Annotated in this window: 44 protein-coding genes and 1 other RNA gene; 25 read left to right on the plus strand and 20 right to left on the minus strand. The window is 68.8% G+C overall.

The genetic code is table 11. From position 1 onward, the window contains the following. Window positions 1-405: 405 nt before the first annotated feature. Entirely contained in the window at window positions 406-1,299 is an 894-nt protein-coding gene (locus DS843_RS27255; RefSeq protein ID WP_149471974.1) for an NAD(P)-dependent oxidoreductase, read from the plus strand. Between the two features lie 39 nt (window positions 1,300-1,338). On the opposite strand, the gene DS843_RS27260 is transcribed toward DS843_RS27255, so the two are convergent. The 5 genes from DS843_RS27260 to DS843_RS27280 all read right to left on the minus strand — a co-directional run bounded on the left by DS843_RS27260 (window position 1,339) and on the right by DS843_RS27280 (window position 8,461). Continuing rightward, complete coding sequence (locus tag DS843_RS27260; protein ID WP_149471975.1) at window positions 1,339-2,742, minus strand: FAD-binding oxidoreductase; 1,404 nt, start codon at window positions 2,740-2,742, stop codon at window positions 1,339-1,341. A gap of 179 nt (window positions 2,743-2,921) precedes the next feature. Continuing rightward, complete coding sequence (locus DS843_RS27265) at window positions 2,922-3,152, minus strand: hypothetical protein (protein WP_149471976.1); 231 nt, start codon at window positions 3,150-3,152, stop codon at window positions 2,922-2,924. Between the two features lie 12 nt (window positions 3,153-3,164). Beyond that, the gene (locus DS843_RS27270; RefSeq protein WP_149471977.1) at window positions 3,165-4,118 is read right to left on the minus strand and encodes a hypothetical protein; all 954 of its coding nucleotides are present in this window, start codon (window positions 4,116-4,118) and stop codon (window positions 3,165-3,167) included. After that, window positions 4,115-4,483, minus strand: coding sequence for a hypothetical protein (locus tag DS843_RS27275; protein ID WP_149471978.1), 369 nt, complete (start codon window positions 4,481-4,483; stop codon window positions 4,115-4,117). The genes DS843_RS27270 and DS843_RS27275 overlap by 4 nt, the downstream gene beginning before the upstream one ends. A gap of 369 nt (window positions 4,484-4,852) precedes the next feature. Further along, entirely contained in the window at window positions 4,853-8,461 is a 3,609-nt protein-coding gene (locus DS843_RS27280) for a hydantoinase B/oxoprolinase family protein (protein ID WP_149471979.1), read from the minus strand. Between the two features lie 267 nt (window positions 8,462-8,728). On the opposite strand from DS843_RS27280, the gene DS843_RS27285 reads away from it, so the two are divergent. The 23 genes from DS843_RS27285 (at window position 8,729) to lpxC (ending at window position 35,070) form a co-directional block, all read left to right on the plus strand. Then, entirely contained in the window at window positions 8,729-9,466 is a 738-nt protein-coding gene (locus tag DS843_RS27285; protein ID WP_149471980.1) for a TerB family tellurite resistance protein, read from the plus strand. A 132-nt stretch (window positions 9,467-9,598) separates the two neighbouring features. Continuing rightward, complete coding sequence (locus DS843_RS27290) at window positions 9,599-11,425, plus strand: ATP-binding cassette domain-containing protein (protein ID WP_149471981.1); 1,827 nt, start codon at window positions 9,599-9,601, stop codon at window positions 11,423-11,425. Then, the gene (locus DS843_RS27295; RefSeq protein ID WP_149471982.1) at window positions 11,422-12,300 is read left to right on the plus strand and encodes a DMT family transporter; all 879 of its coding nucleotides are present in this window, start codon (window positions 11,422-11,424) and stop codon (window positions 12,298-12,300) included. Before DS843_RS27290 ends, DS843_RS27295 begins: the two co-directional genes overlap by 4 nt. A 10-nt stretch (window positions 12,301-12,310) precedes the next feature. Further along, a complete protein-coding gene (locus DS843_RS27300; RefSeq protein ID WP_149471983.1) occupies window positions 12,311-13,009 on the plus strand; it encodes an N-acetylmuramoyl-L-alanine amidase in 699 nt (232 codons plus the stop codon). A gap of 194 nt (window positions 13,010-13,203) precedes the next feature. Further along, window positions 13,204-13,621, plus strand: an RNA gene (gene rnpB, locus DS843_RS27305) — RNase P RNA component class A. A 553-nt stretch (window positions 13,622-14,174) separates the two neighbouring features. Further along, window positions 14,175-14,672, plus strand: a complete 498-nt coding sequence (locus DS843_RS27310; RefSeq protein WP_149471984.1) for a division/cell wall cluster transcriptional repressor MraZ — start codon at window positions 14,175-14,177, stop codon at window positions 14,670-14,672. Further along, a complete protein-coding gene (gene rsmH, locus DS843_RS27315; RefSeq protein ID WP_149471985.1) occupies window positions 14,669-15,652 on the plus strand; it encodes a 16S rRNA (cytosine(1402)-N(4))-methyltransferase RsmH in 984 nt (327 codons plus the stop codon). The genes DS843_RS27310 and rsmH overlap by 4 nt, the downstream gene beginning before the upstream one ends. After that, on the plus strand, window positions 15,649-16,368 hold the full coding sequence (gene ftsL, locus DS843_RS31420) for a cell division protein FtsL (RefSeq protein WP_167525489.1): 720 nt from the start codon (window positions 15,649-15,651) through the stop codon (window positions 16,366-16,368). Before rsmH ends, ftsL begins: the two co-directional genes overlap by 4 nt. After that, window positions 16,365-18,170, plus strand: a complete 1,806-nt coding sequence (locus DS843_RS27325; protein ID WP_149471986.1) for a peptidoglycan D,D-transpeptidase FtsI family protein — start codon at window positions 16,365-16,367, stop codon at window positions 18,168-18,170. The genes ftsL and DS843_RS27325 overlap by 4 nt, the downstream gene beginning before the upstream one ends. Beyond that, a complete protein-coding gene (locus tag DS843_RS27330; RefSeq protein WP_475849417.1) occupies window positions 18,133-19,605 on the plus strand; it encodes a UDP-N-acetylmuramoyl-L-alanyl-D-glutamate--2,6-diaminopimelate ligase in 1,473 nt (490 codons plus the stop codon). Before DS843_RS27325 ends, DS843_RS27330 begins: the two co-directional genes overlap by 38 nt. Continuing rightward, window positions 19,602-21,104, plus strand: coding sequence for a UDP-N-acetylmuramoylalanyl-D-glutamyl-2,6-diaminopimelate--D-alanyl-D-alanine ligase (locus tag DS843_RS27335; RefSeq protein ID WP_149471987.1), 1,503 nt, complete (start codon window positions 19,602-19,604; stop codon window positions 21,102-21,104). The genes DS843_RS27330 and DS843_RS27335 overlap by 4 nt, the downstream gene beginning before the upstream one ends. 10 nt (window positions 21,105-21,114) lie before the next feature. Beyond that, entirely contained in the window at window positions 21,115-22,200 is a 1,086-nt protein-coding gene (mraY, locus tag DS843_RS27340) for a phospho-N-acetylmuramoyl-pentapeptide-transferase (protein ID WP_149471988.1), read from the plus strand. A gap of 13 nt (window positions 22,201-22,213) precedes the next feature. Continuing rightward, window positions 22,214-23,617, plus strand: a complete 1,404-nt coding sequence (gene murD / locus DS843_RS27345; protein ID WP_149471989.1) for a UDP-N-acetylmuramoyl-L-alanine--D-glutamate ligase — start codon at window positions 22,214-22,216, stop codon at window positions 23,615-23,617. After that, on the plus strand, window positions 23,617-24,738 hold the full coding sequence (gene ftsW / locus DS843_RS27350; RefSeq protein ID WP_208852340.1) for a putative lipid II flippase FtsW: 1,122 nt from the start codon (window positions 23,617-23,619) through the stop codon (window positions 24,736-24,738). Before murD ends, ftsW begins: the two co-directional genes overlap by 1 nt. Window positions 24,739-24,745: 7 nt before the next feature. Next, window positions 24,746-25,885, plus strand: coding sequence for an undecaprenyldiphospho-muramoylpentapeptide beta-N-acetylglucosaminyltransferase (gene murG / locus DS843_RS27355; protein WP_149471990.1), 1,140 nt, complete (start codon window positions 24,746-24,748; stop codon window positions 25,883-25,885). After that, window positions 25,882-26,148, plus strand: a complete 267-nt coding sequence (locus DS843_RS27360; protein WP_149471991.1) for a hypothetical protein — start codon at window positions 25,882-25,884, stop codon at window positions 26,146-26,148. Before murG ends, DS843_RS27360 begins: the two co-directional genes overlap by 4 nt. A gap of 7 nt (window positions 26,149-26,155) precedes the next feature. Beyond that, entirely contained in the window at window positions 26,156-27,571 is a 1,416-nt protein-coding gene (murC, locus tag DS843_RS27365) for a UDP-N-acetylmuramate--L-alanine ligase (protein WP_149471992.1), read from the plus strand. Between the two features lie 11 nt (window positions 27,572-27,582). Next, window positions 27,583-28,494 carry a UDP-N-acetylmuramate dehydrogenase gene (gene murB, locus DS843_RS27370; protein ID WP_149471993.1) on the plus strand — a complete coding sequence of 304 codons (912 nt, stop codon included), beginning with the start codon at window positions 27,583-27,585 and terminating at the stop codon, window positions 28,492-28,494. A 148-nt stretch (window positions 28,495-28,642) separates the two neighbouring features. Then, window positions 28,643-29,587: a D-alanine--D-alanine ligase gene (locus DS843_RS27375; protein WP_149471994.1), complete on the plus strand. Its 945-nt coding sequence runs from the start codon at window positions 28,643-28,645 to the stop codon at window positions 29,585-29,587. Next, the gene (locus DS843_RS27380) at window positions 29,572-30,534 is read left to right on the plus strand and encodes a cell division protein FtsQ/DivIB (RefSeq protein ID WP_149471995.1); all 963 of its coding nucleotides are present in this window, start codon (window positions 29,572-29,574) and stop codon (window positions 30,532-30,534) included. The genes DS843_RS27375 and DS843_RS27380 overlap by 16 nt, the downstream gene beginning before the upstream one ends. 81 nt (window positions 30,535-30,615) lie before the next feature. Then, window positions 30,616-31,878 carry a cell division protein FtsA gene (gene ftsA, locus DS843_RS27385; protein WP_167525490.1) on the plus strand — a complete coding sequence of 421 codons (1,263 nt, stop codon included), beginning with the start codon at window positions 30,616-30,618 and terminating at the stop codon, window positions 31,876-31,878. 124 nt (window positions 31,879-32,002) lie between these two features. Next, window positions 32,003-33,787, plus strand: a complete 1,785-nt coding sequence (gene ftsZ / locus DS843_RS27390; RefSeq protein ID WP_149471997.1) for a cell division protein FtsZ — start codon at window positions 32,003-32,005, stop codon at window positions 33,785-33,787. Window positions 33,788-34,125: 338 nt separating this feature from the next. Further along, a complete protein-coding gene (gene lpxC / locus DS843_RS27395) occupies window positions 34,126-35,070 on the plus strand; it encodes a UDP-3-O-acyl-N-acetylglucosamine deacetylase (protein WP_149471998.1) in 945 nt (314 codons plus the stop codon). 465 nt (window positions 35,071-35,535) lie between these two features. On the opposite strand, the gene DS843_RS27400 is transcribed toward lpxC, so the two are convergent. Then, window positions 35,536-35,934, minus strand: a complete 399-nt coding sequence (locus DS843_RS27400) for a bacteriohemerythrin (RefSeq protein WP_149471999.1) — start codon at window positions 35,932-35,934, stop codon at window positions 35,536-35,538. 110 nt (window positions 35,935-36,044) lie between these two features. Beyond that, window positions 36,045-38,432 (minus strand): NAD-dependent DNA ligase LigA, encoded by a 2,388-nt coding sequence (gene ligA, locus DS843_RS27405; RefSeq protein WP_149472000.1) that lies wholly within the window; start codon window positions 38,430-38,432, stop codon window positions 36,045-36,047. Between the two features lie 222 nt (window positions 38,433-38,654). Between ligA and DS843_RS27410 the strand changes: the two genes are divergently transcribed. Continuing rightward, window positions 38,655-39,182 carry a hypothetical protein gene (locus DS843_RS27410; protein WP_149472001.1) on the plus strand — a complete coding sequence of 176 codons (528 nt, stop codon included), beginning with the start codon at window positions 38,655-38,657 and terminating at the stop codon, window positions 39,180-39,182. A 34-nt stretch (window positions 39,183-39,216) separates the two neighbouring features. Here the strand turns inward: DS843_RS27410 and DS843_RS31945 are convergent, their stop codons facing one another. The 13 genes from DS843_RS31945 to DS843_RS31955 form a co-directional block, all read right to left on the minus strand. Beyond that, window positions 39,217-41,055, minus strand: coding sequence for a carbohydrate-binding domain-containing protein (locus DS843_RS31945; RefSeq protein WP_286192356.1), 1,839 nt, complete (start codon window positions 41,053-41,055; stop codon window positions 39,217-39,219). Window positions 41,056-41,317: 262 nt separating this feature from the next. Further along, window positions 41,318-42,988 carry a DNA repair protein RecN gene (gene recN, locus DS843_RS27420; RefSeq protein ID WP_149472002.1) on the minus strand — a complete coding sequence of 557 codons (1,671 nt, stop codon included), beginning with the start codon at window positions 42,986-42,988 and terminating at the stop codon, window positions 41,318-41,320. Window positions 42,989-42,996: 8 nt separating this feature from the next. Further along, the gene (locus tag DS843_RS27425; protein ID WP_149472003.1) at window positions 42,997-43,815 is read right to left on the minus strand and encodes an outer membrane protein assembly factor BamD; all 819 of its coding nucleotides are present in this window, start codon (window positions 43,813-43,815) and stop codon (window positions 42,997-42,999) included. Between the two features lie 117 nt (window positions 43,816-43,932). Next, window positions 43,933-44,670, minus strand: a complete 738-nt coding sequence (locus DS843_RS27430) for a protein phosphatase CheZ (protein ID WP_149472004.1) — start codon at window positions 44,668-44,670, stop codon at window positions 43,933-43,935. 198 nt (window positions 44,671-44,868) lie between these two features. Beyond that, window positions 44,869-45,933 (minus strand): protein phosphatase CheZ, encoded by a 1,065-nt coding sequence (locus tag DS843_RS27435; protein ID WP_475849419.1) that lies wholly within the window; start codon window positions 45,931-45,933, stop codon window positions 44,869-44,871. A 12-nt stretch (window positions 45,934-45,945) separates the two neighbouring features. Then, the gene (locus tag DS843_RS27440; RefSeq protein WP_014241240.1) at window positions 45,946-46,311 is read right to left on the minus strand and encodes a chemotaxis response regulator CheY; all 366 of its coding nucleotides are present in this window, start codon (window positions 46,309-46,311) and stop codon (window positions 45,946-45,948) included. Window positions 46,312-46,680: 369 nt separating this feature from the next. Then, on the minus strand, window positions 46,681-48,711 hold the full coding sequence (locus DS843_RS27445; protein ID WP_149472006.1) for a M24 family metallopeptidase: 2,031 nt from the start codon (window positions 48,709-48,711) through the stop codon (window positions 46,681-46,683). Between the two features lie 117 nt (window positions 48,712-48,828). Then, entirely contained in the window at window positions 48,829-49,290 is a 462-nt protein-coding gene (locus tag DS843_RS27450; RefSeq protein ID WP_149472007.1) for a tellurite resistance TerB family protein, read from the minus strand. A gap of 69 nt (window positions 49,291-49,359) precedes the next feature. After that, window positions 49,360-50,274 carry a 50S ribosomal protein L11 methyltransferase gene (locus DS843_RS27455; RefSeq protein ID WP_149472008.1) on the minus strand — a complete coding sequence of 305 codons (915 nt, stop codon included), beginning with the start codon at window positions 50,272-50,274 and terminating at the stop codon, window positions 49,360-49,362. 96 nt (window positions 50,275-50,370) lie between these two features. Continuing rightward, window positions 50,371-50,760, minus strand: a complete 390-nt coding sequence (locus tag DS843_RS27460) for a GxxExxY protein (protein WP_149472009.1) — start codon at window positions 50,758-50,760, stop codon at window positions 50,371-50,373. Window positions 50,761-50,833: 73 nt separating this feature from the next. Beyond that, window positions 50,834-52,030: a hypothetical protein gene (locus tag DS843_RS27465; protein WP_149472010.1), complete on the minus strand. Its 1,197-nt coding sequence runs from the start codon at window positions 52,028-52,030 to the stop codon at window positions 50,834-50,836. 136 nt (window positions 52,031-52,166) lie between these two features. Further along, a complete protein-coding gene (locus DS843_RS31950; RefSeq protein ID WP_286192357.1) occupies window positions 52,167-55,601 on the minus strand; it encodes a UvrD-helicase domain-containing protein in 3,435 nt (1,144 codons plus the stop codon). 444 nt (window positions 55,602-56,045) lie between these two features. After that, window positions 56,046-56,402 carry a hypothetical protein gene (locus DS843_RS31955; RefSeq protein ID WP_286192358.1) on the minus strand — a complete coding sequence of 119 codons (357 nt, stop codon included), beginning with the start codon at window positions 56,400-56,402 and terminating at the stop codon, window positions 56,046-56,048. Between the last annotated feature and the right edge of the window lie 128 nt (window positions 56,403-56,530).

Here is a 56,530-nt window from a genome sequence, read left to right on the forward strand (position 1 = left end):
CAGACTCTACCGAAGAACCTCGATGACCGTCCGCTGTGGATAACCGGCCCGCCTACGCCAGCTGTGAGGGGACGCTTCGGCGGGCCGGTTACCCACAGCTCCTACACCACGCGATGGGACACGACCTCTCCCCCCTGGGGAGAGGGTGGCCCGAAGGGCCGGTGAGGGGGGAACGTTGCTCCATGCAGGGCTTTTCCGGCCTTCGGCCGCCCCCTCATCCCGACCTTCTCCCCAGGGGGGAGAAGGAGTGGGCGTCGCTCCGACTGAACCTGTTAACCTGACCTCGGTGCCCTGGCCCGGCGGCACGGCGTTTGATCGGAGGGCGGGGCCGGCCTAGCTTGGCGGTCCGAGGGCAGCCGCCGAAGAACAATCCGCAGCCGACAACGATCAAAGAAAGATTGGACCATGGCCGACACCGCGACCGTCTCCCGCTCCGTCGCCTTTCTGGGACTTGGCACGATGGGCTTTCCCATGGCCGGCCATCTGGCCGTCCGGGGCGGCCATCGGGTGACCGTCTACAACCGCACCGCCGCCAAGGCCGACGCCTGGGTGTCCCGCTTCGGCGGCACCGGCGCCCCCTCTTCCGCCCCCACCCCGGCCGACGCCGCCCGTGACGCGGAGGTGGTCTTCCTCTGCGTCGGCGGCGACGACGACGTGCGGGCCGTGGCCGGCGAGGCCATGTCCACCATGAAGCCGGGCACCGTCATCGCCGACCATTCCACCGTCTCCGCCACCGTCTCGCGCGAGATGGCCGAGCTAGCCCGCGCGCGCGGCCTGTTCTTCCTCGACGCACCGGTGTCCGGCGGGCAGGCCGGGGCGGAGAACGGGGTGCTGACGGTGATGGTGGGCGGCGACGCCGACGCCTTCGCCCGCGCCGAGCCGCTGATGGCCTGCTATGGCCGCTCCGTCACCCACATGGGGCCGTCGGGCGCCGGCCAGTTGACGAAGATGGTCAACCAGATCTGCATCGCCGGCCTGCTCCAGGGTCTGGCCGAGGGCATGGCCTTTGCGCAGAAAGCCGGGCTGGACGGGCACAAGGTGGTGGACGTGATCTCGAAGGGCGCCGCCCAGTCCTGGCAGATGGACAACCGCGCCAGGACGATGCTGGACGGCAGGTTCGACTTCGGTTTCGCCGTGGACTGGATGCGCAAGGACCTGGGCATCGTCCTGGGCGAGGCGCGCAACAACGGCGCCACCCTGCCCGTCACCGCCCTGGTGGACCAGTTCTACGCCGAGGTCCAGACGATGGGCGGCAACCGCCTGGACACCTCGAGCCTGATGACGCGGCTGACGCGCTGAGCGGAGGGGGAGCGCCACGGCGCTCCCCTGTCCCTCACCTCACACCCGGACGACCTTGCCGGGGTTCATCCGGTTGTCCGGGTCGAAGGCGCGCTTCAGTTCGCCCATCACGGCGAAGGCGTCGCCGGCCTCCTTCTCCAGGAACTCCAGCTTGCCGTAGCCGATGCCGTGCTCGCCCGTGCAGGTGCCGCCCATGGCCAGCGCCCGGTCCACCATGCGGTCGTTCAGGCGCTTGGCCTCGGCCAGCTCCTCCGGCTTGTCGGGGTCGATGACGTAGACGAGGTGGAAGTTGCCGTCGCCGACATGGCCGACCAGCGGCGCCAGCATCGAGGATTCGGCGATGTCCTTCTTCGTCTCCAGGATGCAGTCGGCCAGCCGCGAGATCGGCACGCACACGTCAGTCGGCCAGCCCTTGGAACCGGGGCGCAGCGCCAGCGCCGCGTAATAGCCGTCGTGACGCGCCTGCCAGAGCTTCGAGCGGTCCTCCGGACGGGTCGCCCAGGTGAATTCGGTCCCGCCGTTCTCCCCGGCGATGGCCGAGACCATCTCCGCCTGCTCCTTCACCCCGGCGGCGGTGCCGTGGAACTCGAAGAACAGGGTCGGGGCGACCTTGTAATCCAGCTTGGAATACTTGTTCACCGCGTCCATCTGCACCTCGTCCAGCAGCTCGATACGGGCGACGGGGATGCCGGACTGGATGGTCTGGATCACCGTGTCCACGGCGCCGCGGATGTCGGCGAACGGGCAGACGGCGGCGGAGATCGCCTCCGGGATGCCGTAGAGGCGCAACGTCACCTCGGTGATGATGCCGAGCGTGCCCTCCGCCCCGACGAACAGGCGGGTCAGGTCATAGCCGGCGGCGGACTTGCGGGCGCGCCCGCCGGTCCTGATGATCCGGCCGTCGGCCAGCACCACCGTCAGCCCCAGCACATTCTCGCGCATGGTGCCGTAGCGCACGGCGTTGGTGCCGCTGGCGCGGGTGGAGGCCATGCCGCCCAGCGAGGCGTCGGCGCCGGGATCGATGGGGAAGAACAGGCCGGTGTCGCGCAGATGCTCGTTCAACTGCTTGCGGGTCACGCCGGCCTGGACGGTGACGTCCAGATCCTCCGGGCTGACGCGCAGGATCGCCTTCATGTTCGACACGTCGATGCAGATGCCCCCGGCCAGCGCCGCGACGCCGCCCTCCAGCGAGGTGCCGGTGCCGAAGGGGATGATCGGCAGCTTGTGCTTCGCGCAGAGCGTGACGATGGCGCTGACCTCCTCGGTGGAGGTGGCGAAGGCGACGCCGTCGGGCGGGAAGTTGGGGTGGTAGGATTCGTCCTTGCCGTGATGCTCGCGCACCGCCGCGGCGGTGGTGAAGCGATCCCCGAGCAGGGCCTTGAACTCGGCCTTCATCTCGTCGGTGAAGGCGACGCGAGGCTGGGCGGCGGGTACGGCGGTCATGGACGGAATCTCTCCTGCGGACGCTTTGGTCTGTTGGTAGGACCACACAGGCTACGTCCCGGCAGGTGGGCTGGCAAGCGCGCAGGCATGTTCCGGCGGGGGTCCCGTTCGGGAGCCGGCGCTGTGTGCCTCCCTTGTTTCGCCCCCCCCCTTGTTTCGCCCCCCTTGTTTCGCCCCTCTCACTTCAATGTGTCGGATGTCCCGATGGCGATGACGAACCAGTTGCCCGTCCGGCGCGTCATCTTTCCGTCGGGTGGATCGCCGGCACCGGCCGCCGCAGGCTTTTCGTACAGGAACACGTTGCCCGCCGCGACCATCGCCGTGTAGCCCAGGGATGCCAGCGTCGTGCGGCGGGATTTCGCCGTGGTTTCATCCGCATACTGCTCGATCTTGCAATACCCCTCAGCCATCGCTGCCTCCCTTTACTTGACGCACAGATTGTTGTCGGTGACGTATTTTCCCAACTTCATTGCGACCACATCGTTGTTGTACAGACGCGCTCTCAATACGCTCGCCTCGCCGGCATCGACGAGATTGTCCTTCTCGTCCTTTGAGATGACCTGCGCGGCGAGAGCGGAGTTGAGGAGCATGGTCAAGCGCCCCTGATCGACCGACCCGCCGACAGACACGCATTCGACCAGCCCGGCTGTCGTCACGCGGATGGTGTCCGCGTCCAGGCTTGCCAGCGCAATGGCCTGTTTCGCCTGGGAATGGAAAAGATTGCGGATCTGTTCGTTGCGCGCGAGATTTCGGGCCGCCATCCCCGTTGCCACGAACTGGGTCAGCTTGAAGGAGGATGTGGGAAGCGTCTCGGTGGACTGGTTCATGTCGATCGAAGCGAGAACGGACGCATAATGATCCGTCGACTCCCCGGGCGCCGCCTCCTTGGGCGCCGCCTCCTTGAAGGGAATCACCGACATCTCCTTGCGCTTGTATCCGAACACGATCCCATCGGGCAGACCGGAAGCGGTTGCAAAACCGAGCTTCAGGCCGATGTTGCTCGACGTTCCGAAAATCAGCAGGCGACGCACGCCCTTCAGTTCGTCGGACGACTCCGGTTCGCCCGGCAGTTCCGGCATGGTGACGAGTTCCGCCGCGCGCCCCGTGGCATAGAGCTGCTTGATCTTGGGCGAAAACACCGCAAGGTCGGATTGCAAATGGCCGACCGCGGGAGGCGCTGCGCCGCTGTCCACATAGTCGGGACCGATGAACCCCTCTGTGCGGTCATAGCCGATGTTGACCACGCGGGTGGTCGCGTCCGCGTTGATCCCGATGTTGGTGGAGGTCACGAAGACCGCCCGGTCCGTCGTGTCGCACCCCGTCAGCAGCAGCGCGAGCCCAGCCAGCGGCAGGACAGCTCTCGTCATCCGCGTCATTGGCGCGTCCCTCCCCCCGTCGATGAAAGGTTCGTAGCAAGCAGCGACCGCAAGGCAAGCGGGTTGCCGCAGACAAGCGCGTCGTCGCGGATCGCGGCGGATACGTCACGGGCGTAACCGAGCGACAGGGAGAATCCCTGTTCATTCTGCGCGACCGCGATCCCCAGTGTCGTCAGATCGATCACCGTTCCGGCAAAGGGCACACCGGGTGCCGGCCCGGCGTCACCCGGCGCGACGGTCATATCGACCAGCCCGACGATCCGGCGGTTCCCGGCCTCGTCAACCGTGCTGTACGTGCACGCGCCCGTCGTCAGGGCGAGCACCCCCGCCAACACGCGAAGAACAAGCCATTTCGCGGTGGGCATGACCCGCTCCACTGAAAATCGCTTTATCCCCAAACAATACGCGACATGAACGATAAGTCAATCTTCGCAAGATCAGAATACGAGAAAATCAATTATCAGAATGCCCGCACGCAAATCATACATATGAACACGCGACCGAATTGCGAAGCATCGACAAGGACACATGGTGCCCGATCGGCTTCCCTTGTGCCGCAGCACCCTCGTCACGAAAAGGCGGACGCCGATGGGTTCGGAAAACGGCGGAGTTGCAACCTCATGCAGACGGCGCCTGAAGGCGCCGCCGACATGACCCTCCCGATCAGTGCTGGTGCATCGATCGGTCGGGCTTCATGGTTGGGCAATGATGGAGGTGGTGATTCTACAACCGCATCACGCCTCCCCGTAACCCCCGCCGCCCGGCGTCTCGACGACCAGCACGTCGCCCTCGCCCATCGCGGTCTTGTCCTGGGGGCCGAGTTCCTCCACCGAGCCGTCGGTGCGCTGGACCCAGGTGCGCCCGATCTGGCCGGGGGCGCCGCCCTTCAGGCCGAAGGGGGGAACCCGGCGGTGGTTGGACAGGATGGCGGCGGTCATCGGTTCCAGGAACTTCAGGCGCCGCACCACCCCGTCGCCGCCGCGCCAGCGCCCCGCCCCGCCCGATTCGCGGCGGATGCGGAAGCTGTCCAGCAGCACCGGGAAGCGCCATTCCAGCACCTCCGGATCGGTCAGGCGCGAGTTGGTCATGTGGGTGTGCACCGCGTCCGTCCCGTCGAAGCCGGGACCGGCGCCGGAGCCGCCGCAGACCGTCTCGTAATACTGGTAGCGCTCGTTGCCGAAGGTCGTGTTGTTCATCGTTCCCTGGGCCGAGGCCAGCACGCCCAGCGCGCCATACAGCGCGTCGGTGACGCACTGGCTGGTCTCCACATTGCCGGCCACCACCGCGGCGGGGTGGCTGGGCGACAGCATCGTGCCCGGCGGGATGACGATCTCGATGGGCTTCAGGCAGCCCTCGTTCATCGGGATCTCGTCGTCCACCAGCGTGCGGAAGACGTAGAGCACCGCGGCCCGGCAGACCGCCGTCGGGGCGTTGAAGTTGCTGGCGAGCTGCGGGCTGGTGCCGGTGAAGTCCACCCGCGCCGACCGCTCGTCCTTGTCGATGGTGATGCGGACCTTGATGACCGCGCCGTTGTCCAACTCCTGAACGAACTCGCCATCGGTCAGCACGTCGATGACGCGGCGGACCTGCTCCTCGGCGTTGTCCTGGACCAGCTTCATGTAGGCGTTCACCGTCTCCAGCCCGAACTGGGCGACGATCCGGCGAAGCTCCCGCGCGCCCTGCTCGTTGGCGGCGATCTGGGCCTTCAGGTCGCCCAGGTTCTGCGCCACGTTGCGCGCCGGGTGCGGCCCGGCGGTGAAGAGGGCGACGACCTCCTCCTCCAGGAAGCGGCCCCGCTCGACCAGTTGGATGTTGTCGAGAAGGACGCCTTCCTGGTCGATGGTCGTGCTGTCCGGCGGCATCGAGCCGGGGGTGATCCCGCCGACGTCGGCGTGATGCCCGCGCGAGGCCACGTAGAACAGCACGCGCTCGCCCGCCTCGTCGAAGACCGGGGTGATGACGGTGATGTCCGGCAGATGCGTGCCCCCATGGTAGGGGTCGTTCAGCATGTAGACGTCGCCGGGATTCATGTCGCCTTGGCGCCGCTCCACGATGGCGCGCACGCTCTCGCCCATGGAGCCGAGATGCACCGGCATGTGCGGGGCGTTGGCGATCAGCCCGCCGTCCGCGTCGAACAGGGCGCAGGAGAAGTCCAGACGCTCCTTGATGTTCACGGAATAGGCGGTCTTCTCCAGCGTGAAGCCCATCTGCTCGGCGATGGACATGAACAGGTTGTTGAAGACCTCCAGCATCACCGGGTCGGCCCTGGTGCCGATGGCGAGGCGCTGCGGCAGCTCCTCGAAGCGGGTGAGCACGAGGTGGTTCTTGCGGGTCACCTCGGCGATCCAGCCCGGTTCGACCACCGTCGTGGCGATCTTCTCCCTGATGACGGCGGGGCCGGTCACCCGGTTGCCGGGCTGGAGCCGGTCGCGGTCGTAGACCGGAGCCTCCCGGTCCGCCCCGCCGGTGTGCAGGGTGACGGTGGCGAGGCGGCGCGGCAGGGCGCCGGTGACGCTGGGCAGATCCTCGTCGTCCGCGCTCTCGGTGCGGCCCACCGCCTCCACCGACACGGCCTCGACCACCAGGGCCTTGCCCTCCATCATGAAGCCGTAGCGCTGGCGGTGCGCCGCCTCGAAGGCCGCGGCCATGGCGTCGAGCGGCCCGAAATCGACGGCCAGCGGGCTGTCGGAGCCCTCCACCTTGATGTGCGCCTTGCGCAGGACGGCCAGCCGGCCTTCCGGCACGCCCTGGCGGGTCAGCTCCATGCGCCCCTCGGCCTCCAGCGCGCCGAGCGTGGCGGTCAGCTCGTCCACCAGGGCCTCGTCGAGCCGGGCCTCCACCGCGCGCTCGCGGATCGCCACCGTGTCGGCCAGACCGATGCCGTAGGCGGACAGCACGCCGGCGTGCGGGTGCAGGAACACCTTCTTCATGCCCAGCGCGTCGGCGACCAGACAGACATGCTGCCCCGCCGCCCCGCCGAAGCCGTTCAGCGTGTATTGGGTGACGTCGTAGCCGCGCTGGACCGAGATCTTCTTGATGGCGTTCGCCATGTTGTCCACGGCGATCTTCAGGAAGCCCTCGGCCACCTGATGCGGAGTCATCCCGGTGCCCAGCGCCGCGTTCACCTCCTCGGCCAGTTTGGCGAACTTCTCGCGCACGACGGCGGCGTCGAGCGGCTGGTCGGCCTCCGGCCCGAAGACATGGGGGAAGAAGTCGGGGTGCAGCTTGCCGACCATCACGTTGCAGTCGGTGACGGTCAGCGGCCCGCCGCGGCGGTAGCAGGCCGGGCCGGGATTCGCCCCGGCGCTCTCCGGCCCGACGCGGAAGCGCGCCCCGTCGAAGAAGCAGACGGAGCCGCCGCCCGCCGCCACGGTGTGGATGTGCATCATCGGGGCGCGCATCCGCACCCCGGCCACCACCGTGTCGAAGGCGCGCTCATACTCCCCGGCGTAGTGCGACACGTCGGTGGAGGTGCCGCCCATGTCGAAACCGATGACCCGGTCGAATCCGGCCATGCGCGCGGTGCGCACCGCCCCGACGATGCCGCCCGCCGGCCCGGAGAGGATGGCGTCCTTGCCCTGGAACCAGCGCGCGTCGGTCAGCCCGCCGTTCGACTGCATGAACATCAGCCGCACGCCCGACAGGTCGCCCGCCACCTGCTCCACATAGCGGCGCAGGATCGGCGACAGGTAGGCGTCCACCACGGTGGTGTCGCCGCGCCCGACGATCTTCATCAGCGGACTGACCTGATGGCTGACCGACACCTGGGTGAAGCCGATGGAGCGGGCCAGCGCCGCCACCTGCTTCTCATGGTCGGGGTGGCGGTAGCCGTGCATCAGCACCACCGCGGCGGCGCGGAAGCCGTCCTGATAGGCCTGCTCCAGTTGAACCCGCACGGCGCGCAGGTCCACGGGCTTCAGCACCGTGCCGTCGGCCTTCACCCGCTCCGGCACCTCGGCCACCCGCTCGTACAGCAGTTCGGGCAGCACGATGTGGCGGGCGAAGATCTTCGGGCGGGCCTGATAGCCGATGCGGAGCTGGTCGCCCAGCCCCTCGGTGATGAGCAGCAGCGTGCGCTCGCCCTTGCGCTCCAGAAGCGCGTTGGTGGCGACGGTGGTTCCCATCTTCACCGCCTCGACCGCCTCCGCCGGGATCGGCTGGCCGGGGGCGAGGCCCAGCAGGTCGCGGATGCCCTGGATGGCGGCGTCGCGGTAGCGTTCCGGATTCTCCGACAGCAGCTTGTGCGTGACCACCGACCCGTCCGGGCGCTTCGCCACGATGTCGGTGAAGGTGCCTCCGCGGTCGATCCAGAACTGCCATCGGCCCGGCTGTTGGGGCGCCATGTCCCACTCCCTGTCTTTCTTGATGTCGGGGGAGTGTGACGATACGCCGCCGCAGGTCAAGACGGGGTGGGCGAAAGGGTGGGATGCGCCGGCCCTGTGATCGCCCCTTCCCCGCGGTGCAACCGGGTAAAGCGCCACCACCCCCAACGGATGAAAAGCGGGTCCCGCGCGAAGACGCCGGGATGACGACGCAAAAGGATGGGCCGGTTGGCGCGGCGCCGGTCACCGGCTATGCTGCGCCCCGGCGGCGAAGAGGCGGATACGGGAATGAGCATCTGGGGCAGCGTCATGGGCGGGGCGGCCGGTTTCACCGTCGGCGGCCCGATCGGCGGGCTGATCGGTCTGGCCGCCGGCTATGCGATGGAGCGCGGTATCCGTGGACTGTGCGGCCCGGCGGACGCCACCAAATCCATCGCCTTCACCATCGGCGTGATCGCCCTGTCGGCGAAGATGGCCCGCGCCGACGGCGTGGTGAAGCGGGTGGAGGTGGACACCTTCAAGCGCCTGTTCCGCGTCCCGGCGGAGGAGTTGGACACGGTGGGCCGCGTCTTCGACCTCGCCCGCAAGGACACCCACGGGTTCGAGGAATACGCCCAGCAGATCGCCGGTCTGTTCGACGACCGCCGCGCCGTCCTGGAGGAGTTGCTCGACAGCCTGCTGGCCATCGCCGAGGCCGACGACGAGTTGCACGAGACGGAAGTCGAGTATCTGCGCACGGTCGCCCACATCTTCGGCTTCTCCGACGAGGAGTTCGAGCGCATCGTCGCCGGGCACCACATCGCGGGCACGCCGAACGAGACCGATCCCTATCGCGTGCTGGGCGTCTCGCGCCGCGCCAGCGACGAGGCGATCAAGGCCGCGCACCGTCGTCTGGTCCGCGAGCATCACCCGGACCTTCTGATCGCCCAGGGCATGCCGCAGGAGTTCGTGGATCTGGCGACCCAGAAGATCGCCGCCATCAACGCCGCCTATGACCGGATCGAGAAGGAGCGCGGGCGGGGGTGAGGGAGTGGGGGGACCCGACGCAACCACCCCCATTTCCGTGAAAACGCATCCCCGCCCCGGCGCAATCGGGTGTCGCGGCTCCGGAGACCGCACGCTATATAAGCACACCTCCGCACACCGTACCGTTGGGTCATGGCTCCTCCCGCTCCCATCACCGCGCTCCAGGGCGTGTCCGTCACCTTCGGTGGCCGTCCGCTGTTCGAAACGATCGACCTGTCTATCGGACGGGGCGACAAGGCCTGTCTGGTCGGGCGGAACGGGTCCGGCAAATCCACGCTGATGAAGGTGCTGGCCGGCATGATCCAGCCGGACGGCGGAACCGTCTTCACCCAGCCGGGCGCTCGAATCGCCTATCTGCCGCAGGAACCGGACTTCACCGGCTGCGCCACGGTGCACGACTACGTCGCCGCCGGCCTGCCCGCCGATGAACAGGACGAGGCGCACCGGGTGGACGCCGTGCTGGACCGGCTTCAGGTTCCGGGCCATCTCGACCCCAACACCCTGTCGGGCGGCGAGGCGCGGCGCGCGGCGCTGGCCCGCACGCTGGTCGGCGAGCCCGACGTCATGCTGCTGGACGAGCCGACCAACCACCTCGACCTCCCCACCATCGAGTGGCTGGAGGAGGAGTTGCTGGCCTACCGCGGCGGGCTGCTGCTGATCTCGCACGACCGCAGCTTCCTGAACCGGCTGGCCAGGCGCACGCTGTGGCTGGACCGCGGCACGGTGCGCGCCACCGACCGCGGCTTCGCCGAGTTCGAGACCTGGCAGGCCGAGGTGTTCGAATCGGAGGAAATCGCCGCCCAGAAGCTGGACCGCAAGATCGAAGGCGAGATGAAGTGGCTGCGCGAGGGCATCTCCGCCCGGCGCACCCGCAACATGGGCCGCGTGCGCGCCCTGCTCCAACTCCGCACCGACCGCGCCGAGCGCATCAAGGGCGGCCAGCAGGCCAAGCTCGCCGTCGCCGAGGCCGAGCGCGGCGGACGGCTCGTCATCGAGGCCGACCGCATCTCGAAGGGCTTCGATTCGGCGGAAGGCCGCAAGACCATCGTCAAGGACTTCTCCACCCGCATCCTGCGCGGCGACCGGGTGGGGCTGATCGGGCCGAACGGCGCCGGCAAGACCACCCTGCTGAAGATGCTGACCGGACAGATGGAGCCGGACAGCGGAACGATCCGGCTGGGCACCAACCTGGAGACCGCCTATTTCGACCAGCGGCGCGAAGGGCTGGACCCGGAGGACACGATCCGCAAGGTGCTGTGCCCCTTCGGCGGCGACAGTGTGATGGTCAACGGCCAGTCGCGCCACGTCGCCGGTTACATCCGCGACTTCCTGTTCGACACGCGCCAGCTCGACAGCCCCGTGAAGGCCCTGTCGGGCGGCGAGCGCAACCGGCTTCTGCTTGCCCGCCTGTTCGCGCGGCCCAGCAACATGATGATCCTCGACGAGCCGACCAACGACCTCGACATGGACACGCTGGACCTGCTGGAGGACGTGCTGGGCGACTATCAGGGGACACTGCTGCTGGTCAGCCACGACCGCGATTTCCTCGACCGGCTGGTCACCAGCACCATCGCGGTGGAGGGGGACGGCGTGATCGCCGAATATCCCGGCGGCTATTCCGATTATCTGGTGCAGCGCCCGCCGCCCAAGGAGAAGGCCGCCGCCCCGGCCAAGGCGAAGCCCGCCGCGGCACCCGCCGCCGCCAAGCCGAAGGGCAAGCTGAGCTACAAGGACCAGCGGGAGCTGGACGACCTGCCCGCCCGCATGGACAAGCTGACCGCCGAGGTGGCGAAGCTCGAATCGGCGCTGGCCGATCCCGACCTGTTCGCCCGCGACGCCGCGGCGTTCCAGAAGACGTCCGACCGGTTGCAGGCGAAACAAGCCGAGCTTGCCGCCGCCGAGGAGCGCTGGCTGGAGTTGGAGGCCCTGCGCGAGGAGTTGGAAGGCGGCCGCGGATGAGTCTGCGCGACTCGCTGCTGGCGCTCCTGGTCATGGCGACCTGGGGCCTGAACTTCGTCGTCGCGAAATGGGGTCTGGCGGAGTTCCCGCCCCTCTTCATCATGGCGCTGCGCTTCGTCGCGGTGGCCGCTCTGATCGTGCCCTTCAAGCGCATTCCCTGGCACGCGGCACGGCCCATCGCGCTGCTGTCGGTGACCTTGGGCTCCGTGCATTTTCCGCTGATGTTCATGGGGCTGGACGGCATCGACGCGGCCACCGCCTCGCTGGCGGCGCAGGCTCAGGTGCCCTTCTCCTCCCTGCTGGCCGCGATCGTCTTCAAGGACAAGCTGGGGTGGAGCCGCGCCATCGGCATGGCCGCCGCCTTCGCGGGCGTCATGGTCATCGCGGGGGAGCCGCGGCTGTCCGGGTCGCTGGTCCCGCTGTTCATGATCCTGGGCGCCAGCTTCGCCTTCTCCGTCGCCAGCATCCAGATGAAGATGATCGTCGGGGTGGACGGCTTCGCTCTGAACGGCTGGATGGCCCTGTTCGCCGCTCCGCAGTTGCTGCTGCTCTCCTTCCTGTTCGAGGAAGGGCAGATGACGGCGCTGACCAACTCCACCCTGTGGGGCTGGGGAGCCATCGCCTACATGGCGGTGGGCGTGACCATCGGCGCCTATGGAATGTGGTATCCGTTGCTGCGGAAATACTCGGTGAACCAGACCATGCCCTTTCTGTTGACCGTGCCGGTCTTCGGGGTGCTGGCGGGAGTCCTTCTGATGGACGATCCCTTCACGCTCCGGCTGGTGCTGGGCGGGCTGTTGACCGTGGGCGGCATGGCCGTCATCGTGAAGCGGCGCCCGACGGCGCTGGCGGAGAAGGTGACGAATCCGACCTGAGGGAACCGGAATGACCAGGACGGATGCCGGATGCATCGACCGCCCCTCGCCCAACCACGGGCCGCGGCCCGAGGGGGTGCGGGTGGAGTTGCTGATCCTCCACTACACGGGCATGCCCACCGCCGAATCGGCACTGTCCCGGCTGTGCGAGCCCGCCGCCCAGGTCAGCGCCCACTACACGGTGGACGAGGACGGCACCGTCTACGCCCATGTACCGGAGGACCGGCGCGCCTGGCACGCCGGGCTGTCGTCCTGGCGGGGCCGGACCGACGTGAACAGCCGCTCCATCGGAATCGAGATCGTCAACCCGGGGCACGAGTTCGGCTACCGCCCCTTCCCCGCCGTCCAGATGGCCGCGGTGGCGGATCTGTGCCTGGACGTCATGGGCCGGCATGGGATCGCGCCCGCCGACGTGCTGGGCCACAGCGACATCGCCCCCGCCCGCAAGGAGGACCCCGGCGAGCTGTTCGACTGGCCGGGTCTGGCCGCGCGGGGAATCGGCCTGTGGCCGGAGCCCACCGCGGCGGACGACCTGCCCGAATCCGGGGAGGATGTGGCGGCGCTTCTGGGACGCTATGGGTACGACGCCGCCGAATCGCGGACGCTGCTGTCCTTCCAGCGCCATTTCCACCCGGAACGCCTGACCGGAGAGGCAAACCCGGAGACCCTGCGCCGCCTGCGCGCCCTGCTGCGGATGACCGGGCGCTGAAAGCCGGGGGATAAACCACAGAGACTCGGAGACACAAAGAGCCGCATGGCTGCGTTCCGGCTCCATGCCCCCGAATCGCACAGGCCTCCGCCTCTCGATTCCTCCGTGTCTCCGTGCCTCTGTGGTGAATTCCCTGTCCGGACGCCGAATCGCGCCATTGCGAATCGGGCGGCAACTCTATACACAGGGCCGCGCCAGATGGCCGGATGGCCGCCTTCGACCTTTTGGATCGGGGGAGGAAAGTCCGGGCTCCACGGAAACACGGTGCCGGCTAACGGCCGGCGGGGGCGACCCTAGGGAAAGTGCCACAGAAAGCAAACCGCCACCGGCCTCGTGCCGATGGTAAGGGTGAAAGGGTGCGGTAAGAGCGCACCGCGCGCCTGGCAACAGGGGCGGCACGGTAAACCCCACCGGGAGCAAGACCGAATAGGGGCGGCACGGCCCGCCATCTCCCCTGATCCTTGATCGGTTGGGATGGTCTGGGGCCAAGCGCGTTTCCGCGCCGCCGCCCGGGTTGGTTGCGTGAGGCGCCGGGCAACCGGCGTCCCAGATGAATGGCCATCCATCAGGGAAACCTGAGGACAAAACCCGGCTTACAGGCCATCTGGCGCTTATCCCCACCACGTCCGGATTACTGACCTACCCCTTTCCCGCAGCCGGGACTGGGATCGCGCCCCACTGTCCACAGATTTCCCCAGCTTCATCCACAGCCGGTGGATAACTGTGGGGCAAATTCCCATGCCGTCCCATGATGCATCTCGGTAGGTTACCCCAGCAGGCTATACCATTCGTAGGGTGCGATTCGCCCATATGGAAAGCCACATGATGGGAACCATTCTCGGGAATCCTGGAACATCCTGCGAACTCTGTGAGGCAATGGCGCGTTTTTGCTCATAGGCGCCCTGATATATTGCCGATTCTCGCCGATTCCGCTCACCTATTTGCACGGTGGCAACACATCAGGTGAAAAGTCTTGACAGCACCATCTGAATACTAGAGGGGGCGTTGACGCCCACCCTGTCCCATGCTATCCCATGAAAGCCCAGTTTGGAGGGGGAACTACCCAACCAAGGTAGCCAGACCGGGCGCGTTCAGCGGCAAGAGCGGATAGGGCTTCGCGACGGCGAAGTCCGGCAACGGGAGAAGGGGGGCGTTCGTCAGGCCGATGGCCATTTTCCTGTCCACATACGTCAACAAAGTTGACAGGAAAGGCCGCTGCTCCATCCCGGCGCAGTTCCGGCAGTCGCTTGCCAAGACGTCGGCGCCCGGCACCGTCTACCTGTGGCCCTCGCTGAACCATCAGGCGCTGGAAGGCGCCGATCAGGACTATCTCGACGTCCTGTCCGAAAGCCTGGAATCCCCCGATCTGGATTCGGACGAGCGCGACATGATCGAGACCTTCATCTTCGGCAAGCTGATCCCCGTCTCGCTGGACACCGAAGGCCGGATCGTCCTGCCCAAGGAATTGTCCGAATTCGCCGGAATCGATGAGGAAGCCGCCTTCATCGGCCGCCGCAAGACCTTCCAGATCTGGGAACCTGGCGCCCTGAAGGCCCATGAACAGACGCTGCGCGACCAGGTCGTGCGCAAGGACATTTCGCTGAGCCAGATCGTCGCCAAGGCATCCCGCGCCGCCGCCGGCCGGGCAGGGGAGGGCGCATGACCGTCCCCACCCCCGTCTCCCCTCACGTCTCCGTCCTGCTGGACGAGGTTGTGGACGCGCTCTCCCCGCGCGACGGCGGCGTCTATGTGGACGGCACCTTCGGCGCCGGCGGCTATGCCCGCGCGATTCTCGACCGGGCCGATTGCCGGGTCTGGGGAATCGACCGCGATCCGGAAGCCATCGAGCGTGGCCGCAAGCTCGCCCTCGCCTATCCGGGCCGGCTGGACATCGTCGAAGGCCGATTCGGCGACATGGACCGGCTGCTGGCCGAGCACGGCGTCGAATCGGTGGACGGCGTGGCGCTGGACATCGGCGTCTCCTCCCCGCAGATCGACGAGCCGGAGCGTGGCTTCTCCTTCCGATTCGACGGCCCGCTCGACATGCGCATGGGACGGGATGGGCCGACCGCCGCCGACGTGGTGAACACCGCGGAGGCCGACGAACTGGCCGACATCATCTTCCACTATGGCGAGGAGCGCATGGCCCGCCGCGTGGCCCGCGCCATCGTCGCCGCGCGCCAGACCGCCCCCTTCACCCGCACGAAGCAACTGGCCGATCTGGTGCGGTCGGTGGTGCCGAAGGGGAAGGGCGACGCCATCGACCCGGCGACCCGCACGTTCCAGGCGCTGCGCATCCATGTGAACGACGAGCTGGGCGAGCTGCGCCGCGGCCTTGCCGCCGCCGAGTCGCTGCTGAAGCCCGGCGGGCGCCTCGCCGTCGTCTCCTTCCATTCGCTGGAGGACCGGGAAGTGAAGACGTTCCTGAAGGAACGCTCCTCGCCCCCGCCCTCCCCGTCCCGACACGCGCCGAGCCTTGTGGCGGACGCGCGGTCCCCGTCCTTCCGGCTCCTGTCGCGCAAGCCCATCGTGCCGACGGACTCGGAAGCCCACAGCAACCCCCGCGCGCGCTCCGCCCGGCTGCGCGCGGCAGAACGCACGGCGGCGCCGGCCTATCCGGCGCCCGGCAAGGAGGCGGCATGAAATACAAATCCGCGCTTTTCTGGGGTGGCCTGATCGCCGCCGCCGGCTTCGTCGTCTTCGAAACCAGCTACGAGGTCCAGGAGCTGGAGGAAAAGCTGGGCTCGCTCAACCGCAAGATCATGGTGGAGCAGGAAGCCATCCAGGTCCTGAAGGCCGAATGGAGCTTCCTGAACGACCCGACGCGCCTGGAGAACCTGTCGCGCGAGCATCTGGCGCTTCAGCCGACCGAGGCGCGCCAGTTCGTGGCGATGAACGTCGTCCCGATGCGCCCGACTCCCGCCGTGGCGCCGGAGGAGGCTCCGGCCCCGCTGCCGCCGATGGTCCGCAACCAGTCCCCGGGCACGGCGCCGAACGTGGCGACGGCCTCCACCGGGAACAGCGCCGTGGGCGGCGGCGCCATCGTTCAGGGCGGCATCCAGAGCGGCGCGGTGATTCCGGCCTCGGCCTCGCCGATGAAGCCGGCTCCGATCAAGCCCTCGGCCATCGTGCCGGCCTCGGCCAAGGCCCCGCCCCTGCCCGCCGCCCCGGCCGCCAAGTCCGCCCCGGCTCCGGTGGTGACGACCAGGCCGACCGAGATCGCCGCCAAGCCGGCGCCGGCCGCTGCCGCGCCGAAGCCGCTGGCCCCGCCGCCGGGTGCCGCTGCCGCCCGTCCCCCGCAGCCCCAGGCGCATGACAGCATCGGCCTTCTGGTCGCCCGCCTCGGAGCCAACCGATGAACGTCCCGCCGCCCGGCACCGATCCCGCGCACGGCGCCTATGGCGTGCCGCCCCCGGCTTCCAAGCCGCGGACGTCGCTGTCGGTCGCGCTGGAACAGGGCCGGAACCGGTTGATGGTGACCGCGGCCATGGTTGCCGTAGTCTTTACCGCCATCGGCGTGAAGCTGGTGGACGCGACCCTGTTCAGCCGCGCGGCGGAGCCCCGCCCGCGCATGGCCGCGGAGGTGGACGCCCCGCCGGTCGGGCGCGCGGACATCGTGGACCGCAACGGCAACCTGCTGGCGACCTCGCTGGCCACCCAGTCGCTCTACGCCGACCCGAAGCTGATCAGCCGCCCGGACGAGGTCGCGCGCAAGCTGACCACCGTCCTGCCGGAGCTGGACTACAAGGATCTGCTGACCAAGCTCAGCGGCGACAAGCGCTTCGTCTGGCTCAAGCGCAACCTGACGCCGAAGCAGCAGGCGGCGGTGTTCCGGCTGGGCCTTCCCGGCGTCTATTTCGAGCGGGAGGAGCGCCGCTTCTATCCGGCCTCCAACCTGACCTCGCATCTGGTCGGCTTCACCGGCGTCGACAACAACGGCCTCGCCGGGCTGGAGCAGCAGTTCAACAAGCGCCTGACCACCGATCCGAAGCCGTTGCAGCTTTCGATCGACCTGCGCCTTCAGCACATCCTGAAGAAGGAGCTGCTGACGACGATCGAGGAGTTCAGCGCGATCGGCGCCACCGGCATCGTCTTCGACGTGCGCAACGGCGAAGTGTTGTCGATGATCTCGCTGCCCGACTTCGATCCACACAACCCGACGGGGCTCGACCCGGACACGCTGTTCAACCGCGCGACGCTCGGCGTGTACGAGATGGGCTCCACCTTCAAGATCTTCAACACGGCGATGTCGCTGGATTCGGGCAAGATCCGCGTGTCCGACACCTTCGACACCGTCAACAACATCCAGGTCGGCCGTTTCACCATCCGCGAATTCCACGCGTTCAAGCACAATCTGACCGTGGCGGAGGTGTTCCAGGAATCGTCGAACCTCGGCTCGGTGCGCATGGCCATGTCGCTCGGCGTGCAGCACCAGAAATCCTTCATGACCAAGCTGGGCTTCACCCGCCCGACCTCGCTGGAGCTGCCGGAGAACGGCTGGCCGCTGGTGCCGAACCCGTGGCGGGAGGTCAACGCCATGACCATCTCCTTCGGCCACGGCATGTCGGTCAGCCCGATGCACACGGTGAACGCCGCCGCCGCGGTCATCAACGGCGGCGTGCTGCACCCGCCGACCCTGCTGAAGCGCGACCACGAGGCGGAGGTTCCGGGCGAGCAGGTCATCAGCCCGAAGACGTCGGCCATGATGCGCCGGCTGTTCCGCTTCGTGGTCACCGACGGCACTGCCAAGGCGGCCAACGCCAAGGGCTATGTCGTCGGCGGCAAGACCGGCACGGCGGACAAGCAGAAGGGCCGGGGCTACGCCAAGAACTCCCGCATGTCGTCGTTCCTCGGGGCCTTCCCGATGCACGACCCGCGCTACATCGTCTACGTGATGGTGGACGAGCCGAAGGGCACCAAGAAGACCTACGGCTTCGCCACCGGCGGCTGGGTCGCCGCTCCCGCGGTCGGCCGGATCGTGAAGCAGATCGGTCCGCTGCTGGGCGTCCAGCCGGTGGACGAGGCTTCGCCCGAGGTCATCAACGCCACCTACATCAACGCCGCGGGTCAGACGACCCCGCCCGCACCGCCGCCTCCGCCCGCGCAACCGAAAGGCAGCACCGTTGCTTCTGTCCCACCTGCTGGCAACAAGCCGCACTGACGCGGCCTCCTCCACCGTCGAGGTACCAGCCGTCACCGTGACCGGGCTGACCGCGGACAGCCGCGCGGTCAGGCCCGGTTTCGTCTTTGCCGCCCTGCCCGGCGCGAAGGCGGACGGGCGCGCCTTCATCGCCGACGCGCTCGCCAAGGGCGCCGTCGCGGTGGTGGCGCCCTTGGGGACCGCCCTGCCCGCCGGCAGCGCCGCGCTGCTGATCGAGGACGCGCAGCCGCGCCGTCTCTTCGCGCGTCTGGCCGCGGCCTTCCACGGGCGGCAGCCGGACACGGTGGTGGCGGTGACGGGGACCAACGGCAAGACCTCCACCGTCCAGTTCGCGCGCCAGATGTGGGACCTGATGGGCCTGAAGGCGGCCAGCCTGGGCACGCTGGGGCTGATCGGGCCGGGGCTGGACGATTACGGCGGAATGACCACACCGGACCCGGTGTCGCTCCACCGCGATCTCGCCGCCGTCAAGGACAAGGGGATCGAGCATCTGGCGATGGAAGCGTCCAGCCACGGGCTGGAGCAGTTCCGGCTGGACGGCGTGGTCCTGAAGGCGGCGGGCTTCACCAACCTGACCCGCGACCATCTGGACTATCACGGCACGATGGAGGCCTATCTCCAGGCCAAGGCGATGCTGTTCGGACGGGTGTTGCCCGATGGGGGAACCGCCGTCCTGAACGCCGACAGCGGCACCTTCGCCGAGCTTGCCGGGATTTGTTCACAGCGCGGTCACCGCGTCTTCGGCTACGGTCTGGCCGGTCGCGAGATCCGGGTGAACGGGGTCGAGCCGCTGGCCCACGGCCAGCGCCTGGACCTGACGGTCCTGGGCCGCGATCTCACCGTGGACCTGCCGCTGGCGGGCCGCTTCCAGGCGTGGAACGTGCTGTGCGCGCTCGGCCTGGTGATCGGCTCCGGCGCGGACTGTGACGCGGCGCTCGCCACCCTGACCCGCCTGGACGGCGTGCCGGGGCGCCTGCAGCACGTCGCCACCCACCCCTGCGGGGCGGCGGTCTATGTCGATTTCGCCCACACGCCCGACGCGCTGGAAACGGTGCTGCTGGCGCTGAAGCAGCACGCCCGGAACCGCCTGATCGCGGTGTTCGGGTGCGGCGGCGACCGCGACCGCGGGAAGCGGCCGGTGATGGGGGAGCTTGCCGGCCGTCTGGCCGACCGCGCCATCGTCACCGACGACAACCCGCGCACCGAGGTGCCGGCGGCCATCCGCAAGGAGGTATTGGCGGGGCACCCGGCCCTGGAGGAGATCGGCGACCGGCGCGAGGCCATCCGCGCCGCCGTCCGCGGCCTCCGGCCCGGTGACGTGCTGGTCATCGCCGGCAAGGGACATGAGCATGGTCAGATCGTCGGGACGGAGGTCCTTCCCTTCGACGACGCGACCGAGGCAAGGGCCGCCGTGGCGGAGGTTGGAGCAGCATGAGCGAGGCCACCAAGACAGTCCTGTGGACCGCCGGGGACGCCGCCGCCGCCACCAGCGGTCAGGCGACGCGCCCCTGGTCGGCGACCGGCGTGTCCATCGACAGCCGCAAGGTGGCGCCGGGCGACCTGTTCGTCGCCATCAAGGGGCCGAACTTCGACGGGCATGACTTCGTCGCGAAGGCGCTGGAGGCCGGCGCCGCCGCCGCGCTGGTCAGCACCGTCCCGCCCGGCGTGCCGGGCGACGCCTCCCTTCTGGCGGTGGAGCAGGACACGCTGGCGGCGCTCGGCGATCTCGGCCACGTCGCGCGGCTGCGCACCCGGGCCAGGGTGGTGGGCGTCACCGGTTCGGTCGGCAAGACCGGCACCAAGGAAGCTCTGCGCCACGTCCTGTCGGCGCAGGGGCGCACCTTCGCCACCGAAGGCAGCCTGAACAACCATTGGGGCGTGCCCCTGTCGCTGGCCCGCATGCCGGCCGACAGCGAGTTCGGCGTGTTCGAGCTGGGCATGAACCACGCGGGCGAGCTAGGCCCCCTGTCGCGGCAGGTGATGCCCGACGTGGCGGTGATCACCACGGTCGAGGCGGCGCATCTGGAGTTCTTCGACTCCGTCGAGGCCATCGCCGACGCCAAGGCCGAGATCTTCGAGGGCATGAACCCCAACGGCGTCGCCGTTCTGAACCGCGACAACCCGCATTTCGGGCGGCTGCTGGCCGCCGCGCGCACCCAGGGGCTGAGCCGCATCTGGAGCTTCGGCTCCCACGCGGACGCCGACGCCCGTCTGGTGGACGCCGCGCTGCACGCGACCTGCAGCGCCGTGACCGCGGTCATCCGGGGCGAGCGCATCCAGTATTCCCTGGCCCTGCCCGGCAAGCACTGGGTGATGAACAGCCTCGCCGTTCTGCTGGCGGTGAAGGCGCTGGGCGCCGACATGGCCGCGGCGGCGCGCGCGCTGTCCACCCTCAAACCGGTGAAGGGCCGCGGCACGAGCCGGCGCGTCAACGCCGCCCAAGGCGCCTTCACCCTGATCGACGAGAGCTACAACGCCAGTCCCGCCGCCATGGCCGCGACCTTCGCGGTGCTGGGCAGGATCGACCCCGGTGCCGGCGGCAAGCGCATCGCCGTGCTGGGCGACATGCGGGAGCTGGGCGACCGCGCCGACGCCCTGCACGCCGGGCTGGCCGAGCCGCTGCGCGCCGCGCGGGTGGACGCGGTCTACGCTTGCGGGCCGCACATGCGCGCGCTGTTCGACCGTCTGCCCGCCGCCATGCGCGGCGCCTGGACGGAGACCAGCGCCGAGCTGGCCGCCATCCTGGCCGGCGCGGTGCGCGGCGGCGACGTGGTGCTGGTCAAGGGGTCGCTCGGCAGCCGCATGGCGACGGTGGTGGACGCCCTGTCCGCCCTCGATGCACGAACCGACGACACCCCCCGAACCGACAAGAACAACAACGGCCCGACGCCCGCTGACACGGATCAGACCGCGGCGCACGGACACAAAGGCTGACCGCTCCACGATGCTCTACAATCTGCTCTTCCCCCTGGCGGACGTGTTCACGCCGTTCAACCTGTTCCGGTATCTGACCTTCCGGACGGGCGGCGCGGTGCTGACGGCGCTCGTCATCAGCTTCGTGTTCTTCCCGCGCCTGATCGCGTGGCTGAAGCGCAAGCAGGGCGAAGGCCAGCCGATCCGCTCGGACGGGCCGGAAAGCCACATGAAGAAGAAGGGCACGCCCACCATGGGCGGCCTGATGATCCTGATCGCGGTGTCGATCAGCACGCTGCTGTGGGTTGACCTGACCAACGCCTACACCTGGATCGTGCTGCTGGTGACGATCGGCTACGGCCTGATCGGCTTCGGCGACGACTACCTGAAGCTGACCAAGCGCAACACCAAGGGCCTGTCGGGCCGCTTCCGCCTGACCTGGGAGATCGTCATCGGCGTCACCGCCGCCGCCGCCATCATGTATGTGTCGGCGCCGCCACTGTCCGGCGGTCTGGCCGTGCCCTTCGTGAAGGATTTCCTGATCCAGCTTTCCTGGTTCTTCATCCCCGTGGGCGCCTTCGTCATGGTGGGCGCGTCGAACGCGGTGAACCTGACGGACGGGCTGGACGGGCTGGCCATCGTGCCGACGATGATCGCGGCGGGCTGCTTCGGCCTGATCGCCTACCTCACCGGCAACGCGATCTTCGCCAACTATCTTCAGATTCACCATGTGCCCGGTGCTGGTGAGCTTGCCGTTTTCTGCGGGGCTCTGGTCGGTGCGGGCATCGGTTTCCTCTGGTACAACGCGCCCCCCGCCATGGTCTTCATGGGCGACACCGGCTCGCTGGCCCTCGGCGGCGCGCTGGGAGCCGTCAGCGTGGTCACCAAGCACGAGATCGTGCTGGCGATCATCGGCGGCCTGTTCGTGCTGGAGACCGTGTCGGTGATCGTCCAGGTCGCCTCGTTCAAGCTGACCGGAAAGCGGGTGTTCCGCATGGCGCCTCTGCACCATCACTTCGAGAAGAAGGGATGGGCGGAGTCCACCGTGGTCATCCGCTTCTGGATCATCGCCTCCATCCTGGCCCTGGTCGGCCTGTCCACGCTGAAGCTCCGGTAAGGGTTCCCGCCCGATGATCAACCTGTTCTACATGGAAGGACTGCCGGTGGCGGTCATGGGGCTGGGCAAGTCCGGCCTCGCCACGGCGGAGGCGCTCGTCAAGAGCGGCGCCGAGGTGTGGGTGTGGGACGACAACGAGTCCAGCCGCGCCGCAGCGCTTGAAAAGGGCTACAAGGTCGTCGACCTGACCACGGCGGACCTGTCGGAGCTGACCACCATCGTCTGGTCGCCGGGCATCCCGCACACCCACCCGGCCCCCCACCCGGTGGCCCTGCGCGCCCGCGCCGCGAACATCGAGCTGGTCTGCGACATCGAGCTTCTCGCCCGGTCGGAGCGGGATTCGGCCTACATCGGCATCACCGGGACCAACGGGAAGTCCACCACCACGACGCTGATCGGCCATGTGATGGACGCCGCCGGGCGGCGCATCGCGGTCGGCGGCAACCTGGGCACCCCGGCGCTGACCTTCCCCTCCATGGGGGCCGGCGGCAGCTATGTGCTGGAGATGTCGAGCTACCAGCTCGAACTGACCTACTCGATCACCTTCGACGTGGCGGTGCTGCTCAACATCACGCCGGACCATCTGGCGCGCCACGGCGGCATGGATGGCTACGTCGCCGCGAAGAAGCTGATCTTCCACCGCCAGACCAAGCCGCGCACCGCGGTGATCGGCGTGGACGACCCGATCTGCCGGGCCATCTGGGAAGACCTCAAGGCCAAGGGCGATCAGGTGATCTGGCCGGTTTCCGCGCTGGGTCCGGTGCCCGGCGGCGTGTATGCCGAGGATGGCTGGCTGATCGACGACACCCAGGGCGCGGCGGAGCGCGTGGCCGAGCTTGCCGTCTTCCCGGCGCTGCTCGGCACGCACAATTGGCAGAACGCCGCCGCGGCCTATGCGGCGTGCAAGGCGGCGGGCGTGCCCACGCCGGCCATCGTCGCCGCCATGACGACCTTCCCCGGTCTGGCCCACCGCCAGCAGCTCGTCCGGACCATCGACAGCGTGCGCTTCGTCAACGACAGCAAGGCGACCAACGCCGACGCCACGGAAAAGGCGCTGGCGACCTTCGACCCGATCTACTGGATTCTCGGCGGTCAGGCGAAGGAGACCGGGCTGGACGGGCTGGAATCCTACGCGCCGCGCGTCCGCCACGCCTTCCTGATCGGCGAGGCGTCGGACCGCTTCGCCGCGTGGCTGGAGGCCAACAAGGTCCCGCACACCCGCTGCGGCACGCTGGACGTGGCGGTCAACGCCTCGGCGGAGCTGGCTCTGGCCGAGGCTCTGCCCGGCGCCTGCGTGCTGCTGTCGCCGGCCTGCGCCTCCTGGGACCAGTTCGCGAATTTCGAGAAGCGCGGCGAGGCCTTCGCCGACGCCGTAAACCGCCTGGAAGGCAACAGCGAACCGGGAGAGCGTGCCTGATGGTGACCTTCGACCGCACCGACCAATCCGTCTTCGGCCGCTGGTGGTGGACGGTGGACCGCTGGCAGCTCGCCGCGCTGGCGGTGCTGATGGCGCTCGGCACGGTCCTGATCACCGCGGCCAGCCCGCCGGTGGCGGAGCGCATCGGCATCCAGGACACCTTCCATTTCGTCGAACGCCACCTGCTGATGCTGATCCCCAGCATCGCCATCATGTGCGGCGTCTCGCTGCTCAGCCCGCGCGGCGTGCGGCGGGTGGCGCTGGTGGTCTTCCTGATCGCGGTGGCGCTGGTCTACGCGACGCTGGTCGTCGGCGTGGAGATCAAGGGCGCGCGGCGCTGGATTCACATCCCCGGCATGTCCATCCAGCCGTCGGAGTTCGTGAAGCCCGCCTTCGCGGTGGTCGGGGCGTGGCTGTTCTCGCTGTCGCGCACCAACCCGGGCTTTCCGGGCACGATCCTGTCGATCCTGCTCTACGGCGTCACCGTCGGCGGCCTGCTGCTCCAGCCCGACCTGGGCATGACCGTGGTGGTGTCGGCGGTGTGGTTCTCGCAGTTCTTCCTGGCCGGGCTGAACATCATGCTGGTCGCCGGCCTGGGCGTGCTGGGGGTTGCCGGTCTGGTCGGCGCCTATTTCACGCTGCCGCACGTCCACAGCCGCATCAACCGCTTCCTCGACCCGTCCAGCGGCGACACCTATCAGGTCAGCCGCTCGCTGGAGGCCTTCGCCAACGGCGGGCTGATGGGCACCGGCCCCGGACAGGGAACGGTGAAATACTCGCTGCCGGACAGCCATGCCGACTTCATCTTCGCCGTCGCGGGCGAGGAGATGGGACTGATCTTCTGCCTCGTCATCATCCTGCTGTTCGCCTTCATCGTGCTGCGCGGCTTCGCGCGGGTGTTCAACGACACCAACTACTTCGTGCTGCTGGCGGCGAGCGGCCTGCTGATCCAGTTCGGTCTTCAGGCGGCGATCAACATGGGCTCCGCCCTGCACCTGATGCCGACCAAGGGCATGACGCTGCCCTTCATCTCCTACGGCGGTTCCTCGCTGCTGGCGCTGGGCTTCGGCATGGGGATGGTGCTGGCGCTGACCCGCAAACGCTTCGGCCCGGCGGAGTGACCTGACCATGGCCGAAACCACACAGCGACCGATCGTCCTGGCCGCCGGCGGCACCGGCGGGCACTTCTTCCCGGCGGAAGCGCTGGCGCGCGAGCTTCTGGCCCGCGGCGAAGCCGTGGCGCTCGTCACCGACAAGCGCGGCCAGGCCTTCGGCGACAGCCTGCCGGAGGTGCCGGTCCACCGCATCCGCTCCGCCGCGCCCGGCGGCAACCTGCTGGCCAAGATCAACGCGGCGTGGCAGATGGGCCTCGGCCTGCTGGGCGCCAACGCGCTGATGCGCCATCTGAAGCCCGCGGCGGTCGTCGGCTTCGGCGGCTATCCCTCCGTGCCCACGGTCTACGCCGCCGCGCAGGCCCGCGTGCCGGTGATGCTGCACGAGCAGAACGCCGTCCTGGGCCGCGCCAACCGGATGCTCGCCGCCGCCGCCCGCCGCATCGCCGTCGCCTTCCCCGAGGTCGCCTCGGTGAAGGAGGAGCATCGCCCGCGCCTCGTCCGCACCGGCAACCCGGTCCGCCCCGCCGTCGCGGCCAAGCGCGACGCCGCCTACACCCTTCCCGCCCCCGGCGGCCCCGTCCGCATTCTCGTGATGGGCGGCAGCCAGGGCGCCCGCGTCTTCTCCGAGGTCATCCCCGAAGCGCTGGGCCGCCTGCCCGCCGAGCTGCGCGCCCGCATCCATCTGGCGCAGCAGTGCCGGCCCGAGGATCTGGAGGCCGCACGCGCCGCTTACGCCGGCATGGGCCTGGGCGGGCTGGAGCTGGAGAGCTTCTTCCGCGACGTGCCGGACCGGTTGGCCGGCTGTCACCTCGCCATCACGCGGGCCGGCGCCTCGACCATCGCCGAGTTGACCTGCATCGGGCGTCCCGCCATCCTGGTGCCATATCCCCATGCCATGGACGACCACCAGACGGCCAACGCGCGGCAGCTCGCCGCCGCCGGGGCCGCCTGGGTGATGGCGCAGCCGGACTTCACCGCCGATGCGCTCTCCGCCCGTCTGACCGAACTGCTGAAGTCGCCGGATGCCTTGTCCGACGCGGCGCGGGCCGCCCACGGCTGGGGCATGGCCGACGCGGCGCGCCGGCTGGCCGACGCCGTGCTCGACATGATCGCCAACCCGAACCAAGCCCGAACCAAGGAAGCCGCGGAATGAACAAGGCAACGCGCAGCACCATCGCACGCCCCCGCTCGTCCCGGCCCCCCTCGTCCCGGCCTCTGGGCGACTGGCCGGCGGACATGACGCGGACCGAAGGCGCCTGGAGCAACCGGCCCGACTGCCCGCTGCTGCCGCGCGCCTGCGCCGGCTTCCTGCGCGACCGCCTGCACGTCGCCACCGGCGCCCAGCCCCTTCCCTACGGCCTGTCCGACATGGCCGTGGACGCCACCCTCAGCCTGATGCTCCGCCGCGGAAAGTAATCCAGACATGCGCGCCCTCCCCCTCTCGATCGGCACCATCCATTTCGTCGGCATCGGCGGCATCGGCATGAGCGGCATCGCCGAAGTGCTGCGGAACCTCGGCTACACCGTCCAGGGCTCCGACCTGGCGGAGAGCGCCAACGTGAAGCGCCTGCGCGAGCTTGGCATCCAGATCAGCATCGGCCACCGGGCGGAGAACATCGCCGGGGCCGCCGTGGTGGTGGTCTCCTCCGCCGTCAAGCGCGACAACCCGGAGGTCGTCGCCGCACGCGCCGCGCTGGTCCCGGTCGTCCGCCGGGCGGAGATGCTGGGCGAGCTGATGCGGCTGAAATGGGCCATCGCCATCGGCGGCACGCATGGCAAGACCACGACCACCTCGATGGTCGGCAACATGCTGGAGCACGCCAACCTCGACCCCACGGTCATCAACGGCGGCATCATCAACGCTTACGGCACCAACACGCGGCTCGGCTCCGGCGACTGGATGGTCGTCGAGGCGGACGAGAGCGACGGCACCTTCATCAAGCTGCCGGCCTGCATCGCCGTGGTCACCAACATGGACCCGGAGCATCTGGACTATTACGGCACCTTCGACAACATGCGGGCCGCCTTCGACAGCTTCGTCCAGAACATCCCCTTCTACGGCTTCGCGGCGCTCTGCATCGACCATCCGGAGGTGCAGGCGATGATCCCGCGCGTGTCGGACCGCCGCATCATCACCTACGGCTTCAGCCCGCAGGCCGACGTGCGCGCCGTGAACATGCGGCTGGGCACCGAGGGCGCCGAATACGACGTGGTGATCGACGACCGCCACACCGGGGAGAGCCGGACCATCATCGGCGTGCGCCTGCCGATGTTCGGGCCGCACAACGTCCAGAACTCGCTGGCCTGCTTCGCGGTGGGCAACGAGATGGGCCTGCCCGACGTGGTGATGCGCGACAGCATGGCGAAGTTCCAGGGCGTGAAGCGCCGCTTCACCAAGACCGGCGAATCGAACGGCATCACCGTGATCGACGATTACGGCCACCACCCGGTGGAGATCGCCGCCGTCCTGAAGGCCGCGCGCACCGCCGGCACGGGCCGCACCATCGCCGTCGTGCAGCCGCACCGCTATTCGCGCCTCGCCAACCTGTTCGAGGAGTTCTGCACCTGCTTCAACGACGCCGACGCGGTGATCGTGGCGGACGTCTACGCCGCCGGGGAGCAGCCGATCGAGAACGTCAACCGCGACAGCCTCGTCGAGGGCCTGCGCATGCACGGCCACCGTCAGGTGCTCGCCCTGCACGGCCCGGACGAGCTGCCGCAACTGATCCGCGAGATCGCGCGGCCCGGCGACCTCGTGGTCTGCCTGGGCGCCGGCAACATCACCCAGTGGGCCAACGCCCTGCCGGGCGAGCTGGACAAGCTGTCGGGCAAGGCGTGACGGGTCTTCCGATGACACGCCTTTCCTCCTCCTCCCTCATCGACCGGATGCCCGCCTGCCGCGGACGGCTGACCGCCGACGCGCCGCTGGCGAACGTCACCTGGTTCCGCGTCGGCGGACCGGCGGAGGTGATGTTCCGTCCGGAGGATGCCGACGATCTGGCCGGCTTCCTGGTCGGGCTGCCGGACGACGTGCCGGTGACGGTGCTGGGCGTCGCGTCCAACCTGCTGATCCGCGACGGCGGCATCCCCGGCGTGGTGATCCGGCTGGGCCGCGGCTTCGCCGGCATCGCGGCGGACGGGACGACGCTGGAGGCTGGGGCGGCGGCGCTGGACCTGAACGTCGCCGCCGTGGCGCGCGACGCCGGCATCGCCGGGCTGGAGTTCCTGTCCGGCATCCCCGGCACCATCGGCGGCGCGCTGCGCATGAACGGCGGCGCCTATGGGCACGAGATCAAGGACGTGCTGGTCTCCGCCCGGGGCGTGACCCGCCGGGGCGAGAGCGTGTCCTACGACAACGCGGGCATGGGCTTCACCTACCGCCACGCGGGAGTGCCGGAGGACGTGATCTTCACCGGCGCCACCCTGCGCGGCGCGCCCGGCGACCCGGCGGAGATCGCGCAGCGCATGGCGGAGATTTCCGGCAAGCGCGCCGACACCCAGCCGGTCCGCTCCCGCACCGGCGGCTCGACCTTCAAGAACCCGCCCGGCCACAAGGCGTGGGAGCTGATCGACCGGGCCGGCTGCCGCGGCCTGACGATGGGCGGCGCGCAGGTGTCGGAGAAGCACTGCAACTTCCTCATCAACCAGGGCACCGCCACCGCGGCGGAACTGGAGGCGCTGGGCGAAGAGGTCCGGCGCCGGGTGTTCGAGACCTCCGGCGTCACGCTGGACTGGGAAATCAAGCGGGTCGGCGTGCCATGACCATCCACCGCAATCTTTCTCCCTCTCCCCCCCGGGGAGAGGGTCGGGGTGAGGGGGCGGCCTCGCGGCTCCCTCACGTCCGGCGCATGCGAAACCCCCTCACCCTAACCCTCTCCCCGGGGGGGAGAGGGAACAGCGGAGACCTCGCATGACCCACAAGAAGCACGTCGCCGTCCTGATGGGCGGCTGGTCGGCGGAGCGCGAGGTGTCGCTGGTCAGCGGCGCCGGCGTCGCCAAGGCGCTGGAGGAGGAAGGCTACCGCGTCACCGCGGTGGACGTGCAGCGCGACCTGGAGGGGTTGATCCGCGCGCTGACCGACCCGCGCCCCGACGTGGTGTTCAACGCCCTGCACGGGCGCGGCGGCGAGGACGGCACCATCCAGGGCGTGCTGGAGTTCCTCGGCATCCCCTACACCCATTCCGGCGTGCGGGCCGCCGCGGTCGCCATGGACAAGGCGATGACCAAGGCGCTGCTCGCCTCGGTCGGCGTGCGCTCGCCCACCGGCCTCGTCCTGACGAAGGGCGAACTGACCGGCGGCGCCCACCCGATGCCCGCCCCCTACATCGTCAAGCCGGTGGACGAAGGCTCGACCGTCGGCGTCACGCTGGTGCGCGAGGGGCAGAACAGCCCGGTCGGCGACGCCTGGACCTTCGGCGAGCGCGCCCTGGTGGAGGAGTTCATCCCGGGCCGCGAGCTGACCGTCGGAGTCATGGGCGGTCTGGACGGTGATATCCGCGCCCTGGCCGTAACGGAGATCCGGTTCGAAGCACAGGTGTATGACTACACGGCTAAATACAGCGCCGGTCACGCCGTTCATACTGTACCCGCGCAAATTCCCGAGATCATCGCGGAAGAAGCCAAAAGACTGGCCGTCCTGGCGCACCGTACCTTGGGGTGCCGCGGCGTTTCGCGCAGCGACTTCCGCTGGGATGATCGTAAAAGTGGGACCGACGGACTCTTTTTCCTCGAAATCAACAACCAGCCCGGCATGACGCCGCTGTCGCTGGTGCCTGAACAGGCCGTATCCGTGGGGATGTCCTACGGGGGTCTCGTCGCTTGGATGGTGGAGAACGCCGCATGCCAACTCGACTGAGCATCGATCCGCAGTTCCGCCCCGGCTTCGGGGGCTCTGCGAACCGGGGCCGCGACGACAGGCCCGTTCCGCCGCGCGCCATGGCGAAGTCCGCCCAGAAAGGCAACCGCCGCCGCGCCTGGCCGCGCTGGACCCGTCCCGCGATCAAGGCGGCCATCCTGCTGACTCCGGTTCTGGTCGTCGCCGGCATGGCCGTTTCGGCGTGGCAGCGCGGCACCTTCGCGGAGACCACCGCGGCGCTGGAGGAGAGCCTGATCCAGGCCAGCGCGTCCGCCGGATTCGCCATCGCCGAGGTGCTGGTCGAAGGCCGGACCGAAACCGACGGCAACTCCGTCCTACGCGCGCTGGGCGCGCAGCGCGGCGACCCGATCCTGGCCGTCACGCTGTCCGACGCCAGGGAGCGCCTGGAAAGCCTGCCCTGGGTGGCCTCGGCCTCCATCGAGCGCCACCTGCCCGACACCCTGTTCGTCCGCCTGACGGAACGGGAGCCGATGGCGATCTGGCAGCACGACCGCAAGTTCACCGTGATCGACCGCGAAGGCCGCCCGCTGGCCGACGCAGCCGATCTGGCGCGCCGCGGCAACCGGCGGATCGAGACGCTTCCGCAGGTCGTCGGCGCCAACGCGCCGATGCAGGTGCCGAAGCTGCTCGCCGCGCTCGACAACGTGCCGGCGCTGCGCGAAAAGGTGAGCGCCGCCACCTGGGTCGGCGACCGCCGCTGGGATCTGAAGTTGAAGAACGGTGTCGTGGTGAAGCTTCCGGAAGCCCGCATGCCGTCCGCGCTGCGCCAGTTGGCGGAGCTGGACGCGGCGGGCCATGTCCTGGACCGCGACATCGTGGCCATCGACCTGCGCCAGAACGACCGCGCCGTGCTGCAGACCTCCACCACCGCCGTCCTTCCCTGGACGGAGGAGGAGAACAAGAAGAAGCCGGGCAAGAAGACGTGATCCCGCGCCACCCCTCTTCCTGAACCCCTCTTTCTGAAACGCGGACGACCGGACGCATCGAGGCCATAGGGTTTGCTGAACATGGGCTTCAACGGGGCGAAAAAGCCAAAGCGCGCCACCCGCGGCGGGATCATCGCCGCGCTGGACGTCGGCTCGACCAAGGTGTGCTGCCTCATCGCCCGCGTCGAGGATGCGGGGGCCGTGCGCATCCTGGGGATCGGCCACCAGATCGCCACGGGCGTGCGCGCCGGCGCCATCATCGACATGGAGGCGGCGGAGACCTCCATCGGCGCCGCCGTCCACGCGGCGGAGCAGATGGCCGGCGAGACGATCCGCGACGTGATCGTCAACGTTTCCTGCCCGATCTCCCACGGCTTCAGCGCCGAGGTCGCCGTCTCCGGCCAGGAGGTGACGGACGGCGACGTGCGCCGCGCGCTGGCCCACGCCCGCAGCCTTCAGATCGGCCCGGACCAGGCGCTGGTGCACGCGATCCCCGTGGGATTCGCGCTCGACGGCAGCCGCGGCATCCGCGACCCCAAGGGCATGTACGGCGAGCGGCTGGGCGTGCAGGCCCACGTCATCACCTCGCCCGCCGGGGCCGTGCGCAACCTCCAGACCTGCGTCGCCCGCTGTCATCTGGACATCGAGGGCACGGTGGCCAGCCCCTACGCCTCCGGTCTCGCCTGTCTGGTCGACGACGAGATGGAGATGGGCTCCGCCTGCATCGACATGGGCGGCGGCACCACGACCATCTCCGTCTTCTCGGAAGGCACGCTGGTCTGGGCGGACTGCATCCGGCTGGGCGGCAACCACGTCACGAACGACATCGCGCGCGGGCTGACCACGCCGGTCGTCCATGCGGAGCGCATGAAGACGCTGCACGGCAGCGCCATGACCAGCCCCGCCGACGAGCGCGAGATGATCGACGTCCCCCAGGTCGGCGAGGAGGAGCGCCTCGGCGCCAACAACCTGCCGAAATCCTATCTGGTGCGCATCATCCAGCCCCGGCTGGAGGAAATCTTCGAGCATGTCCGCTCGCGGCTGGAGCATTCCGGCTACGCGAAGCTGGTCGGGCGGCGCGTCGTCCTGACGGGCGGCGCCAGCCAGTTGCCGGGCATGCGCGAACTGGCGCAGTTGATCCTGGACAAACAGGTCCGCATCGGGCGACCGGCGCGGATCATCGGCCTGAACGAGGCGCAAGGCGGTCCGTCCTATTCGACCGCCGCGGGCCTTCTTCTCCACGCCGTGCGCAATCCGGCGGAACTTCCCGTGGCGGGCCATGAGGCTGGCTCCGGCACGGGGTTCTTCGGGCGCGTCGGCCTGTGGCTGCGGGAGAACCTTTGACCCGAACTTAAAAAGGCTCCCGCCGCACCACGGCATTTCCGCCTAAAAACACCACCCGGACCCAACCGGGGCGAACCCGCGACGCAAAACATCGAACCAATGAAAAGGTTGTGGAGGCCATAGAATGATCAACGTGACCATCCCCAGCATCGAACCCGAACTGAAGCCCCGCATCACCGTGTTCGGTGTCGGCGGCGCCGGCGGCAACGCCGTGAACAACATGATCAAGTCCAACCTGGAAGGTGTGGACTTCGTCGTGGGCAACACCGACGCGCAGGCCCTGAAGGGCTCGCTCTGCGAGAAGCGCGTCCAGCTCGGCACCACCATGACCCGCGGCCTGGGCGCCGGGTCCAAGCCGGACGTTGGCCGGGCCTCCGCCGAGGAGCAGCTCGAGGAGATCATCGGTCATCTCGAAGGCGCCAACATGGTGTTCATCACCGCCGGCATGGGCGGCGGCACGGGCACGGGTGCGGCCCCGGTCATCGCCCGCGCGGCCCGCGAACGCGGCCTGCTGACCGTCGGCGTTGTGACCAAGCCCTTCCATTTCGAGGGCGCGCACCGCATGCGGCTGGCCGAATCGGGCATCGCCGAGCTGCAGCAGTATGTCGACACGCTGATCATCATCCCGAACCAGAACCTGTTCCGCATCGCCAACGAGAAGACGACCTTCGCGGACGCCTTCAAGATGGCCGACGACGTTCTGCATTCCGGCGTGCGCGGCGTGACCGACCTGATGGTGATGCCCGGCCTCATCAACCTGGACTTCGCCGACATCCGCTCGGTCATGACCGAGATGGGCAAGGCGATGATGGGCACCGGCGAGGCCGGCGGCGAGCGCCGCGCCATCGAGGCCGCCGAGGCCGCCATCTCCAACCCGCTGCTCGACGACGTGTCGATGAAGGGTGCCCGCGGCGTCCTCATCAACATCACCGGCGGCTACGACATGACCCTGTTCGAGGTGGACGAGGCGGCGAACCGCGTCCGCGACGAGGTCGATCCGGACGCCAACATCATCTTCGGCTCCACCTTCGACAGCTCGCTGGACGGCGTGATGCGCGTGTCGGTGGTCGCCACCGGCATCGACGCCGCGGCCATGTCCAACCCGCGCACCCTGCATCCGGTCAACCTGTCGCTGGTCTCCGACCGCAACGGCGGCGCCGGCGGCATCAAGAAGCCCGCCGGCCCGGCCGGCCTGACCCAGGCCGCCCCGGTGGCCCCGGCCTCCGCCGCCCCGGCGATTCCCGGCGCCGGCCTGGCCCAGCGCCCGATGGGCGCCCCGCAGGCCCAGCCGATCGACGTGCAGCAGCATGTCCCGGTCCAGCAGCCGGGCCCGCAATCGGCCCAGCAGCCGATCGAGCCGATGGTCCAGCATGCCCCGATGCAGCACGCGCCGCAGCACATGCACCAGCCGATGCCGATGACCCACGACGCCATGCAGCCGGTGGAAACCGCCCCGGCCCGCAGCGTCGCCGCCGGTCCGCTGCACAGCGAGCGCCGCGACGGCCACTTCATCGCCCCGAAGGCCGCCGATCCCGGCCCGCGCCAGCCGATGAACGCCCCGCCGATGTCCAGCCAGCTCGCCGCCACCGCCCAGGCGGAGCCGGCGCCGGCCCGCAAGCCGAACTTCCTGTTCGGTCTGGTGACCGGGCTGGCCGGCCGCAAGGCGGAACCGGCCCCGCAGCCGGCCCCGCAGCCCCAGCCGCAGCATCACCATCAGCACCATCACCAGCCGCAGCACCAGCAGCCCCAACACCAGCAGCCGGTGATGCAGCAGCCGCCGATGGCCGCGCCGCAGCAGCAGCCGATGGCCGCCCCGCGCCCGCAGGCCATGGGCGTCGACGGCACCACCCCGAAGATCGACGAGGAAGCGCTGGACATCCCCGCCTTCCTGCGCCGTCAGGCCAACTGACGCGTCAAAGAGGCTGGCCCGATTGATCTGAGGGCAACAGCAACCCGCCGGTCGCCGCCGCCTCTTTCGAAGCGGCATCGGCGGGCATCCACAACCTGTTTGACTTCAACCGCCTTCGGAGCTTCGCGAGAACGCTCCGGGGGCGGTCTTTTCGCGTCCGGGGATGGGGCTCTACCGCCCTGCAACAAACGGTAACAAAGAGTGATTTGTCCTCCCCAGGGGCCAGTGATACCTAGCATATGTGGTCATAAGCGCCGACCCGCCCCGCCTCCGGCGGAGACAGGCGGCAGGTCGCGGACAGACCGCAGGAAGTCAAAGATAGAAGCGGGACAGACACCGTGGCTCAGAATCGCATCAAGACCGAAGGCATGCTGCAGCGTACCCTGGCGAAGCCGGTGCGTTGCTCCGGCGTCGGGCTGCATACGGGCGCGATGGTCACCCTGACGATTTCCCCGGCGGAGCCGAACACCGGCATCGTCTTCCGGCGCACCGACCTCAGCGGCCCGGCGGCCGTGATCCCCGCGCGCTGGGACCATGTGGTCGATACCAAGCTGTGCACGGTCATCGGCAACGCCCACGGCACCACCATCGGCACCGTCGAGCATCTGATGTCGGCGCTGGCCGGCTGCGGCGTGGACAACGCCCTGGTCACGCTGGACAACATCGAGGTGCCGATCATGGACGGCAGCGCCGCCCCCTTCGTGGAGGCCATCGAGCGCGTCGGCACCGTGTCCCAGAACGCGGCGCGCCGCGCCATCCGCATCCTGAAGACGGTCACCGTGACCGAGGGCAACAAGAGCGCCACCTTCACGCCCGACCATGTGACGGGCTTCAGCTTCGAGATCGACTTCGCCAGCAAGGCCATCGCCCAGCAGAGCCACGAGGTGGAGCTGGACGCCGAGACCTTCCGCGACGAGATCAGCGCCGCCCGCACCTTCGGCTTCCTGCACGAGGTCGAGGGGCTGCGCAAGATGGGCCTCGCCCGCGGCGGCTCGCTGGACAACGCGGTCGTCATCTCCGGCGACGAGGTTCTGAACGAAGGCGGCCTGCGCTTCGACGACGAGTTCGTGCGCCACAAGATCCTGGACGCGGTGGGCGACCTCTATCTGGCCGGTGCGCCCTTCATCGGACACTTCCACGGCGTCCGTTCGGGCCACGCCCTGAACAACCAGCTCCTGCGCGCGCTGTTCGCCGACGCGAGCGCCTGGTGCTACGAGACCCCGCCGAGCAACGCGCTGCCGGGCGCCGTCTGGCACGAATCCGAGCAGCTCGCCGTCGCCTGATACGCGACGTCCGGTTTCGCCTTACCCCTGCCCTCCCCTTCCGGGGAGGGCATTTTCGTTTTTGCGCACTCCCCTCCCCTACCGGACTCGCGCGCGGCAAGTCTTGCGCACAGCCCCCTCCCCTTCCGGGGGAGTGGAGGGGATGATTTTTGCGAGATCGATCAAGAAACGCCATAATATTGAATTATATCAATACTTTATTATGTGTTCTTGAGATTTTATCTGAGGTGGCGCGGTGAAAATCCCCTCTCCCGCCCCGGGAGAGGGTGGCGCCGAAGGCGCCTCTCACGCTGGCTGAAAGCCAGCGCTGACGGCGACAGGCGGATGCCTATGGCATCCGCTGAGAGCCGGGTGAGGGTCACGCAGGAAACGAGGCGCTTTACCTTGGCAACTCCCTCACCCTTCCCACGCCTTCGGCGCGGGCCCCTTCCCTCTTCCGGGGCGGGAGAGGGGCGCGAGGAAGCCTCACTGGCCGGCGGCGTAGGCGCCGAAGCGGGTGTCTTCCTTCAGGATGTGTTTGCCCAGCCAGTCGGCGCAGAATTCGAACACCTCGTCGCCGGTGATGGTGTCGCGCTGGGCGTGGAAGCGCTCGCGGTAGGTTTCCACGTTGCGCGTCAGCGCGTCGTGCAGGGCCTTGTGGGCGGTGAAGGTCGGGTAGTTGGCCTGCGCCATGTGCGCTTCTTCGCGTGCGAAGTGATCCTTGGTGTAGTGGATCAGCTCGTCGAGGATCGCTTCGATGACGTCGGGAGAGGCGCGGTTCTCGTCCGCGCCCAGCTTGTTGACGATGTCTACGAGAACGCGATGGTCCTCATCGAGTTCTTCGATGCCGACGCTCATCCAGCGCGACCATTGAATGGAGTCCATGGCGATCCCCCTTCTCATTCTTATTATGGCGCTTTGTTCCTTTATGGAGCCGGCGGCGGGGGGCGTCAACGCGGCACTCAGCCGCGCCGTCCCCTCCCCGTCCGATCCCCTCAACCGGCGATCAGGTCGGCCCACTCCTGTTCGCTGAGGATGGTGACGCCCAGTTCCCGGGCCTTCGCGGCCTTGCTGCCCGCGTCCGCTCCGCAGATGACGTAGTCGGTCTTGGCGGAGACCGAGCCGGCGACCTTGGCCCCCAGCGACTCCGCGCGCGTCTTGGCCTCGGTGCGGGTCATGGTTTCCAGGGTGCCGGTGAAGACCACCGTCTTGCCGGCGACGGGCGAGCCGCTGGCCGCCTTCGGGCGCTCGGCGTCGACCACCCGCACGCCCGCGGCGCGCAGGTCGTGGATGATGGCGCGGTTGCGCTCCTCCTGGAAGAATCCGGCCAGTTCCTCCGCGGCGACCTCGCCCACGTCGGGGATGGCGACCAGTTCGCCCCAGCCGGGGCCGGGCTGCGCGCCGACCGCCGCGACCATCGCGGCCTTCCAGTCCGCCAGGGTGCCGTAGCGTTCGGCCAGCGCCTGGGCGGCCCGGCTGTCCACCTTCTTGATGCCCAGCAGCTTGATGACGCTGTCCAGCCGCAACGCCTCCTGGCCGGCGTAGAAGTCCAGCTTCGGCAGGTTCTCCGGGTCGGCGAACCAGGCGAGCAGAGCGTCGGCTTTCACGGGGCCGAGTCCGCTCAGAGCGTGCAGGTCGCGCCACGCGTCGCCCGGCATGTTGGCGACGGCGCGCTCCATCCCCTCCAGCCAGCCGTCGATCGAGCCGTAATGGCGGGCCAGCGACTTGGCGGTCACCTCGCCGATGTGGCGGATGCCCAGCGCGAAGATGAAGCGGTGCAGGTCGATGCGCTCGCGCCGCTGGTTGATGGCGGCGAACAGGTTCTCGACCGACTTTTCCTTCCAGCCCGGACGGCCGAGGATGGCGATTTCCCCCGCCGCCACCCGGCGTTCCAGCGTGAAGATGTCCACGGGGGAGCGGATCAGCCCATCCTCCCAGAACTCCTCGATGGTCTTCTCGCCCAGCCCTTCGATGTCGAAGGCGTTGCGGGACACGAAATGGCGCAGCCGCTCCTTCGCCTGGGCGGCGCAGATCAGGCCGCCGGTGCAGCGGCGCACCGCCTCGTCGGGTTCGCGCACGGCAAGGCTGCCGCAGACCGGGCAATGGTCGGGGAAGACGTAGGGCACGGCGTCGTCGGGGCGCTGCCCCTCCACCACCCCGACGATCTGCGGGATCACGTCGCCGGCCCGCTGGACCGTCACCAGATCGCCGATTCGGATGTCCTTGCGGGCGATCTCGTCCTCGTTGTGCAGGGTGGCGCGGCTGACCACCACGCCGCCGACGGTGATGTCCTCCAGCTCCGCCACCGGGGTCAGCGCGCCGGTGCGGCCGACCTGGATGGTGATGCCCTTCAGCCGGGTCTGCGCCTGCTCCGCCGGGAATTTGTGGGCGATGGCCCAGCGCGGCGCCCGGCTGACGAAGCCCAGCCGCTGCTGAAGCTCCAGGCTGTTGACCTTGTAGACCACCCCGTCGATGTCGAAGGGCAGCGCGGAGCGCGCCTCCCCGATCTTGCGGTAGTGGGTCAGCAGGGCGTCGGCCCCGTCGCACAGGTTGGCCGGGCGGTTCAGCGAGAATCCCCAGCCGCGCAACCGCTCGCGGATGCCCCATTGGGTGTCGGCGATCGGCTCCGACAGCTCGCCCAGCGCGTAGCCGAAGAAGCAGAGCGGGCGCGACGCGGTGATCTTCGAATCCTTCTGGCGCAGCGATCCGGCGGCGGCGTTGCGCGGGTTGGCGAACAGGTCCTCCCCCCGCTCCGCATAGGCGCGGTTCATCGCCAGGAAGTCGTCGCGGTTCATGTAGACCTCGCCCCGCACCTCCAGAACGGCGGGAAAGGGAGCCTCCAGCACATGCGGCACATCGCGGATGGTGCGCACGTTGGCGGTCACGTCCTCCCCCTCGGTCCCGTCGCCGCGGGTGGCGGCCAGCACCAGCCGCCCGTTCTCGTAGCGCAGCGAGCAGGACAGCCCGTCGATCTTCGGCTCGGCCACGAATTCCAGCGGCGCGTCGTCGGACAGTCCCAGAAAGCGGCGGACGCGGGCGACGAATTCGTGCGCCTCCTCCGGTTCGAAGGCGTTGCCGAGCGACAGCATGGGCAGCGCGTGCCGCACCTTGCGGAACCCCGCCGCCGGGGCGGCGCCGACGCGCAGCGAGGGCGAATCGGCGCGGCGCAGCTCCGGATAACGGGCTTCGATGCCGTTGTTCCGGCGCACCAGCGCATCATAGGCGGCGTCGGAAATCTCCGGCTTGTCCTGCTGGTGATAGAGCCGGTCGTGATGGGCGATCTCCTGGGCCAGCGCGGCCAGTTCCGCCTGCGCCTGCTCCACCGTCAGCTCCTCCACGGGGATGCCGCGGAGCGCGGCGGGGGTGTCGAACAGGTCGTTCATGGCGGGTCTCTTCGGTGCCTTCTCATGGGGATGGCGCAGGGGGCGCAGCATAACGCCAGCGGAACGCGCCGTGGAGTCCGGCCTGAGCCGGGCTGGCATTCCGCCCGAAACACACCAACCTTGACAGATACGAGGGCCTTGACAGACGCGAGAGCCTTGACAGATGCGAGGACGCAAGGGTTGCGTGTATGATGAACCGGCGCCCGTGAACGGATGTGCTGCATGAACGAGCCGACCAGCCGCCCAACCGACGGCAGCCTGACCATCGACGATCGATTCGTCATCGCCGCCGCGCTGGACCGCATCCTGTACGACGATCCGGACCATTTCGCGACGGAGGACGCGCGCCTGCTGCGCCGCATGATCCCGCGCACCCGCTCCGCCTGGCTGCGGCTGGGCTTCCGCGCGGAAAGCCAGGGGCCGTCCATGTCGGGCCGGGCCGCCGGCGTGGGCGACGTGAAGATGGACGGCGACAAGAAGGTGGTCGAGGGCGGCGTGGGCGAAGCGCCGGTCTGGCGCTGCGGCCAGTACAAGATCTCCAACCACGGCGACGACCTGGAGATCTGGCAGGTGATGAGCGACGAGTTCGCGGAGGAGCCGAAAGGCGCCCGTCTGGAATACGGCCCCACCGGCGCCCCGGAACGGCTGACCTTCTTTCAGCCCCGCGACCTTGAGTTGCGCATTCCCTTCACCGGCATCGCGGTCGGGCTCCGCCTGGGCGGCTGGCAGCCCTGGAAAAGCGCGGCCTGAACGGGCCGGCGCCCCCCGTAGGGGGCGCTCCTCCTCAGGCCATGTCGAACGGGTGCAGCGGGTCGGGATGATGGTCCGGCAGAGCGGCATGGGCGTAGACATCCGCCGACAGACCCCCGTCCGCCATGGACCCCGCCATGAACTCCGCCATAGTCGAGGCGATGTCCCCATGAACCGGCGCCGCAGCTTCGAGCCCCTGGGCGACGAGATGCTGCCACACGCTGTCCTGCCCATCGGTGGAAAGGGCGGACGCCACCGCGCCGCTCTGGGCGGAGGGGAACCAGGACTTGTCGGCATCGACGACCAGAGTGCCGTTCCACCACATCGAGGGCTGGCCCTTCACCACGTCCTTCCCGTCGAGAGCGCCCTTGTCGTAGGTGACGTTCGACGCCGTGGGCGCGACGGCGTGGCCGTTGATGGTCACCTTGTTGACGAACAGAGAGCGGTCCTGGCCGTTCACGACGGCGTCGTTGTCGTACTGCACCTGCACCTTGTGCGCCTGATCGGCGGTCAGGCTGGTGGTGAAGCTGTAGTCCTTGGCCGAGGTGCCGACCGTCGCGTCGCCGATGGCCTTGCCGTCCACCAGCAGCTTGAAATGGGCGTTCACCCCGCCCGCGGCGGCGCCGGAGGCGTTGACCGTGATGGTGGTGTTGGCCGGGGCGGCCTGGGCCGGGAAATCCTTCGCCGGGGCGTCCACCACCAGAGTGCCGCCCCACCACATCGACGACTGGCCCTTGACCACGTCCTTCCCGTCCAGCGCGCCCTTGTCGTAGGTGACGTTGGCGGCGGCCGGGCTGTGGGCGTTGCCGTTGATGGTGACCTTGTTCACGAACAGGTTGCGGTCCTGTCCGTTCACGAAGCCGTCGTTGTCGTACTGGATCTGCACCTTGTGCGCCTGATCGGCGGTCAGGGTGGTGGTGAAGCTGTAATCCTTGGCCGCCGAGTCCACCGTGGCCTGCCCCACCGTCTTGCCGTCCACCAGCAGCTTGAAGTGGGCATTCACCCCGCCCGCCGCCGCGCCGGAGGCGTTGACGGTGACCGTCGTGGCGCTCTGCGCCGTCGCCGCGGGGGCGGATTGGGCGATCTTGGCGAGCAGGGCGTCGGCGTCCAGTTCGAAATAGCCCGACGTGCCCATGGCCTTGCCCGTGCCGCGGGCCAGATCGAGGAATTCCGCCTGGGTCAGCCGGCTGCCGGTCTGCTCCACCCACGCCTGCTGCGCCCGCGCCACCGCCGCGGTGACCGCCGGGGCGGCGAAGGAGGAGCCGTTCGCCGTGTAGGTGACGCCCGCCAGATTGGTGACCCGCACGTCGGTGCCGTCCGCGCAAACGTCGGTCAGGGTCGGGCTGCGCTGCGCCCAGGATGGGAAGCCGCCGTCACCGGTGGAGGCCGACACGCAGATCTGGTTCACGTCGGCGGAGTAGCTGGACACGCCTTGCGTCACCCCGCCGTCGCCGCTGTTGCCGGCGGCGGCCACGGTCAGCACCCGCTTGGCGGCCAGCGCCGCCAACTCGTCGGAAATGGCGGTCTTGGCCGCGGTCGTCTGCGCCCCGCCGCCCAGCGACAGGTTCACCGCCGTGATGTTGTAGGCGTCGGCGTTGGCGACGACCCATTGCAGGGCCTTCTCGATGTTGGCCTCGCTGGCGCCGCTGCCGTCGTCCGGCATGACCTTCAGCGCGATGATGCCGACGTCGGGCGCGTTCTCCAGGATCTCCGCGGTGACCAGGGCGCCGTGCGTGTTCGCGTTGGCGACCATGGCGTCGTTGTCGTTGCCGTAGAAATCATACTGATAGACCAGCCGGCCCGTGTTCCAGGCGGAGGACAGGCCGCTGTCGATCACGACGACGTTGCCGGCGGAGGCGGAGCTGTTCGACATCTTGCCAACCTTGTTCGTTCTTGGGAGAACGGCGCCCGTTTCCGGGCGCGCAAGGCTGGACTATGCGGCTTTTGCTGTGGCCGCCGTATGACCGCTGCGGGCGATTGCTGTGACCTCATACCGGCAAGCCAATGGCTTGCCGTATTGCGTTCAAACGCCACGCAGGCTTTTCGCGCCATGGGGCGCGGCGCCCGGTCGGGCGCTCCGGTGAGCGGATGAAGGGAGAAAATCCCTTCATCCGCTCACCGGTATGAAAGGGGTGCTATCCCCGCCCGGCGATCAGGCTTTCGGCGGCGGCGCGGGCCTCCGCGGTGACGGTGGCGCCGGAGAGCATGCGGGCGATCTCCTCGCGCCGGTCGTCGCCGTCCAGTTCGATCACGCCGGTCGTCACCTGCTCCCCCTTCACCGACTTCTGAACCTTCAGGTGGATGGAGCCGCGGGCGGCGACCTGCGGGCTGTGGGTGACCACGAGCACCTGGAGCCCGTTGCCGAGAGTCGACAGACGCTGCCCCACCGCGGCGGCGACGGCGCCGCCGATGCCGGTGTCCACCTCGTCGAACACCAGCGTGCCGACGGTCGAGGTCTGGGCCAGCACCACCTTCAGCGCCAGCATGAAGCGCGCCAGCTCGCCGCCCGACGCGATCTTGTTCAGGGCGCCGGGGGGTGAGCCGGGGTTGGTGGCAACCTGGAAGGCCACGCGGTCCATGCCGGCGGCGGTCCAGTCCGATTCGTCGGCCAGCGGTTCGACCAGCGTGCGGAACTTCGCCTTCTCCAGCTTCAGCGGGGCGAGTTCCGCGGCGACGGCGGCGTCCAGCCGCCCGGCGGCCTGCTGACGCTCCCGGCTCAGCGACTCGGCGGCCTTGCGGTAGGCGTCGCGGGCGGCCTCGGCCTCGCGGGCGAGGCGGGCGAGCAGGTCGCCCTGGTCCTCGATCAGCAGCAGCCGGTCGGCCATGTCCTTGCGCAGGGGGGCCAGCGCATCCACGTCCACGCCGTGCTTGCGGGCGGCGGCGCGGAGCGCGAACAGCCGTTCCTCCAGCTTCTCCAAAGCCTGCGGGTCCATGTCCACGTCGGAGGAGACGGCCTGGAGACCGGCGATGGCCTCTCCCGCCTCGGTTGCGGCGCGGTCCAGCGCGGCGATCACCGGGTCCAGCTTGCCGCCGGCCTTGTCGGCGATGCGGCTGAGCGTGCGGATGGCCGCGGACAGGGCGCGCTCCACCCCGCGGTCGCCCGACAACTCCCCATAGGCGGCGTTCAGGGCGTCGACCAGCTTTTCCCGGTGCATCAGCACGGCGCGGGTCTCGGCCAGCTCCTCCTCCTCCCCCGGCTTGGGGGCCAGCGCGTCCAGCTCGGCCACGGCGTGGCGGAGATACTCCTCCTCCGAGCGGGCGCGGGCGATCTCGGCGGCGGCGTTGGCGCGCGCGTCCTCCACCTGCCTCCAGGCGCGGTGGGCGGCGGCCACCTGGGCGGCCTGCGCGGCCAGCCCGGCGTAGGCGTCCAGCACGCTGCGGTGGGTCTGCGGGTTCAGAAGGCCGTGGGTGTCGAACTGGCCATGGACCTCGACCAGCTCCTCTCCCAACCGCTTCAGCAGGCCGACGCCCACCGCCTGATCGTTGACCCAGGCGCGGCTGCGCCCGTCGGCGCTGACGGTGCGGCGGACCACCAGCCGTTCCTCGGGGTCGAGCCCCTGCTCCTTGAGGATGGCCAGCGCCGGATGGTCGCCCGACAGCTCGAACTCCGCCGTCACCGACGCCTGATCGGCGCCATGGCGGACGAGGCCCGAATCGGCCCGCGCGCCAAGGGCCAGCCCCAGCGCGTCGAGCAGGATGGACTTGCCGGCACCGGTCTCGCCGGTGAGGACGCACAGGCCCTTGCGGAAGCCCAGCCCCAGCCGTTCGATCAGGACGACGTCCCGGATCGTCAGCGAAGCCAGCATGGATCGGCCTAGAACAGGGAGCTCCAGGCTCTGCTGATCCAGGACTTCTCGTTTCGCTCCGGACGCACGTTGGCGTCCACCAGCAGTGCGTAGCTGTCCGTGTACCATTCGCTGCCGGGGAAGTTGTGGCCGAGCACGGCGGCGGCGGTCTTCGCCTCGTCCGTGATTCCCAGCGCCAGATAGCACTCCACCAGCCGGTGAAGCGCCTCAGGCACATGGGAGGTCGTCTGGTAGCTTTCAATCACCGTGCGGAACCGGCCGATGGCGGCGGTGTACTGCCCCTGCTTCAGATAGAAGCGCCCGACCTCCATCTCCTTGCCGGCGAGATGGTCGTTGGTCAGGTCGATCTTGATCTTGGCGTCGCGGGCGTACGGGCTGTCCGGGAAGCGGCGCACGACCTCCGACAGCGCGTCCAGCGCCAGACGGGTCATGCGCTGGTCGCGGCGGATGTCGGTGATCTGCTCGTAATAGGACAGCGCCCGCATGTAATAGGCGTAGGCGACGTCGGGGCTGCCCGGATGAAGCTGGATGTAGCGGTCGAGCGCCAGGATCGCGTCGTCGTACTTCAGATCCTGGTAATGCGCGTAGGCCGCCATGATCTGCGCCTTGCCCGCCCATTCGGAATAGGGGTGCTGGCGCTCCACCTCGTCGTAGAGCTTGGCGGCGACCCGGAACCGCTCCTCCCGCATGGCCGCGTCGGCCTCTTGGTAGATCTGCTCGGCCGGGCGCTCGACATACTGGTCCTCGGGCTTGGTCGAGGAGCAGGCGGTCAGGGCGGAGGCCAGGAGGAGGGCCGCGAGCGGCAGGCGGGTGAAACGGCGGGGCATGGTCGTCGCAGTGCTTTCGAAGTTGGCCCTATATAGCACGCCGGGGCGCGGGGGCGGCAAGCCGCTTCGGCGAACAAATTTCGAACCACGGTGTCGGCGGGGCCGGATAACCGCCGGTCAGCCGAACAGCGCGTCGATGTCGGCCTGGCTGATGTTGCCCATTTCCTGCTGGTCGGCGGGGCCGTGCAGCTCCAGCGTCTCGTCCATCTTGGTGACGGTGGGCGGCAGGGGCATCGCCTCGAACTCGCGCTTGTTCCAGTGGCTCATCATCGCGTCCACGCGCTCTTCGATGAAGGACAGCGCGCGCACGACCTTGGTGATCCGCTGGCCGGTCAGGTCCTGGAAGTTGCAGGCTTCGTAGATGCGGACGATCACGTCGTTCATGTCGTTGACGCGGTCGGCGTGATAGCCCTCCGGCAGCGACGACTTCAGCTCGTGAACGACCTCCTCCAACTCCTCCGCGCAGGCCATGATGGTGTTGGTCGCGGCCTCCGTCGCGGAGACGACGGCGCTCAGTTCCTGGGATGCCTGCTGGAACTTGTCGTCGCCGGCCAGAGGGTGGCGGATGGCCGCCATTTCCACCTTGGTCGCCTTGATCCGGCCCGAGATGTCGGCGATCTCGACCTGGATCTGGTCGATCTGCTGGGCGTCCATGGTCAGGAAGCGGTCGAGCTTGGCGCCGAGGTCGCCGATGGCGCGGATGACCTCGCTGTTGTCCACCGTCACCGGACCGGACGGCAGGGACGCCAGCGCCGGGGCCAGGGCGGAGGCGTCGTCCACCACGGATTGATAGGGATTGCCGTTCCGGCGGGCCTTCTGAAGCTCGGCCATGAAGGGTTTCGAGAGAGTCTTCATGCGGGCTCCGCCTCTTTCCGAATGAGCGTCCGGGGCGTCAGCGCTTGCCGGGCCGTCTGGTCAGCACTGCCCGCCGGGACCGGCATCGGCCCGGCGGACGACGATCGTCATAACAAACTTCACAGTCCTTTTCGCCTGCCGATTGGCACCGCGACAACTCTTCACAACTCCGACACCGAACCGTCTCCGGGTCGGTCATCAGCCGAACAGAGCGTCGATCGCGGCCTGATCCAGCGGGGCCGGCGGTTCGTCCGCCGCGGGCGGCGGCGGGGCCGCCGGCTTGGCCGCGGGCTTGGGCACCGGCTTCGCCGCGGAGGGCGGCTTGGGCACCGGCTTCTTGGCCGGAGCGGGGGCCGGAGCGGGCGCCGGAGCCGCGGGGGCGGGAGCCGGGCTGTCGAACAGGCTGTCGATGTCCGCTTGGCTGGCCTGCACCGGGGCGGCGGCCGGAGCCGGGCTGTCGAACAGACTGTCGATGTCCGCCTGGCTCGCCTTGGCTCCAGTCGCCGGTGCGGCAGGAGCCGGCTCGGGGACCGGCGGCGGAGCCGGAGCCGGGCTGTCGAACATGCTGTCCACGTCGGCCTGGCTGACGCCGAGACCGTCGAGCTGCGGGCCGTTCAGCAGATGGGCGTCCGGGCGGGTGTCCGTGTTTTCCTGCGCGACCTGGATGCCGGCAAGCTTCTCGATGCCCCAGATGTTGATCATCGCGTTGACGCGCTGCTCGATGTAGCGGAGCGCGTTGACCACCTTGCTGGTGCGCTGGCCGGTCAGGTCCTGGAACGAGCAGGCGGTGAAGATGTTCGTCACCTCCCCCTCGATCTCGGAGCAGAGGCCGGGATCGGCGCCCTCCGCCTTCAGCTTGCCCGACAGGTCCATCAGCCGCTCGGCGGCGTTCAGGATCTCGAAGGACGCGCGTTCGGTCGAGATGACGATGGCGTCCAGCTCGTTCGTCGCCGATGTGATCTTGTCTCCGCCCCCGTCGGGCGGACGCAGGGCTGCGACCTCGCGCCGCGCCTGCTCGATGGAGGCAGCCATCTCCATCAGTTCGCGCCGCAGCACCTCGACGTGCTTGGCCGCTTCCACCACCTCGCTCTGCTGGTGCCAGGAGCTGCGGAACTCCACCAGCATTTTGCGCACTTCCTCCGCCGCGGCCCCATGGGCCCGGCGGTGGAAGCGGCGCAGGAAGGCACGCCCCTTGTTCGTGCGGGCGATCGCTTCCTCGATCTGGTCGAACTCTTCCTCGGAAAGCTGCGGAAGCTGTTCCAACCCAACCACTCCTTACCCGCCGATGACGGCCTGGATCTTCTGCTTCAGCGTATCGGCGTTGAAAGGCTTGACGATGTAGTTGTTCACGCCGGCCTGCTTGGCGGCGATCACGTTCTCGGTCTTGCTTTCGGCGGTGACCATGATGAACGGCGTCGAGGCGAGCTTGGCGTCGGCGCGGATCTCCTTGAGGAGCTGCAGGCCGGTCATCGGCTCCATGTTCCAGTCGGAAATGATGAGCCCGAACTTGCTCTCGCGCAGCTTCTGCAGAGCCGAGACGCCGTCGCCGGCCTCGTCGATGTCCGTGTAGCCGATCTGGGTCAGGAGGTTCCGCACGATGCGCCGCATGGTGGCGTAGTCATCGACGACAAGGATCTTCATCTACGCGTCTCCGCATTCTTCCGTTGCTAGGCCCCGGCCCGGCGTTCAGCCCGCCCGGCGCTGCATGGCGAGCGCCGAGGTCGAGGTCTGGTCCGACTGTGATGCCCTAAGTCTGCCGAAAAGTCATCCCTCACGGACACAGTGAGGTAAGCCCGTAAATATCGGGTTACCAAGACCGCCGAATTTCATTCGTGCTCAAATACGATGAAGCATCGTTTCAGGCACGGACGCGCTTCCGGCGGCGGTCCGAACGGACATACCCCTGCACCGGGTGGGGACCTTGCCAGATTTCCCGACCGAACGCACGGGCTGATTTGCGCCCGGAAGTTCCGCCGTCCGCAGGCCAAGGTCCGATGCGGGGCATCTCCATCAGACGATGATCGGAGAAGTTGCCTGCCGCAGCCATTGGATCACCGCATCGCTTCCCTCGCTGGAGAGTTGAGTCTCCAGGACCTCGCGCACCTGGGCGTGGTAGGCGTTCAGCCAGGCGATCTCCTCCTGCGTCATCAGTGCCGGCTCGACGAGGTTGCGGTCGATGGGCGCCAGGGTCAGCACCTCGAACCCCAGCATGGGCCGATCCGCCATGGGCAGGTCGAGCGGCTGGACGACGATCAGGTTCTCGATGCGGATGCCGTAGGCGCCGGTCTTGTAGTAGCCGGGCTCGTTGGACAGGATCATGCCGGGCTGGAGCGCCACGCTGTTCGGCACCTTGGAGATGCGCTGCGGCCCCTCATGCACCGACAGGTAGCTGCCCACCCCATGGCCGGTGCCGTGGTCGTAGTCCAGCCCCAGCCTCCACAGCGGCAGGCGGGCCAGCGTGTCGAGCTGCGACCCCGTGGTGCCGCGCGGGAAACGCGCCGTGCTGACGGCGATGTGGCCCTTCAGGACGAGGGTGAAGCGCTCCCGCATCTCCGGAGTCGGCGCGCCGATGGCGATGGTGCGCGTCACGTCGGTGGTGCCGTCCTGATACTGGGCGCCGCTGTCCAGCAGGAACAGGCTGCCCGGCTCCAGCCGGCGGTCGGTCGCCTCCGACGCGCGGTAATGGACGATGGCTCCGTTCGGCCCAGCGCCGGAAATGGTGTCGAAGCTGAGGCCGCGGAACCGCTCGTTGACGCGGCGGAAGTCCAGAAGCCGCTCCGCCGCCGCCATCTCCGTCACGGTGCCGGAGGGCGCCTCCTGCGACAGCCAGTGCAGGAACCGGACGAGCGCCGCGCCGTCGCGGATGTGGGCGGCGCGGGTGCCGGCCAGCTCCGCCTCGTTCTTGCAGGCCTTGGGCAGGGCGCAGGGGTCGGGGTCGCGTTCCAGCTTCGCGCCGGCCAGATGCAGCCGGTCGAAGATCCAGGCGGAGGTGGAGGCCGGGTCCACCATCACCTTGCGCCCCTCGCGCCCCAGCGCATCCAGCGCCGCGCCCAGATCGTCGGGCGCGCGCACGGCCACCTGGTTGCCGAGATGGGACTCCACGCCCGGCGCCAGCTTGCGGCGGTCGATGAAGAGATCCACCTGCCCGTCGTCCTTCAGCACCGCGAAGGACAGCGGCAACGGCGTGCAGGGCACGTCCGCCCCCCGCAGGTTCAGCAGCCACGCGATGGAGTCGGGCTGGGTCAGCACCACGGCGCCGACGCCGTTCCGCTTCAGGTCCCCGGCGATGCGGGCGCGCTTGTCGGCGGCGCCGTCACCCGCGAAGGCGATGTCCTGCGCCACCACCGGGGCCAGCGGGGCCGGCGGCTGGCCGGTCCACACGCGGTCCACCGGGTTGTCCGGGCAGGGCACCAGGGACAGGCCGATGCGCTCCAATTGCTGGCGGGTGCGCTCCACCCAGCCGGCGGTGTGCAACCAAGGATCGTAACCAAGACGCCCGCCGCGCGGCAGCGCGTCCGCCGCCCAATCGGTCAGCGGGTCGTCCACCAGATGCCGGTATTCATAGAGATCGCCCGACACCTCCGCCTGGACCTGGAGCGTGTAGCGCCCGTCCACGAACACGGCGGCGCGCTGCCGCCCGACCACGGCGTGGCCCGCCGATCCGGTGAAGCCGGTCAGCCAGGCCAGCCGCTGGGCGCGCGGCGGCACATATTCCCCCTGATGCTCGTCGCCGCGCGGGACGATGAAGCCGTCCAGATCGGCGCGCGCCAGGACGCCGCGCAGGGCGGCGATGCGGGCGGCGTAATCCGGAGTCTCGGCAACACGGCCATCGGCCAGTTCGGCCTTCAGGGCGCGGAGCTGGCCTTTGAGGTCTTCGGAAAGCCGCTCCCCGACCATGACCATCCAGCCGTCGGGCTCCACCCCCTCCGGCGCCGCGAGCACCCCGGCGACGAGGCTGCGGACATCCGCGGGGGTTTGGGGCACGCCCGTTTGGGCCAAAAGCTGCGCCAGGGTTTCGTCGCCGCGGTAAGCGCTGGACACGGGGGCTGATCCTCATCCGGTGAAGCCGACCGCGACAGGCTAGGCAGGGACGCCGCACCGCGCAAGCGCGGGAAAGGGCATAGGCACACGAACGGCCCGGCCCAAACGACCGAGTTCTCAGATCCCCGAATCGTCGGGCAGACCCAGCCGTTCCAGAACGCGCTTGCGCGCGGCGCCGCGGTCCACGTCCGGCACATGCAGCAGACCGCCGATGCGGCGCAGCAGGTTGGCCTCCAGATCGTTCAGTTCGCCGTCGGCGTAGGCGACCTCCCACAGCATCTCGATGATCCACAGCCGCTTGTCCGGCGGGCAGTGGTCGTTGATGACCGTGACGTAACGGTAATAGGGCGAGGCGCCTTCCGTGTCGAACACGGCGGCGGACAGCAGGTCCTGCGCCTCCTCCTCGCTCAGATGGAAGTGGCGGCGGGTGACGTCGAGGATGCGCGCGCGCTCCGCCGCGGAGATGGTGTCGTCGGTCCGCGCCGCCTCGACCAGAAGGGCGGCGGCGGCGGCCTCCAGCCTGTGGCGGTCGTCGCCGGGGTCGTTCTCCTGGAACAGCGCCCTGATCCGGTTCAGCATCGGTCCTCCTCCGGTCGTCCAGTCATCCGGTCAAGGAGATGGCGACGGGAGGACCGAAAACCAGAGGCGTCAGCCCTTTACGGCCTTCCGCTTCGGGCGCTTCACCACAAGGGTGGTCCATTCGCCGACCGGGATGCGGGAGACGAGGTGAAGGCCCTGGGCGCGGTGCGCCTGGATGACGTGGCGCTCCTGCCGGTTCAGCAGCCCGGCCAGGACGGCCACCCCGCCGCGCTGGAGATGGCGCTTGAGTTGCGGCGCCATGCGGGCCAGCGGGCGGGCCAGGATGTTGGCGGTGATGAGGCGGTAGGGCTTGTGCTTGCCCACGATGGCGGTGTGGTAGCCGTCGCCGCCCTGCGAGCGGATGCGGGCCTTCACCCCGTTGAGGGCGGCGTTGACGCGGGTGACGCGCACCGCCTCCGGATCGATGTCCACGGCGGTGACGGGCACCCGCCAGCGCTTGGTCACCGCCAGCGCCAGGATGCCCGACCCGCAGCCCATGTCGAGCGCCCCGCCCCGCCCGCGGTGCGGCAGGGCCATGCGGCGCGACAGCCGGTCCAGGGCCATCAGGCAACCCTTGGTCGAGCCGTGCTCGCCCGTGCCGAAGGCGGTGGCGGCGTCGACCAGCAGCGGGATGCTGCCCGCCGGGACGATCCCCTCATGGTGGGAGCCGTGGACGAAGAAGCGCCCGGCCTGGATCGGCGGAAAGCCCTGGTAGCTGTGCGACACCCAGTCGATGAGGGGCAGTTCCTCGACGATCAGCTTCGGCTCGGGAATGCCCACGGCCTCCGCCAGAACGGCGACGCGGGCGTTCAGCCGCGCCTCGTCCGGCTGCCCATAGACCGTCGCCTCGACCAGCCAGTCGCCGTGCTCCTCAAGCTCGAAGGTGGACACCGCGTCGGCATGGTCGCCAATCGCCTCGGCGAACGCGGGGGCGTGGGCTTCGGGAATGACGAGCGCGATGCGCCAGAGCTTGGAGGAGGACATGAAGAATCCGCATTTCGGGGGGAATCGTCGTAGTGGAAGCGGTTTTACCACCAAGCCACAAAGACACAAAGATTTTCACAAAGTCAGTGCGGTCCGTCAGAGCACCCGGCGCCGAACCCCCTCCTTGAAGCACGGCACGTTGAAATTCATCAGGAATCCCAGACGGTGCCCAGTCATCCGCAGGTAGGTCAGAAGCTGCGCTTCGTGGACCGGCAGGGTGTGCTCGACCGCCTTGATCTCGATGACGATTGAATCGTCCACGAGGACGTCAATGCGGAATCCCTCGTCGATCCGCACGTCATCATACTGAATGGGAACGATGACCTGACGCTTGACCGAGAGGCCGCGTTTGGACAGCTCATGGACAAGGCAAGCTTCGTACACGGATTCAAGCAATCCCGGCCCGAGACGGCTGTGAACCGTATAGCCCGCATCCACGACCTCGCGTGACAAGGCGTTCAGCGCGGAAGATACGGCCCCATCCATGCGAAAACGTCCTTCGTGAATTTCTTCGTGCCTTCGTGTCTTCGTGGTTTCCCCTCCCCCACCCGACACTCCCTCACCGCCCCGACAGCCGGTCCGCGATGTCGTGCATTCCCTGTTCGCGCAGGATCGCCTGCCGGTGGCGGACCAGCCGGCGGGCCAGCGCCTTTTCCACCTCGGCGCCGCCCAGCAGGCGCCCCTGCGGATCGCGCAGATGGGTGGCGAGGTGGTCGGCCAGCAGCGCCTCCTTCTTCGGGTCGCGGCGGTCGAGCGGCTGGGTGCCGTTGAGCGACTGCCGGATGCGGTCCAGCAGAACGGCGCGGCAGCAGGGAGCCCGCCCCTGGACGATCAGCGTGCCGATGTGAGCCAGGATGGGGCTCACCGGTTCGCTCTTCGGTTGCGGATCGCGGCCCAGGATCAGGTCGGCCAGAGCGCACAGCCCCAGGGCAAGGTTCGGCTGCGCGCCCAGAAGCTCCTTCACCAGTTCGGCGGAGCCCAGCGCGTCGGCCATCACCCCGTCGATGAGAGCGAGGTGCCGCGGCTCCACGTCCGGCCCGATCAGGTCGAGCAGCAACTCCAGCTTGCCCGCCAGGGAATTGCGGTCCGCCAGACAAACGGTGAGTTGGCTGAGGAAGACGACATCGTGCCTTTCCTCCCCCACCGCGGCGTCGATGGCCCGGCTGGAGGCGGACAGGTCGGCGAGGTCGAAGGGCGGCAGGCCCTTGCGCTCCGCCTGGAAGTCGCGGGCGCGGGCCATCACCACATCGGCGAAGGCCCGCAATTCGCGCGCCCGCGCCGGCACCGCCACCCCGTGCCGGTCCGCGTGATGGCGGGCCACCGCCTGGATCGCCGCGCCCAGCAGCAGGCCCTGCTCGTCCAGCTTGCGCAGATAGGTCCAGGAATGGAGAAGCTCGGTCGGGGTGATGCGGAACTTGTCGAGGAAGGGGCGCAGCAACCGCCCGGTGATCGCCCGCGCCTCGAACTCGTAAAGGTCGCCGGAGGCCGTGCAGAAGGGCGCGCCCTCCGCCGTTCCGCCCAGCATCATGGGCTTGTCCTTCACCACCGGAACGGCCTTCTGGAAGATCACCGTCTCCAGCGACAGCCCGGCCAGCGTGCGGAACCGGAGGACCTTCACCTCCTCCACCCCGCTGACCGCCAGCCAACTGCGGGCGGAGGACAGTCCGCGACGTTCGTCGTCGAAGGTTCCTTCGATCGTCCAACGGCCTTCGCGGCGGATCTGGACCTCGAATGCGGTGCTGCTCTTGCCGAACACGGGGGTGGTTCCGGGGCTGTGGGCGGGATGCTGGTCCCTCCGGTGTAACCCCTCCGCCACCCTGCGGACTGTGACGACCGTCACCGCAACGGCAGGCTGCGGCAATCGGCCGCCCCGCTTCCTTTGGCCCGGCTTGTTACCCCGCCTTCTCCGCCGGCACGACGAAGCTGTCCATCACCTTCTTGCTGCCCGCCTGATCGAAGTCGATCTCCAGCTTGTCCTGATCGACCGCGGTGACGGTGCCGTAGCCGAACTTCTGGTGGAACACCCGCGCGCCCTTCGGGAAAGGCGCGTTCGGGCGGGCGCGCGGTTCGACATGGTAGGAGCCGCCGTCCAGCGTGATGGTGCGCGGCGCCGGGGGCTGCTGCCGCCCCGCCGCCTGCTGGCCGGCGCGGAAGGCGGCGAAGCTCGGCGAGTCGCGGAAGCCCCCTCCCCCGCCGAAGCCGCCGCCCCCGCCGGGATAGAGGCCGCTCGCCGCCTCCGCCTCCACGTCGCCGCCCGGGATCTCCTCCACGAAGCGGGAGGGGATGGCGCTGACCCAGTTGCCGTAGAGCCGCCGGTTGGCCGCGTGACTGATGTAGGCCCGCTTGCGCGCGCGCGTCAGCCCGACATAGGCGAGGCGGCGCTCCTCCTCCAGACCGGCGATGCCCGTCTCGTCCAGGGCACGCTGGTTGGGGAACACGCCCTCCTCCCAGCCGGGCAGGAAGACCATGTCGAACTCCAGCCCCTTGGCGCCGTGCAGCGTCATCACCGTGACCTGATCGACCCCGGCGGCCTCGGCGTTCTCCATGACCAGGGCGACATGCTCCAGGAAGCCCGGCAGGTTCTCGAACTCCGCCATGGCGGTGATGAGTTCCTTCAGGTTCTCCAGACGGCCCGGCGCCTCGGGCGTCTTGTCCTCCTGCCACATGCGGGTGTAGCCGGATTCGTCCAGCACCATGCGCGCCAGATCGGTGTGGGGCATGGTCGCCGACAGGGTGCGCCAGCGGAAGAAGTCCTGAAGCAGGTTGCGCACCGTGCCGCGCACCTTCGGCTTCAGCTCGTCCGTCTCGGTCAGCGCCCAGCCGGCCTCGGTCAGCGGCATGCCGCGCGCCCGCGCCGCCTGATAGAGGCATTGCAGGGCCGCCGGGCCAATGCCGCGCTTGGGCACGTTGACGATGCGCTCGAAGGCCAGATCGTCGTCGGGCGAATTGACGACGCGCAGATAGGCCATCGCGTCGCGGATCTCCTGCCGCTCGTAGAAGCGCGGGCCGCCGATCACCCGGTAAGGCAGGCCCAGCGTGATGAAGCGCTCTTCGAACTCGCGGGTCTGGAAGCCGGCGCGGACCAGCACCGCGATCTGGGCGAGCGACACGCCCTGGCGCTGCAGCGCCTCGATCTCGTCGCCGACCCAGCGGGCCTCCTCCTCGCCGTCCCAGACGCCGCGCACGCGCACCGGCTCGCCGCCGTCCGCCTGGGTCCACAGCGTCTTGCCGAGCCGCCCCTTGTTGTTGGCGATCAGGCCGGAGGCCGCGGACAGGATGTGCCCGGTGGAGCGGTAGTTCTGCTCCAGCTTGACCACCTTGGCGCCGGGAAAGTCGGCCTCGAAGCGCAGGATGTTGCCGATCTCCGCGCCGCGCCAGGCGTAGATGGAGTTGTGGGTGTAGATCCCGTCCGCCAGGAAATTGTGGGTCGATTCGATGTCCAGATCGTGGACGGTCCCTTCGTAGAAGACGCGCTCGACGGACGTGACGATGTCGTAACCGCCATCGTCCGAGAACATGGCCATGCCCGGCAGCACCGCTGCGGCCGGGGTGAAGGGAAGTGAATTGGCTTCCGTCACGTCGCCCTGGTTGGTGCCCAGACGAGCGACGCGGATCAGGTTCACGGCACCGAAAGCCTCGCGAATCCGTTCCGCGTCGGCCAGCAGCCGTCCATAGTCCCGATTGGCGGTTTCAACCCGCCAGCTTTCCGAATCCGCCTTGGCGACACGGACGCTGTAGCCGAGTTCCCTCAGCATCCCGCCGCCGTCCTCGTCGTTGCCGACGATGGAAATGCGGTGCATCGGCGTCGGACCGCGGCGGTCACCGCACAGCGTGACCACGACGTTGCGCCGGCTGGCGTTGCGCGAGCGCGGGCGGTGGTGCGGGTGATCCGCCGGCAATCCGCGGTCGGCCAACAGGCGCGCGGCGCTCGCGTCCGTGTCGAACGCCGCGAAGACCCGCGACAGATAGGCCGCGTCCTGCACCAGCCCGTTTTCCGACCGGCCCTTACGGGGAACGAACGGCAGTGTCGGAATCTGATAGCGCAGCGACGTGATGTACTCGTCGGCCCGCGCGTCGTTTTCGGTCTTGTGCGTCCCGACGATCCACAGAGCGTCGGCCCGCTCCTGCAACAGGCGCTGCGCGAAGCCGACCATCGGCTTCACCTGTCCGGCGGTGTAGACCTGGGACGTGCCGAGCCGCCAGCCGATTCCCTGCTTGTGCATCAGGTAGGTGAAATAGGTCTGCGGCGTCAGCCCCAGCCGGTAACCGGCGAAATGCACATGCTCCGGCGTGCTGACCAACCGCCGCCCGGCGGCGGTGGTGACGACGATCACGTCACCCCGGTAATCCTTGGCGTGGGTGCGCGCGACGATGGCGGGGCGCTGGTCGCCGCTGCCGAAATTGGACAGCACCGCATCGCCCGCCCGGACCTCTTCGATGGGGCGGCGGCTGCCGTCGGCCATCGTGACCGGCGTCCCGGCGACAAGGCACTGGTCCTCGTCGCCGACGCAGCAGATGTTCTTGTGCGCCTGGGACAGGATGCGCAGCCACAAATATTGCGCGACGTTGGTGTCCTGATACTCGTCCACCAGGATGTATTTGAACTTGCGGTGGTATTCCGCCAGCACGTCCGGATGCTTCTGGAAGAGCGTGATGTTGTGCAGCAGAAGGTCGCCGAAGTCGCAGGCGTTCAGCGTGCGCAGCCGCTCCTGGTACGCGCGGTAGAGCGCCACCACACGCCCACCGGCCACGTCGCCGCCGTCGCCCTCGTTCAGCCGGTCCGGGGTCAGGCCGCGGTCCTTCCAGCGCTCGATCACGCCCAAGACCTGCCGCGCCGGCCACTTCTTGGAGTCGATGTTCTCCGCCTCGAGAAGCTGCTTGATCAGGCGGATCTGGTCGTCGGTGTCGAGGATCGTGAAGTTGGACTTCAGCCCCACCAGTTCCGCGTGGCGGCGCAGGATGCGCGCGGCCAGCGCGTGAAAGGTGCCCAGCCACCAGCCCTCGGGCTCGATCCCCATCAGATGGGCGACGCGCTCCCGCATCTCGCGGGCGGCCTTGTTGGTGAAGGTCACCGTCAGAATCTGGAAGGCGGCGGCGCGGCGCGTCATCAGCAGATGGGCAAGCCGCGTCGTCAGCACGCGCGTCTTGCCCGTGCCGGCGCCGGCCAGAACCAGCACCGGTCCGTCCAGAGCCTCCACCGCCTCGCGCTGCACGGGATTCAGCCCGTCCAGATAGGCGAAGCGCTGGACCGGCGCGGGGGCCGGACCGCCCGCGTGACTGAGAGGGTCATGGCCCAGCGGATCGTCGTAGGCGTAGGGATCGGACATGCGGCACCGGAGTTTCTGGCGGATGTGCTGGCGGGCCTCCCGCGGCGGGAGACCTCCTTCATCAATGAGAGGACACCGTATATAGCACGCCCCCCGGCGCATCGAACCCCTTCCCTGGACGGAACGGCCAGGACGGCCCGACGAAGGGCCCGGGCCTAGGACCATGGGCCGGTCTACGCCCGGCATGACCTATGCCACGGCCAATGGCACTCGCCTTATCACAATGGCCGGAAGTCCCATTGGCCATCGGTTCCTGTGAATCGCGCCGCGTCACAGACAAATCACAGGCTGAATGCAACTTCGAGCCAATTGATTATTCCACACGCGACGTCCGGAGACGGCTTGATGGACGGTTTGTCTTATTTCGGCTTAGGGCATATGCCCATTGCGAGACATGATTTTTCCTTTGGGGAAATTTTCTGTTCCGCAAATCCGGGGTAAGGTTCATTCAAATCGTGGCACCCCGGAACCAAACGGACAGCCGCGCACAGCGGCCCCTCCCCCCGGACCGGATGTCCACGGAGGCGCCAGACGAACGACCGAATTGAAACAATCAGAGGGCGGGTAGGAACAATGGACCCCGTGAACGTTTTCCTGATCGACGCGAACAAGCTCTTCCGCGAAGGGATGAAGCGTCTGTTCGAGAACACGCCCTTCAAGGTGATGGGCGAGGCCGGCAGCCTGCGCGAGGGCGTTCCCGCGGTCGAGGCGGCGGGCGTCCGGCCCGAGTTGATCCTGATCGATCTCGCCAACGGCGGCGAGGACGAGGTGGAACAGCTCCGCACCCTGCGCGACAACCATCGTACGCATCCGGTGAGTAGCGCGGTCAGGCAGCTTTCGTCTGCTCGGGGATTGCCTTCCAGTTCCAGGGCAGGAGTTCGTGCAGGCGGGTTTGGGGCATGTCGTTGATGCGCGCCAGCACGTCGGCG

The organism is Roseomonas genomospecies 6, assembly GCF_008365375.1.
Taxonomy (GTDB): domain Bacteria; phylum Pseudomonadota; class Alphaproteobacteria; order Azospirillales; family Azospirillaceae; genus Azospirillum.

Bases quoted from the DNA above. Each gene is read 5' to 3' on its own strand.
- DS843_RS27255 (WP_149471974.1), top strand. From the start codon at position 406: ATGGCCGACACCGCGACCGTCTCCCGCTCCGTCGCCTTTCTGGGACTT.
- DS843_RS27260 (WP_149471975.1), bottom strand. From the start codon at position 2,742: ATGACCGCCGTACCCGCCGCCCAGCCTCGCGTCGCCTTCACCGACGAG.
- DS843_RS27265 (WP_149471976.1), bottom strand. From the start codon at position 3,152: ATGGCTGAGGGGTATTGCAAGATCGAGCAGTATGCGGATGAAACCACG.
- DS843_RS27270 (WP_149471977.1), bottom strand. From the start codon at position 4,118: ATGACGCGGATGACGAGAGCTGTCCTGCCGCTGGCTGGGCTCGCGCTG.
- DS843_RS27275 (WP_149471978.1), bottom strand. From the start codon at position 4,483: ATGCCCACCGCGAAATGGCTTGTTCTTCGCGTGTTGGCGGGGGTGCTC.
- DS843_RS27280 (WP_149471979.1), bottom strand. From the start codon at position 8,461: ATGGCGCCCCAACAGCCGGGCCGATGGCAGTTCTGGATCGACCGCGGA.
- DS843_RS27285 (WP_149471980.1), top strand. From the start codon at position 8,729: ATGAGCATCTGGGGCAGCGTCATGGGCGGGGCGGCCGGTTTCACCGTC.
- DS843_RS27290 (WP_149471981.1), top strand. From the start codon at position 9,599: ATGGCTCCTCCCGCTCCCATCACCGCGCTCCAGGGCGTGTCCGTCACC.
- DS843_RS27295 (WP_149471982.1), top strand. From the start codon at position 11,422: ATGAGTCTGCGCGACTCGCTGCTGGCGCTCCTGGTCATGGCGACCTGG.
- DS843_RS27300 (WP_149471983.1), top strand. From the start codon at position 12,311: ATGACCAGGACGGATGCCGGATGCATCGACCGCCCCTCGCCCAACCAC.
- DS843_RS27310 (WP_149471984.1), top strand. From the start codon at position 14,175: ATGGCCATTTTCCTGTCCACATACGTCAACAAAGTTGACAGGAAAGGC.
- rsmH (WP_149471985.1), top strand. From the start codon at position 14,669: ATGACCGTCCCCACCCCCGTCTCCCCTCACGTCTCCGTCCTGCTGGAC.
- ftsL (WP_167525489.1), top strand. From the start codon at position 15,649: ATGAAATACAAATCCGCGCTTTTCTGGGGTGGCCTGATCGCCGCCGCC.
- DS843_RS27325 (WP_149471986.1), top strand. From the start codon at position 16,365: ATGAACGTCCCGCCGCCCGGCACCGATCCCGCGCACGGCGCCTATGGC.
- DS843_RS27335 (WP_149471987.1), top strand. From the start codon at position 19,602: ATGAGCGAGGCCACCAAGACAGTCCTGTGGACCGCCGGGGACGCCGCC.
- mraY (WP_149471988.1), top strand. From the start codon at position 21,115: ATGCTCTACAATCTGCTCTTCCCCCTGGCGGACGTGTTCACGCCGTTC.
- murD (WP_149471989.1), top strand. From the start codon at position 22,214: ATGATCAACCTGTTCTACATGGAAGGACTGCCGGTGGCGGTCATGGGG.
- ftsW (WP_208852340.1), top strand. From the start codon at position 23,617: ATGGTGACCTTCGACCGCACCGACCAATCCGTCTTCGGCCGCTGGTGG.
- murG (WP_149471990.1), top strand. From the start codon at position 24,746: ATGGCCGAAACCACACAGCGACCGATCGTCCTGGCCGCCGGCGGCACC.
- DS843_RS27360 (WP_149471991.1), top strand. From the start codon at position 25,882: ATGAACAAGGCAACGCGCAGCACCATCGCACGCCCCCGCTCGTCCCGG.
- murC (WP_149471992.1), top strand. From the start codon at position 26,156: ATGCGCGCCCTCCCCCTCTCGATCGGCACCATCCATTTCGTCGGCATC.
- murB (WP_149471993.1), top strand. From the start codon at position 27,583: ATGACACGCCTTTCCTCCTCCTCCCTCATCGACCGGATGCCCGCCTGC.
- DS843_RS27375 (WP_149471994.1), top strand. From the start codon at position 28,643: ATGACCCACAAGAAGCACGTCGCCGTCCTGATGGGCGGCTGGTCGGCG.
- DS843_RS27380 (WP_149471995.1), top strand. From the start codon at position 29,572: ATGCCAACTCGACTGAGCATCGATCCGCAGTTCCGCCCCGGCTTCGGG.
- ftsA (WP_167525490.1), top strand. From the start codon at position 30,616: ATGGGCTTCAACGGGGCGAAAAAGCCAAAGCGCGCCACCCGCGGCGGG.
- ftsZ (WP_149471997.1), top strand. From the start codon at position 32,003: ATGATCAACGTGACCATCCCCAGCATCGAACCCGAACTGAAGCCCCGC.
- DS843_RS27400 (WP_149471999.1), bottom strand. From the start codon at position 35,934: ATGGACTCCATTCAATGGTCGCGCTGGATGAGCGTCGGCATCGAAGAA.
- ligA (WP_149472000.1), bottom strand. From the start codon at position 38,432: ATGAACGACCTGTTCGACACCCCCGCCGCGCTCCGCGGCATCCCCGTG.
- DS843_RS27410 (WP_149472001.1), top strand. From the start codon at position 38,655: ATGAACGAGCCGACCAGCCGCCCAACCGACGGCAGCCTGACCATCGAC.
- DS843_RS31945 (WP_286192356.1), bottom strand. From the start codon at position 41,055: ATGTCGAACAGCTCCGCCTCCGCCGGCAACGTCGTCGTGATCGACAGC.
- recN (WP_149472002.1), bottom strand. From the start codon at position 42,988: ATGCTGGCTTCGCTGACGATCCGGGACGTCGTCCTGATCGAACGGCTG.
- DS843_RS27425 (WP_149472003.1), bottom strand. From the start codon at position 43,815: ATGCCCCGCCGTTTCACCCGCCTGCCGCTCGCGGCCCTCCTCCTGGCC.
- DS843_RS27430 (WP_149472004.1), bottom strand. From the start codon at position 44,670: ATGAAGACTCTCTCGAAACCCTTCATGGCCGAGCTTCAGAAGGCCCGC.
- DS843_RS27440 (WP_014241240.1), bottom strand. From the start codon at position 46,311: ATGAAGATCCTTGTCGTCGATGACTACGCCACCATGCGGCGCATCGTG.
- DS843_RS27450 (WP_149472007.1), bottom strand. From the start codon at position 49,290: ATGCTGAACCGGATCAGGGCGCTGTTCCAGGAGAACGACCCCGGCGAC.
- DS843_RS27455 (WP_149472008.1), bottom strand. From the start codon at position 50,274: ATGTCCTCCTCCAAGCTCTGGCGCATCGCGCTCGTCATTCCCGAAGCC.
- DS843_RS27460 (WP_149472009.1), bottom strand. From the start codon at position 50,760: ATGGATGGGGCCGTATCTTCCGCGCTGAACGCCTTGTCACGCGAGGTC.
- DS843_RS31950 (WP_286192357.1), bottom strand. From the start codon at position 55,601: ATGTCCGATCCCTACGCCTACGACGATCCGCTGGGCCATGACCCTCTC.
- DS843_RS31955 (WP_286192358.1), bottom strand. From the start codon at position 56,402: ATGGTTGTCGCGCAGGGTGCGGAGCTGTTCCACCTCGTCCTCGCCGCC.